The sequence below is a fragment of the Pseudomonas sp. UBA6323 genome (assembly GCF_002439135.1).
Lineage (GTDB): Bacteria > Pseudomonadota > Gammaproteobacteria > Pseudomonadales > Pseudomonadaceae > Aquipseudomonas.
This window is the reverse complement of the sequence record NZ_DJSX01000002.1, coordinates 76764-132197: the sequence shown is the minus strand read 5'-3', so window position 1 is coordinate 132197 and position 55434 is coordinate 76764. Positions and strand designations below refer to the sequence as shown.

The following is a 55434-nucleotide window of genomic DNA, read 5'->3' as shown; positions in this document are numbered from 1 at the left end:
CGCCAGACCGATCAGCAGGTTGCTGCCCACCACCCTGCGAATCCGTCCCAGAACCTCGCCGCCGGCTGGCCAGTTTTCAGCCTCCACGGCGCGCCGCAGCTCCGGCAGTTGCAGCGCCTGAATGCGCAGGAACAGGGCGAGCATCACCAGGTACAGCCCCATCATGATGTGCACATAGCGCGGTGCGGCGTCGAAGCCGCTATAGCTCATGTGCAGCATGCCGACGCCGGTCAGGGGCAGGACCAGCACCGCCAGCCACACCCAGACGAAAAAGCGCTTGAACACGCTCAGCCACAGGCGCAGGCGCGCGGGCGGTTCCAGCGTTTCGACCGTAGCTGGGCGCAAGATCATCCAGGCGAAGAACATGCCGCCGACCCAGGCGACAGCGGCCAGCAGGTGCAGTGCGTAAAGCGGTGCGTAGGGTGTCATGTAGCGTCTCCAGTGGGCCGTTTGGCAGTTCGCGGCATTCGATTGGCATGCGAGTCTGCGCCGGATCGATTGGCGCGTTATGATAGCGGCCGCTCCGCGAATACTGAAAATTTATCCAGCCTTTTTCGTTTCAGAATCCATGCTCAGTACCGAACTCAAGACCCAGATCCAGGGCGCCTACTCGCGCTTTCTCGAGGCCAAGTCGCTCAAGCCGCGTTACGGCCAGCGCCTGATGATCGCCGAGATTGCCAAGGTGCTCGGCACCATCAGCAGCGACGACGAGGGCAAGCGCCTGGGCGACCCCGCCGTGGTGGCGGTGGAGGCGGGCACCGGTACCGGCAAGACGGTGGCCTACAGCCTGGCCACCATCCCCACCGCCAAGGCGGCGGGCAAGCGTCTGGTGATCGCCACTGCCACCGTGGCGCTGCAGGAGCAGATCGTGCACAAGGATCTGCCGGATCTGCTGCGTAACAGCGGGCTGAATTTCAGCTTCGCCCTGGCCAAGGGCCGTGGCCGTTACCTGTGCCTGTCCAAGCTCGACCATCTGCTGCAGGACGGCGCCGCGCAGAGCGCCACCGCCCAGCTGTTCGAGGAAGAAGGCTTTCGCATCGATGTCGACGAGCAGGGGCAGAAACTGTTCACCGCGATGATCGAGAAGCTCGCTGGCAACAAGTGGGACGGTGATCGCGACAGCTGGCCACAGGAGCTGGAAGACAGCCGCTGGGCGCAACTGACCACCGACCACAGCCAGTGCACCAATCGCCACTGCCCGAATTTCCAGCAATGCGCCTTCTATAAGGCACGCGAAGGCATGGGCAAGGTCGACGTGATCGTCACCAACCACGACATGGTGCTGGCCGACCTGGCGCTCGGCGGTGGGGCGGTGCTGCCCGACCCGCGCGAGACCATCTATGTGTTCGACGAAGGCCACCATCTGCCGGACAAGGCCATCGGCCATTTCGCCCATTTCACCCGCCTGCGCTCGACCGCCGACTGGCTCACGCAGATCGACAAGAACCTGACCAAGCTGCTGGCGCAGAATCCCTTGCCTGGCGATCTAGGCCGCCTGATCGAACAGGTGCCGGAGCTGGCACGCGAGCTGAAGACCCAGCAGCAGTTCATGTTCAGTGCCTGTGAAGAGGTCGCCGACTTCAAGGCCGGTGAGGATATGGAAGGACGCGAGCGCCCGCGCCATCGTTTCGTCGGTGGGGTGGTGCCGGAACATCTGACCGAACTCGGGCTGGAGCTGAAGAAAGGCTTCTCCAAACTCAACGACCTGTTCACCAGCGTTACCGAGTTGCTCAAGAAGGCCATGGATGGCGAGGGTGCCGTGGGCATCGCCAGTCACCAGGCCGAGGAGTGGTATCCGCTGTTCGGCAGCCTGATGGCACGCGCCAAGGGCAACTGGGAGCTGTGGCTGGCCTTCACCGCCGAAGACCCGGAAGAGAGCCCGCCCATGGCGCGCTGGCTGACCCTGGCCGAGAGCGGGGCGCTGTTCGATATCGAGGTCAACGCCAGCCCTATCCTCGCCGCCGAGACTCTGCGCCGCAATTTGTGGAACGTCGCCCATGGCTGCCTAGTGACGTCCGCCACGCTGACCGCGCTGGGCACCTTCGACCGCTATCGCATGCGCGCCGGGTTGCCCAGGGTGGCGGTTACCGCCATCGTGCCGAGCCCCTTCCATCATGCCGACGCCGGCCTGCTGCACGTGCCGGATCTGAAGGCCGATCCGCGCGAGGCCGCGGCGCACACCGCGGCGATCATCCGTGACCTGCCGGGCCTGGTCGCCGGCAGCCGCGGCTCGCTGGTGCTGTTCTCCTCGCGTAAGCAGATGCAGGACGTGTTCGATGGCCTCGACCGCGACTGGCGCAAGCGCGTGTTCATCCAGGGCAACCTGTCCAAGCAGGAGACCCTGAACAAGCACAAGGCGCGCGTCGATTCCGGCGAGGAGAGCGTGCTGTTCGGCCTGGCCAGCTTCGCCGAGGGCGTCGATTTGCCCGGCGCCTACTGCGAGCACGTGGTGATCGCCAAGATTCCCTTCGCCGTGCCGGACGACCCGGTGGAGGCGGCGCTGGCCGAATGGATCGAGGCGCGCGGCGGCAATCCATTCATGGAGATCGCCGTGCCGGACGCCTCCTTGCGCCTGGTGCAGGCCTGCGGTCGTCTGCTGCGCACCGAGGCCGACCGCGGCACCATCACTCTGCTGGACCGGCGCGTGGTTACCCAGCGTTACGGCAAGGCCATCCTCAATGCTCTGCCGCCGTTTCGCCGGCAGATCGATTAACAGGCTGTTGAAAAACTATCTGCGTTGGCAATACTGCGTCAAAAACGGCCTCAAAATGCTCATTTACAACGCGTAAACTGCGCTTTTTCGGCCGTTTTTTCCTTGTCTTGCCTGCCTCGCCTACGTTTTTCAACGGCCTGTCAGGCGGCCTATTCGCCGCCCTTGTTACGCTGCTCCAGCTCATCACCCAAACGCCCCAGCGTCGGCCGGATGCCGGCGCGGTGAGCAGCGCGGGCGATGGCGTGCGCAGCCAGCGGGGCGCTGGCCAGCAGAATCAGCAGGCCGAGAAAGGCCTCCAGGGCCAGTTCGCCGCTGCTGGCCAGGGCTACTGCGCCGAGTAATAGAACCGCACCGAGAACCCCGGCCTTGCTCGCCGCGTGCATGCGGCTGTAACTATCGGGCAGGCGAAGCACGCCAATCGCGCCGAGCAGGGAAATCAGCGCGCCGCTGAGCACCAGCAGCGAGGCCAGCCATGCTTGGATCTCGTTCATGGGCGTTCCTCGCGTTTTTCGGGCATCCGGCTGTGAGCGTCATCGAACAGGAAGGCGAAAGCCGCCGTGCCGAGAAACGACACCAGCGCCAGCAAAACCGCGACGTCGACGAACAATGCCTCGCCGCGCATCAGGCACAGCAGTGCCATGGCCGCGACAGCCAGCAGGGTCAGGGCATCGATCGCCACCGCACGATCCGGTCGGCTCGGCCCGCGCAGTAGGCGATACAGGCTGATCAAACCGCTCAGCGCGAGCAAGACTGCAGCCAGGGGCAGTACCCAGGCGGCGCCGGCAAGGTGCAGGGTCATGGCGTTACTCCTTCTGCTTGGCCTGCGTCGAACCAGGCCAGCAGGCGACGTTCCAGCTCGATGAGAATGTCGGTCACGTCCTCGCGGCGGCGCGCATCGAGGGCGTGGATATAGAGCAAGCCCTGCTCCGGGTCGTAATCCAGGGCCAGAGTGCCGGGGGTCAGGGTCAGCAGGGTACCGAGCAGCGTCACTTTGCCCACCTCGCGTCGCGTGACCGGGTAGGCCAGTATCGCCGGCTCTACGTCGACCCGACGCGCCAGCACCAGGGTGGCGACGTGATAGGTGGCGAGAAACACCTGGGCGATGAACCACAGGCAGAAGCTGATGCCATGCTCCAGGCTGCGTGCGTAACGGCGCAGGCGCGCCACTGCCACGCCCAGCAGGCGCACCAGCAGGTAGAGCAGGGCGAAGGCCAGCAGGCCGCCGCCCAGATGGCCGGCGCCGAGGCTCCAGGCCAGTACGGCGCTGGCCAGCAGATGGATGAGAAACAACATCAGGCACCTCCTGCGCTGGCGAAAGGTTGCAGATAGGCCTGCGGATCGGCGAGCTGCGCGGCGGCCGCCACGGCGTAGTCGATTAGCGGGCCGGCGCCCAGGCCGATCAGCACGGTCATCACCGCCAGGGCGCTCATGCCCAGCCAGGCCGGACGCATGCCGGTGACCACTTGCAGCGCCTCCTCACCCTGTGGATGAGGCTTGAGGAAAGCCTCGTTCCAGATCTTGTTCATCGACAGCAGTGTGAACACGCCGGTCAGCAGGGCGATGCCGGCCGCCCACCAGGCCGCGGCATCCAGGCTGGCCTTGACCAGCAGGAACTTCGCCCAGAAACCGGACAACGGCGGGATGCCCGCCAGCGAAAGGGCCGGAATGGCGAACAGCAGCGCCAGCCAAGGCATGCGCTTGTACAGCCCACCCATGTCGGCCAGCCGTTCGGAGCCGCAAATGCGCGCCGCCAGACCGCCGATGAAGAACAGGTTGGCCTTCACCACGATATGGTGGATCAGGTAGAACACTGCACCAGCCAGCGCCAACGGCGTGGCCAGCGCCAGGCCGAGGATCATGTAGCCGACCTGGCTGACGATATGGAACGACAGGATGCGGCGCACCTCGGTCTGCGCCGCCGCGCCGAGCACGCCCACCAGCATGGTGGCGCAGGCGACCCACAGTAGCAGTTGATGGGGTAGGCCGTATTCCGGCCAGAGCAGGGTCACCAGGCGGATCAGCGCATATACGCCGACCTTGGTCAGCAGCCCGGCGAACATTGCTGACACGGCGGTGAGGGCCACGTGGTAGGTGGCCGGCAGCCAGCCGAACACCGGGAACAGCGCCGCCTTGATGGAGAACGACAGCAACATCAGCAGCAGCGCCGGGGTGACGCCGGGCGGCGCTTCGCCGCTGCGCATGATCACCGCCAGTTCACCCATGTTCAGCGTGCCGCTGGCGCCGTAGACCAGGCCGGCGGCGAGCAGGAAGATCAGCGTGGCGAACAGGTTAAGCGCCACGTAGGTCATGCTGCCGGCCAGCCGGCGGCTGCCACCGCCGAGGGCCATCAGGGCGAAGCAGGCAATCAGCAGCACCTCGAACCAGACGTAGAGGTTGAAGATATCGGCGGTGATAAAGGCGCCGCAGATGCCGGTCAGCAGGCCCTGGATGAACAGGTGGAAGTCACGGCCGACCTTGCTGTCGTTGTCCTTGGCAACGCCATAGAGCAAGGTCACCAAGGCGACCACGGCGCTGATGGCGATCATCACAGCCGACAGCCGGTCGATCACCAGGCTGATGCCGAACGGTGCCTGCCAACCGCCGACCTGACCAGTCAGCACCACGCCCTGCGCGGCCTGCCAGACCAGCGCCAGGCCCACTACCAGCAGCAGGGCGGCACCGCTCAGGCTGAGCACACGTACAGCCAGCAGGTGGCGACGCAGGATGATCGCCAGCAGCAGGCTGCACAGCGGAACGAGGATCGGTGCAACGAGTAACGCGTGGTTCATCGGCGAGCCTCCACACCGTCGCTTTCATGCTCGCTGTCGTGCCAGTCCGGCGCCGGTTGCTCGGTGATCGAGCTGACCGAGTCGGTGGTCTTGTCGCCATGCAATTCGCGGGTGCGCTTGAGCAGCGCCAGGGCGAAGATGAACAGACTGAAACCGATGACGATCGCTGTCAGCACCAGCGCCTGCGGTAGTGGGTTGGCGGCGTCGACCGTATTGCCGGCCTCGACGAAGGCTGGACGCTCGCCGAAGAAGCGCCCGGCGGTGAGAACACCCAGGTTGATTGCGTTACCCAATACCACCACACCCAGCACGACACGCTTGAGGTTGCGGTCCAGAAGCATCCACAGGCCCAGACCTGCCAGGCCTCCGGTCGTGATTGCAGCGAGCCATTCCATCAGTGGCGAACTCCCGTGAGCTTGTCGATCATGTGCAGGGCGGAGCCGAACACGGTGAGGAAAACGCCGATATCGAAGAGCAAAGGCGTGCCCAGCGGCAGCCCGCCGGGGAAGGTCCAGAGACCGGTGAGAAAGGCACTGCCGGCGATCAGCCCGAGGATGCCGGCGCCTGCCGCGCAGCCCAGGCCGATGCCGATCAGTTGCGCGGGCGCCACCGGCAGCACACGGCGAATCTGCCCGTGGCCATAGGTCAGCACCAGCAGGATCAGGCCGCAGGCCGCCACCAGTCCGCCGATGAAACCGCCGCCCGGCAGGTTGTGCCCGCGCCACAGCAGCAGCAGCGAGGCCGCCAGCATCAGCCAGGCCAGCGGGCGCAGGCCCTGGCGCAGCAGCGGCGAGGTGAAGGCATCTTCACCGCCGTGCTCGTTGCCGAAGCGTCGGCCACTGCCAAGCAGGCTGGCTGCGGCAAGGGCGGAGAGCGCGACCACGAGAATTTCGCCGAGGGTATCGAAGGCGCGGAAGTCCACCAGAATCACGTTGACCACATTGTGGCCATGCCCTCCCGGCAGGCTGTTGGCCTGATACCACTGGGCGATTTCCCCCGGCAGCGGCAGGCTCACCGCGAGCAGCAGGGCGCCGGTCACGCTGAGACCGAAGAGGATCGCCACGCCGGCATGCAGACGGCGCTTCCAGGGCGCGCGGGCTCCGCTGGCCGGCACCGTGGGCATCTTGCGAAATACCAGGGCAAGGAAAATCAGGGTGAGGGTTTCCACCATCAGCTGAGTCATCGCCACGTCCGGCGCATTGACCGAGACGAACACCAGCGCCAGACCCAATCCGCAGGCGCCGAGCGCCGCCAGCAAGGTCAGGCGACCAGGCAGGAACGCCGCCGCTACGCCACCGGCCAGCGCCAGCAGGCAGCCGGCCAACCCCAGCGGCGATATCGGGCTGTAGCTGCCTTGCAGCAACTGGGGCAGCGCTGGCAACAGGCCGACCGCGAGCAGGCCGCCGACCGCCAGCGCCAACAGCACCAGATGCTGGCGCAGCGAGCCGTGCTGGAAGCGCGCGGCGAGCAGCCCGGCGAGGTGGAAGACGTGCTTGAGCAGGCGATCCCAGATCAGGTCACCGCTGACGTTCCAGGCCGCGTTGGCGCTGTCCAGTAGATGCCGCACGCGGTCGCGCATCACATAGAACAGTACCCCCAGCGATACGGTCAGCAAGCTGGCCAGCAGTGCCGGGGTGATCCCGCCCCACAGATAAAGGTTCACATCCACCGGGCCGCGGGCCACGGCTTGCACCGCGTTGTTCACCAGCCAGGTTTCCGGCCAGGCATTCCAGGCGCCGAGCAGGAAGCCTCCGACGGCCAGCAGCATCGGCCCCAGCCACATCGGCAGACCGACCTCATGAGGCGCGCGCGGATAGTCGCCACGCTTGCCAAGGAAGGTCTGCAGGAACACCAGGCCGGCAGCGGCGAACAGCAGCGCATTGGTGAGGATCATCACCAGGGTCACCGCCCAGCCGATATGACCCATCTCGATCAGGCCGCTGTACTTGAACTCCTTGGCAATGAAGCCGAAGAACGGCGGCAGGCCGGCGTTGGAGAACGCCGCCAGCGCCACGGCTGCGCCGGTCAGCGGCATGAAGCGGATCAAACCCCCGAGGCGCGCCAACTCGCGGGTCCCGGTTGCATGATCGATGGCGCCGACGGCCATGAACAGCGCACCTTTATAAAGAGAGTGCGCCACCAGATAGAGCACGAACGCCTGCAGACCGTAGCTGGTGTTGGTGCCGATCAGCATGGTCAACTGACCGAGTACGGTGACCGTGGTGTAGGCCAGCAGGCGCTTGAGATCGGTCTGGCGGAAGGCGAGGAAGGCGCCGAGCACCGCCGTTGCAGCGCCAAAGGTAATCAGCAGGGTGCCCCAGCCGATGGAGCCGCCAAGCACCGGGTTCAGGCGGGCCAGCAGGTAGATGCCGGCTTTGACCATGGTCGCCGAGTGCAGGTAGGCGGACACTGGCGTCGGAGCATTCATCGCGTTGGGCAGCCACAGGTGAAAGGGCACCTGTGCCGATTTGGTGAAGCAGCCGAGTAGCACCAGGGCAATGATCGCCGGCAGCAGTACATGGCCTTCGATCTGTTCGGCGCTGAGGCTGGAAAACTGCCAGTTACCCGTGGCGCCGCCGAGCAGGATCAGGCCTGCCAGCAGCGCCAGCCCACCGCCTCCAGTGATCAGCAGCGCCTGCAGCGCCGCCCGGCGCGAGACGGCCTTTTCATGTTGGAAGCTGATCAACAGGAAGGAGGCGATACTGGTCAGCTCCCAGAACACGAACATCGCCACCAGATCGTCGGCCAGCACCAGGCCGAGCATCGCCAGCATGAACACCAACAGATAGGCGTGGAAGCGGCCGAGGTGCGCGTGGCTGGACAGGTAGCTGCCAGCGTACAGAACGATCAGGCTGCCGATGCCGCTTATCAACAGGGCGAACAGCAATGAGAGGCCATCCAGGCGCAGGCTGAGGTTGATACCCAGTGCCGGAATCCAGCTCATGCTCTGCACGACGGCCTCGCCACCGGCAATCAGCGGAATCTGTTGAACGAACCAGATGAAGGTCACCAGCGGTGCCAGCATCAGCAGCCAGCCCGTACGAGCGCCCAGCAGGCGCGTCAGACCGGGCGCCGCAACTGCAGCCAAGGCGATCAGGGACAGTAGGTAGAGCACTCGTTTCTCCTGTTCCGAGCGTCGAAGCCAAGGCGGCCTGATAATCACGCACTTGCCTGTGGCCGGCCTTTACCGGCTGACAGGGCTGCAGGGCGTATCGGTCATATCAGGCCGCGCTTTTTTTCAGAATAGGAAAAACCAATCGAACATCGCTATTTTATGAAGTTTCAGAACATTGCATGATAGGCGGCTGCCATCATCGGCAGCTTTGGCCAGGCAGCGAAACGGGAGGACAGCGTGCAGATTCAGGGCTATTTCGACTTGCGCTTCGAGGCGGTGAGAGACGCATTCGCCGCACTGTTCGACGACGCGCAGGAGCGGGGCGCGGCCCTGTGCGTGAAGGTCGGCGGTGAAACCGTGATCGACCTGTGGGCCGGGGTGATGGACAAGGACGGCCAGCAGACCTGGCACGGCGATACCATTGCCAACCTGTTCTCTTGCACCAAACCCTTCGCCGCGGTCGTGGCCCTGCAGCTGGTAGGCGAGGGCAAGCTCGACCTGGATGCCCCGGTGGCGCGTTACTGGCCCGAATTCGCCGCCGCCGGCAAGGAGCGCATTAAGGTGCGCCACCTGCTCTGTCATCAGGCCGGCTTGCCGGCCCTGCGCCAGACCTTGCCCGCCGAGGCACTGTACGACTGGCAGACCATGACCGACGCGCTGGCGGCCGAACAGCCCTGGTGGCCGCTGGGCGAGGGCCATGGCTACGCGCCCATCACCTACGGCTGGCTGATCGGTGAGCTGATTCGCCGGATCGAAGGACGCGGCCCGGGCGAGAGCATCGCCGCGCGCATCGCCAGGCCGTTGGGCCTGGATTTCCATGTGGGCCTGGACGACAGCGAATTCGACCGCGTCGCCCATATCGCCCGCGGCAAGGGCAATCTCGGCGATGCCGCCGCGCAGCGCCTACTCAAGGTGATGATGAGCGACGCCAGCGCCATGAGCACGCGCTCGTTCACCAACCCACCGTCGATCATGACCAGCACCAACAAACCGGAGTGGCGACGCATGCAGCAACCAGCCGCCAACGGTCATGGCAACGCGCGCAGCCTGGCGGGCTTCTATGCCGGCCTGCTCGACGGCAGCCTGCTCGATGCCGAGCTGCTGGGCGAAATGACCCGTGAGCACAGCGTCGGTGACGACAAGACCCTGCTGACACGCACGCGTTTTGGTCTGGGCTGCATGCTCGATCAGACCGAGGTGGCCAACGCCACCTACGGCATGGGCGCGAAAGCCTTCGGCCACCCGGGTGCCGGAGGCTCCAGTGGCTTTGCCGATCCGCAAAGGGACGTGGCATTCGGCTTCGTAACCAACAATTTAGGACCGTTCGTCTTGATGGACCCCCGCGCACAGAAACTTGCACGTCAGGTTGCGGACTGTATCTGATTGAAACGGCTACACTTGCGCCAGCCGTTCAGTACCAACCATAACGAACTGACCATTAGATTTGCGTAATCACGGGGGCTACATGCGTGCCAACAAGATTTTTGCTTTTACCTGCTGCCTGCTGATCGCGGGCTGTGCCGGCTCGGAAAAGAAGGAAGTCGCCAAGCCGGCGGCGATGCCTGCGCCCCAGGTGACCCGCGCCTGGCTTGACGAATATGAGCCGAAGCTGCGCGAAGCGGTCAAGGACAGCAAGTTCGAGTTCGAGCGTCGGGAAAATCTGTTGGTGGTGACGGCGCCGGTGCAGGGTTCCTTCAACCCGGACCGTCCGCACATGCTCCTGCCTGCCAGCCTGGGTCCGATCACCCGCGTAGCCAAGCTGCTGGAAACCGACGAAGACATCGCCGTAGTTGTTCTTGGCCATGCCGATAGCAGTGGTGACGCTGCATTGAACCGCGACCTGAGCCAGCAGCGCGCACGTGCCGTGACCTCCATCTTCCGTCTCAGCGGCCTCAAGCAGACTCGCCTGCAGGTCATGGGCCTGGGGTCCGACATGCCGCGCGCCGCCAATGACAGCGCAGCTGGTCGAGCGCTCAATCGCCGCGTGGAAATCCTCCTGACCTCGCGTGACACCATGCAGGGCCTGATCGCCAAATACAGCCAGCCGGTCAAGGCAGAGCTGAAGGATGCGCCCAAGGTAGCTGCCGCAGATCAAGGAAAAGCGGGCAAGTAAGAGTAAGCTTGCAGGCATTTCCACACTGCGAGGGCTGGCGACCAGACGGATTGGTTTCTGGCCCTGTCCTTAGGAGCTGCCATGACCCAAACCCTGGCCGATATGCGCCGCGACTACACCCGCGACGGCCTGAGCGAAGCCCAGGCCCCGCTGGAACCTTTTGCCCTGTTTCGTCAGTGGTTCGATGACGCGGTCAAGACCGAGCAATTGCCGGTCGAACCCAACGCCATGACCCTGGCCACTGTCGACGAACAGGGGCGTCCTCATTGCCGCGTGCTGCTGCTCAAGGGCGTCGACGAGCGAGGCTTCACCTTCTTCAGCAACTACGACAGCGCCAAGGGCCGTCAGCTGGCGGCTCGTCCCTTTGCCGCCATGACTTTCTTCTGGCCTAGCCTGGAACGTCAGGTGCGTATCGAAGGCCGTGTTGAGCGCGTCACCGCCGCCGAATCCGATGGTTACTACCAGGTACGCCCGCTGGGCAGCCGCATCGGCGCCTGGGCTTCGCCACAGAGCAGGGTGATTCGTGATCGCGCGGAGCTGGAGAATCTGCTGGCCGAGACCGAAAAACGCTTCCAGGGCCAGGCGCCAAATTGCCCGCCGCACTGGGGCGGCTATCGCCTGCTGCCCGATCGCATCGAGTTCTGGCAGGGCAGGCCAAGCCGCCTGCATGACCGGCTCAACTATCGCTTCGAGGGCGAGGCGTGGATTCGCGAGCGGCTGGCGCCTTGATGCAAAGACCGGCGTGGTGAGCACGCCGGTCTAGTGCAGGGTCCAAAGAGCGAAGCGAACGGCTTCGACGCGTTTGTCAGGCCGCGAGGTGCAGGATATTCGGCGGCGCCTTGCCGTAACGGGTCCGTATCGTTCGATCAGTCAGGCTCACCGACGCCAACTCGGGCATCATCGGGACTTCTGAGCAAGAGGCTGCCTGCCAGGTCCAATAGGCAGATCGGTGGGATCTTCTTCTCGATCTTCCATGAGCGGCCTCTCGCAAACCTCGTCGTCGCCTATGGTCGGCATCAGCTTTCCATGCCGCGCATAGCCGGCGGCTATACAACACCGCTACGCACTGAGGGCTGCCTTTTCCCAAGCCGTCTATGTGGCCCGATTAGCAGGCGACCCTTTGCCTGATTTGCTTGTCTATAAGGTACAAGCCGCTCATGGACTAATCGATGACCGCGTTCGACTGGCAGCGCATGCTACTGGATGATTTCCCCCTGCTTTTTCTGGGAGAAGTCGCGTTTCGTGCCCTCTTCGCATTCATAGTCGTTTTCGTTTTTCTCAAAGTCAGCGGTCGCCGTGGCATTCGGCAGTTGTCGCTGTTTGAACTGGTGGTCATCCTGACGCTTGGCTCGGCCGCAGGCGATGTCTCCTTTTACGAAGACGTGCCCCTTCTGCCGGTCGCAATGGTTTTCGCCTCGCTGCTGCTGCTTTATCGCCTGACCGTGCTGGCAATGAGTCGCTGCAGGAGATTCTCGATTTGGATGGAGGGCGAGCCGGTCACGATCATCAGAGAAGGGCTCTACGATCTGGACAGCCTGAGGCGTTTGAAGATCTCGTCTGACGAGTTCTTCATGGAGCTTCGCCAGCAGGGTGTCGAGCACCTTGGTCAGGTGCGGCTGGCCATTCTTGAGACCGACGGTGAAGTCAGTCTTTATTTTTACCCAGCAGAGGCCGTCAAGTCCGGGCTGTCTGTGTTGCCTCAAGAATACCGCCCGGCCTACGTACGGGTGCCATCAAGCACCGTTTACGCCTGCACCCGCTGTGGCAATACTCAAATTATCGAGGCTGAGCAGCAGGCAATCTGCCCTCGCTGTGAAAATACTCAATGGACGCTCGCATCGAGTGAGCCACGCTTGCGCTGATTGCAAATAATCCGATGTAACTGGTTTGAGTTTCTCAGTTCTGCTGTCCCCATTCTGGAGTCAGCGGCAGCTGGCCTTGGCAGGCGTGTATTGAAGACGGATTACTGCTTTCCGTCCGTCGATAGTTTTCGCATACGGCCGGCGTTTCCGGCCATTAGCGGATGATGTTTCCAGCGCCGCGCCAATCCCGCCTCCGCGCTACGAGCAAAAAGATCACAACCTCCGGATCGCGCTCTCCTGGCAGCCGCTTTTTTTGCCGGCAGCGGCCCTCTACACCTCTTCGGCAGCCGGCCCGCCACCTACCGCCGAGCATGCCAATTGCCAATAGGGCTGTGCGAAGCGAGCACATAAGATACCCTTGCGCCACGAATCAACCGGGATGCTGTGAATCGAAGATGGGTTTTGAACAACTAGCCGAGCTACGTGACCGCCTGCGGGCCGAGAAAAAGCAGGTAGAGCAGGTACAGCAGGCAAAGAGCGAAGGCGCCAAGCCGCAAAAGCGCAAGCAACCGCAAAAAGCCAAGGTGCGTGAGCAGGATCCGGCCGTCGAGGCGATCTGGCGGCTGCAGAAGCATTTCCCTCTGGCCTTCCCGGTCAATCCTGCGCCGAAGGTGCCGCTGAAAGAGGGCATTCTCAAGGATGCCGAGCAGCATCTGTCGTTGCTCGGCATCAGCCTCGAGCAGCTCAAGCTGGGCATTGCCGCCTGGTGCCGCGGCGGACGCTATTGGTCTGCGATGACCGAGAACGCGCCGCGCCTGGACCTGCAAGGCCAGCCCGTGGGCGTGGTGACGGCAGGGCAGGCGTTGCATGCCCGGCAGCAGGCCAGGCGCCAGCGTATGGAGATGCGCCGCAACCAGGCCAAGGCGAAAGCGCCGGCGGCCGACCAAGCCGCTGACAGCAGCGCGCAGCCAGGCGCCGAGTAACCCACCTTCTGGTACAGCCCGAGGATTGCTCGGGCTCGCCAGCGCATCGTGCCGCCCAACGGCCTACAATGGCGGCCTCATTCGCGAGGCCGCTTCCGATGCTCGAACTCGACTCCACCCTGGCGCAGCATATCGTCGACCGCGCCATGGCCATCCTGCCGTACAACATCAATGTGATGGATGCGCAGGGCATGATCATCGGCAGCGGCGACCCCAGCCGCCTGCATACCCGCCACGAGGGCGCGCAGCTGGTGCTGGCCAACCGTCGCGTAGTGGAGATCGATGCGCAGGCAGCGGCCTGCCTGCGTGGCGTCAGGCCCGGGGTTAACCTGCCCCTGCTACATGCCGAGCGCCTGATCGGCGTGCTTGGTATCACCGGCGACCCCGAGACCGTGCGGCCCTATGCCGAACTGGTGCGCATGGCCGCGGAAATGCTGGTCGAGCATCGCATCCTGCAGGCCGAGCGGCACTGGCAGCGGCATCAGCAGGAGGCCTGGTTGCGCCAGTTGCTTGATCCGCAACTGCGCCTGTCCAGTCTCGAGGTCGATGTCGAACGCCTGGGGCTGCAGCTGACCTGGCCGCGGCAGATGTGCCTGCTGCAACTCGATGGTGAGGGCGATCCTCTACCACGCCAGGCGCGTCTGTTGGCGTCCCTGGGTGGCAAGAGCGAACACCTGGTGGCGCCGCTCGGCCGCCACGAGCTGCTTTGGTGCAGGCCCTACAGCGCCACGCGCGATGATCGCGCCTGGCTGCAGCAGGCCGACGAGCGTGAGTGGGGCATACTCTCGCTGGCGCTCAGCGATCCCCTGCATGATCTTGCCGAGCTGCGCCAGGCCAGTCTGGTGCTGCGTGACCTGCAGGCCTACGGCCAGGCGCGTTTCCCCGAGCGTCGTCTGCTGCAGCTGGACGAGTTGCGCCTGCCGACGCTGCTCTATGCCCAGCGCCACAGCTGGCTCCTGCAGGGCTGGCTGGCGCCCCTGCGCCAGGTTCTCGCGCAGGATCCGCAGGGCACGTTGCGGGCGACTTTGGAGGCATGGTGCGCGCATGACGGCCAGGTGCAGACCTGCGCCCAGGAACTGGGTATTCACCGCAATACCCTTCGCTATCGCCTGGAGCGCATCGCCGAGCTCAGTGGCCTGGATCTCAACCGGCTGGATCAGCGTCTGCAGCTATCCTTGGGGCTGGGATTGCTGGAGCCGGAAGTGGCCGCTCAACCGAGCACCCGGTAATTCCCCTCAGGTAGCCAGCGAAGCCAGGTAGCCTTGTGCGATTGCACAGCCTGCTGCGCCTTGCTTCGTTTGATTTGGTGCTGATGCACAAGGCGAGGGCAGGGTGGCCTGAGCCACAATGTTGCGCCTGTCGGCACTTACATCCGGGCCACGCGCCCGCCATAACAACAACGAGGAGACTGGTCATGGGCCTGGTCCTGATTCTGGTAGCACTGATCGCGTTCATCGTGCTGTCCACTACCCGTTTGAAACTGCACCCCTTCCTGGCGTTGCTGGCCGCTGCACTGATCGCCGGCTTCGCCTACCAACTGCCCAGCGGCGAAATCATCAAGACGATGACCGCCGGCTTCGGCGGTATTCTCGGTTACATCGGCATCGTCATCGTGCTCGGCACCATCATCGGAGTCATCCTCGAGCGTAGCGGCGCTGCAATCACCATGGCCGAGACGGTGATTCGCCTGCTGGGCCAGCGTTTTCCCACGCTGACCATGTCGATCATCGGCTACCTGGTATCGATTCCAGTGTTCTGCGACTCCGGCTACGTCATTCTCAATTCGCTGAAGAATGCCCTGGCCGCGCGCATGAAGGTTTCCGTGGTGGCCATGAGCGTGGCCCTGGCCACCGGCCTGTACGCCACCCACACCTTCGTACCGCCGACCCCCGGTCCGATCGCCGCGGCTGGTAACCTGGGCCTGGAAACTTCCCTGGGCCTGGTGATCCTGGTTGGCCTGCTGGTGGCAGCGGTCACCGCCGTGGCCGGTATGTTCTGGGCCAATCGTTTCCTCAAGCAGAACGACCAGGAACTGCTGGAAGAGGCACCGAGCGAGCTACTCGCCGATAACGTCGACTTCGATGCGCTGCGTGCCCGCTACGGCAAACTGCCCAGCGCCTGGCAGGCCTTCTCGCCGATTTTCGTGCCTATCGCGCTGATCTGCCTGGGCTCGATCGCGGCCTTCCCCAGTAAGCCGTTTGGCGAAGGCGCGCTGTTCGAGGTGCTGAGCTTCCTCGGTCAGCCGGTCGCTGCGCTGCTGGTAGGTCTGGTGCTGGCCTGCTCGCTGCTCAAGGGCGAGGGCAAACGTCAGCAGTTCCATGATCATGTCGCCCACGGCCTGAAAGAGGCTGCGCCGATCCTGCTGATCACCGGTGCCGGTGGCGCCTTCGGTGCCATCCTCAAGGCCACCGCCTTGACCGGTTACCTGGGCGACACCCTGTCGGCGCTGGGCATCGGCCTGTTCATGCCGTTCCTGGTAGCTGCCGCGCTGAAGAGTGCGCAGGGTTCTTCCACTGTTGCCCTGGTGACCACCTCGGCGATGGTCGCGCCGCTGCTGGGCAACCTGGGCCTCGACAGCGAGATGGGCCGCGTGCTGACCGTGATGGCCATCGGTGCCGGTGCCATGACCGTTTCCCACGCCAACGATAGCTTCTTCTGGGTGGTAACCCAGTTCAGCCGCATGAGGGTGGCCACCGCTTATCGTGCACAGACCATGGCGACGCTGGTTCAGGGTATCGCCGGTATGGCTGCCGTCTGGCTGCTGAGCCTGGTTCTGCTGTAATCCGCTATACCGACAGGCGACCAGAAGGTCGCCTGCCTCCTTTCGAGGTTCCTATCATGAAAATCGTCATCGCTCCCGACTCCTTCAAGGAGAGCCTCAGCGCGCCCGATGTGGCCGCTGCCATCGCACGCGGCTGGCAGCAGGTGTTTCCCGAAGCCGAATGTCTGCTGCGGCCAATGGCCGACGGCGGCGAGGGCACGGTCGATGCGCTGTTGGCGGCCGTCGGCGGCGAGCGTCGTGAGCACGAAGTGCGCGGCCCCATGGGCGCGCCGGTCAAGGCGCATTGGGGCTGGCTGGGGCAGGGTACCGCGGTGATCGAGATGGCGGCGGCCAGCGGCCTGCATTGGGTGCCGCGCGAGCAGCGCGACGCTCGCCTGGCCTGTAGCTTTGGCACAGGTGAGCTGATCCGCGAGGCGCTGGATGCCGGTGCCACGCGCATCATTCTTGGCCTGGGCGGCAGCGCCACTAATGATGCCGGCCTCGGTCTGCTGCAGGCGCTGGGGATGCGTTTTCTCGATACCAGCGGGAATGAGCTGGCGCCAGGCGGTGCGGCATTGGCGAATCTCGATCAGCTCGATCTGAGCCGCCTCGATGCGCGCCTGCTCAAGGTGCAGATCGAGGTCGCCGCCGATGTCGATAATCCCTTGTGCGGGCCACGCGGTGCTTCTGCCGTGTTCGGCCCGCAAAAGGGCGCAACGCCCGAGCATGTCGCCGAGCTTGACACCGCGCTCGGCCGTTTCGCCCGGGTCGCCGCCGCTACGCTGGGCGAGGATCACGCCGAGTTTCCAGGTGTCGGCGCTGCAGGTGGCCTCGGCTTCGCTGCGCGTGCTTTTCTCAAGGCGAGCTTCCGTCCCGGCATCGAGCTGGTAGCCGAACTGTCCGGCCTTGCTGCTGCGATGGAGAATGCGGATCTGGTGATCACCGGGGAAGGGCGCATGGATGCCCAGACCCTGCACGGCAAGACGCCCGTCGGTGTGGCGCGCGTGGCGCGTGCGGCCGGGGTGCCGGTCATCGCCTTGTCCGGTAGCCTGGGTGACGACTATCAGGCGTTGTACGAGGCCGGCATCGAGGCCGCGTTCAGCCTGGCGCCGGGGCCGCTGTCGCTGGAGCAGGCGATGGCCGGCGCGGCAGGCGAGCTGCAGGCACGCGCCACGGATATCGCAAGGCTGTGGCGCCTTGCCCGCTCCTGACTGGGCGAACCTAGCTGAACTCGGTCTGTCAGACATAACAATTGTTAATGCGCAGTCGTGACAGTTGCGCGCCCCCGGCGTCTAATGGATCAAGATACCTCTGGAGGAATTGCTATGCGTAAACCTACTCTGCTCATCACCTCGCTGGCCGCGCTGCTGGCCCTTGGCGGTTGCCAGTCCAGCCTGACCGGCGACACCTACAGCCGCGACGAGGCCCGGGCGGTGCAAACGGTACGCATGGGCACCATCGAGTCGTTGCGTCCGGTCAAGATCGAAGGCACCAAGACTCCGGTCGGCGCTGGCGCCGGTGCCGTGGTTGGCGGTATTGGCGGCAGCGGCCTGGGTGGTGGGCGCGGCAGCGCGGTGATGGCCGTGGTCGGTGCCGTCGCCGGTGGCCTGCTTGGGGCGGCAGCCGAGGAGGGCTTCACTCGCACCCAGGGTGTGGAGATCACCGTGCGTGAGGACGACGGTACCATGCGTGCCTACGTGCAGGAAGTCGAGCCGAACCAGGTGTTCCGTGTCGGCGAGCGCGTGCGCATCATGACCGTCAACGGTACCAGCCGCGTCACTCACTGATCGTTGTAGACAAGCCGGAGCAGTCAAGGCTGCTCCGGCTTTTTTGTGTCCGGCTATAGTGCTGAGCGGTCGTCGGCATCCTTGCATCGACACGCGTGTAACCAAGTGTGTTTAACGATAATTCAATACATGACGTTGCCTTGATAGTTATGGATAATCGGCCGTTATGCTTGTGCCGACAACGACTTAGCTGATCCGTTGTGGTGCATGGAATATCACCGTCAGTGGGTTACGACTCCAGTTTTTATTTGGGTCGCCCGACCTGACGTGCCTGCATAAAGGGGTTTTTTCGATGGCGCTTGCGCTGATTGTCGCCTTGCCATTTCTGGGCTTGTTTCTGCCGGTGCTTGCCGAGCGGCTTGGACGCTCGGCCTGCGCCGCGGCCGCGGCTCTTGCGCCCGTGGTGGCGCTGGTGCTGCTGTTCAATCATCAGTCAGCGGTGTTCGCCGGTGAGGTGCTGCGGGTCAAGCTGGAGTGGCTGCCGCATCTGGGCCTGAATCTCAGCCTGCGCCTCGATGGCCTCGGCTTCCTGTTCGCCTTGCTGATTCTTGGCATCGGTCTGCTGGTCATCCTCTACGCCCGCTATTACCTGGCCAAGACCGAGCCGATGGGGCGTTTCTTCGCCTTTCTGCTGCTGTTCATGGGCGCCATGCTCGGTGTGGTGCTGTCGGAAAACCTGCTGCTGATGCTGATGTTCTGGGAGCTGACCAGCCTGTCGTCGTTCCTGTTGATCGGCTTCTGGGGTTCGCGTTCCGAGGCGCGCAAAGGCGCGCGCATGGCGCTGGCGATCACCGGCGGCGGTGGCCTGGCACTGCTCGCTGGCATCCTCCTGATCGGCCATATCGCCGGTAGCTTCGAGCTGTCGCAGGTGCTGGCCGCCGGTTATGCCATCCGTGCGCATGAGCTGTATCCGGTGGCGCTGGTGCTGGTGCTGCTGGGCGTGTTCACCAAGTCGGCGCAGTTCCCGTTCCACTTCTGGCTGCCGCACGCCATGGCTGCGCCAACGCCGGTATCGGCCTATCTGCACTCGGCGACCATGGTCAAGGCCGGGGTATTCCTGCTGGCGCGTCTGTACCCGGCACTGGCCGGTTCCGAGTGGTGGTTCTACATGGTCAGCCTGACCGGTCTGGCCACGCTGCTGGTGGGCGCGTGCATGGCGCTGTTCCAGCATGACCTCAAGGGCCTGCTGGCTTATTCGACCATCAGCCACCTGGGCCTGATCACCCTGCTGTTCGGCCTGGATACCCGCCTGGCCGCGGTGGCGGCGGTGTTCCATATCATCAACCACGCCACCTTCAAGGCCTCGCTGTTCATGGCCGCCGGCATCATCGATCACGAAACCGGTAGCCGCGACATGCGGCTCATCAACGGGCTGTGGAAGTACATGCCGCATACGGCGGTGCTGGCGATGGTGGCCGCGTCGGCCATGGCAGGTGTGCCGTTGCTCAACGGCTTCCTGAGCAAGGAAATGTTCTTCACCGAAACCCTGCACCAGCACCTGCTGGGCGGTTTCAACTGGGTGATTCCCGCAGCCGCGACCCTGGCTGGCGTGTTTTCGGTGGCCTATTCGCTGCGTTTCATCCACGACGTGTTCTTCAACGGCAAGCCGGTCGATCTGCCCAAATACCCGCCGCACGAACCGCCGCGTTACATGAAGGTACCGGTGGAGGTGCTGGTATTCCTCTGCCTGCTGGTGGGCGTGGTGCCGGCCTACACGGTGGCGCCGCTGCTCGCCGCCGCTGCCGCTTCGACGCTGGGCGGCGAATTGCCCGAGTACAGCCTGGCCATCTGGCACGGCTTCAATCTGCCACTGATGATGAGCTTCATCGCCCTGTTCGGCGGGATTCTCGTTTATGCCTGTCGCAAGCCACTGTTCCGTTGGTATGAAGGTTTACCGAATCTGGACGCCAAGGACGCCTTCGATCAGGTGGTGCGTTACTCGACCCGCCTGGCTGTGCGCATCACCAAATTGCTGGAAAGTGGCTCGCTGCAGCGCTACCTGGCCTGGATGCTTGGCAGTGCCCTGACTCTAGTGGTGTTCGCTCTGTCGCCGCTGGAACAGCTGACCGGCAGCGTGGCCATGACGCCGATCGATCCGCTGACCGTCACCGGCATGCTGATTCTGATGGTGACCGCAGTGCTCACCGTGGTCTTTCATCGTCGCCGCCTGGTGGCCCTGATAATCCTCAGCGCCGCCGGCCTGATGGTGGCCCTGGCCTTCGCCCGCTTCTCCGCTCCGGATCTGGCGCTGACCCAGCTGTCGGTGGAGGTGGTGACCATCATCTTGCTGATACTCATTCTGTACTTCATGAACGACCGCACCCCGGCCGAGTCCAGCAGCCTGCGCGGTTTGCGCGACCTGGTCCTGGCGCTGGGCAGCGGTACCATGGTGGCGATGCTGACCTACGCCGTGCTCACCCGTCCTTATCAGAGCATCTCGTCGTTCTTCCTCGAGAACAGCGTCTCCGGCGGTGGCGGTACCAATGTGGTCAACGTCATCCTGGTGGATTTCCGCGGCTTCGATACCCTAGGCGAGATCACCGTGCTGGCCATCGCTGCCATCGGCATCTATGCACTGCTGCATGGTCTGCGCCTGCCGCATACGACCCACGACAAGAACGGTCGGCCGTGGTCGACCGATGCTCATCCGATGATCCTCGACAACCTGGCGCGCGCCATGCTGCCGATGGCGCTGCTGATTTCGGCGTTCATCTTCCTGCGTGGTCACAACCTGCCGGGCGGCGGCTTCATCGCCGGTCTGATCACCTCGGTGGCGTTGATCCTGCAGTACATCTCGCACGGCGTGATCTGGACCCAGCAGCGCCTGAGGTTCAGCTATCACGCCACTGCCGGCTGGGGCGTGCTGATCGCCGGGCTGACCGGTCTCGGCAGCTGGGCGTTCGGCTCGCCGTTCCTGACCTCGGCGTTCGGCCATTTCCATATTCCGCTGGTCGGCGAAATCGAACTGGCGACCGCGATCCTCTTCGATCTCGGGGTGTACCTGGCTGTCGTCGGCGCGACCCTGCTGATTCTTTCCAACATCGGCCATGTCAGTCAGGACGAGTCGTGCAAGGAGGTCATCTGATATGGAGGCAGTATTCGCAATCACCCTCGGGGTGCTGACTGCCAGCGGCGTCTATCTGTTGCTGCGGGCACGGATCTTCCCGGTGGTGATGGGGCTGACCCTGATCTCCTACGCGGTCAACCTGTTCATCTTCGCCATGGGCCGTCTCGGTACCGGCGTGCCAGCGGTGATCGGCAAGAGCGCCGAGTACGGTGATCCGCTGCCGCAGGCGCTGGTGCTGACCGCGATCGTCATCGGCTTTGCCATGACCGCATTCGTCGTGGTGCTGGCCCTGCGCGGGCTGGGTGAGCTGAAAACCGATCACGTCGATGGCGAGGAGCCGCGCGCATGAGTCACGCCATCATCCTCCCCATTCTTCTGCCGCTGTTCTTCGGCGCGCTGCTGCTGGTCGGTCACGGTTGGTCGCGCGAGATCAGACGAGGCATTTCCCTGGTGGGCTGCCTGGCGCTGCTGCCAGTGGGGATATATCTGGTGACGCTGGCCGGGGCAGGGCAGCTGCAGGTTTACGCCCTTGGCAACTGGACGGCGCCGTTCGGCATCATGCTGCTGCTCGACCGCTTCAACGCGGCACTGCTATTGGTTACTGCGCTGTTGGCCAGCCTGGCGCTGATCTACGCCTGCCGTGGCGACGACGAGCGCGGGCCAAACTTCCATGCGTTGTTCCAGTTCCAGCTGCTGGGCATCAACGGTGCCTTCCTGACTGCGGACCTGTTCAACCTGTTCGTGTTCTTCGAGGTTCTGCTGATTTCTTCCTATGCGCTGTTGCTGCACGGCAACCGCGCCAATCAGGTCAGAGCCGGCGTGCATTACGTGGTGCTCAACCTGCTGGGCTCATCGTTCTTCCTGATCGGCGTCAGCCTGCTATACGGTCTGACCGGGACTCTGAACATGCCGGACCTGGCCGCGCGCGTAGCCAGCGTTGATGTTGCCGATGCGCCGCTGATCAAGGCCGCCGCCTACCTGCTGCTGATCGTTTTCGGCCTCAAGGCCGCCGTGTTGCCGCTGTGCTTCTGGCTGCCGCGCGCCTACGCCGCGGCGCCCGCTTCGGTGGCCGCCTTGTTCGCCATCATGACCAAGGTCGGTTTCTACGCCATCGTCCGCGTTTTCACCCTGGTGTTTGGCGAACAGGCCGGGCCGCTGGCCCATCTCGGCCATGAGTTGCTCTGGTGGCTGGCGTTGCCGACCATCGCCTTTGGCGTCATTGGTGCCCTGGGTGCACGTCAGCTGCAGGCGCTGCTGGCTTATCTGGTGGTGGTTTCGGTGGGTACCCTGTTGGCCGGCTTCGCCATTGGCAATGCCGCGGCGCTGAGTGCTGCGCTCTACTACATGCTGCACAGCACGCTGATCAGCGGTGCGCTGTTCCTGCTCGCCGGCCTGGTGGTCGCCCAGCGTGACAGCGCAGACGGTGATCTGCAGCAGGAGCGTGTACTGCGTCAGCCGCTGTTGCTGGGCTGCATGTTCTTCTTCGCATCCATCTCCATCGCCGGGCTGCCGCCGTTCTCCGGCTTCCTCGGCAAGATGTCGCTGCTGCGCGCGGCCGAGCCGGGTTGGCAGGCCTGGAGTCTGTGGCCGGTGGTGCTGATCGGCGGCTTGCTGACCCTGGTTGCGCTGAGCCGTGCCGGTACCAGTCTGTTCTGGCTGGGCCACGGCGCGGACGCAGCACCGTCCAAAGCCGAGCCGGCTGATCGCATCAGCTTGCTGGCTACGCTGGGCCTTTTGCTGGCCAGCCCGCTGCTGCTGATCGCCGCCAAGCCGATCCTGGCGTACCTGGAGGCGGCAGCGGCGCAACTGCTGGATCTGCAACCCTATCTGTCGATCATTGCCGGAGGTGCGGCATGAGACGTTTCTTCCCTCACCCGCGGATGATGCTGGTTCTGATGGTGCTCTGGCTGCTGCTGGTCAACACCCTCAATCTGGGGCATATCCTGCTCGGGGCGTTTCTTGCCTGGTCCATCGTACATCTGTGCGGCGACTTCCTGCTGCACGTGCCCAGGGTGCGCAAGCCGCTGCTGCTGCTGCTGTTCATTGGCAAGGTGTTCTACGACATCGTGGTGGCCAACCTGCAGGTGGTAAAGCTGGTATTGGGCCCGAAATCGCGCCTGGAGCCGGCATTCGTCGAGGTACCGGTAGAGATCCAGGATGAGTTCGTCCTGTCGACCCTGGCCTGCATCATCTCGCTGACCCCTGGTACGGTCTCTGCCAGTCTCAGCTCCGATCACAAGACGCTGCTGGTGCACGGGCTCGACGTGCCGGACCGCGACGAGCTGGTCGCGGCCGTCAAGAGCCGTTATGAAACGCCGCTGCTGGAGATTTTCGAATGCTCGAGAACGTAGTCTTCCTGTGCATGGGCATCCTCACGCTGGCGATGCTACTCAACGTCGCGCGCCTGGTCGAAGGGCCGAGCGTGGTCGACCGGGTCCTGGCCCTGGATACCCTATACATCAACGCGCTGGCGCTAATCATGCTGTTCGGCATCTGGCTGGCATCGGATCTGTTCTTCGAAGCCGCACTGCTGATCGCGGTGATGGGCTTCGTCGGCACGGTCGCGGTGGGTAAACACCTGCTGCACGGCGACATCATCGATTAAGGGGAAATGACCATGCCGTTCTGGCTGGAACTGTTGATTTGCGCCTGCCTGATCCTGGGTAGCCTGTTCGCCCTGGTCGGCGCCATCGGCCTGTATCGCCTGCCGGACTTCTTCACCCGTCTGCATGGTCCGACCAAGGCCACCACGCTGGGGGTGGGCGGTACGCTGATCGCCTCGATGCTGTTTTTCGCCCACCACACCGGCAGCCTCAGCCTGCACGAGCTACTGATCACGCTGTTTTTGTTCCTCACTGCACCGGTTAGCGCACATATCCTGTCCAAGGCGGCAATGCAGAAGAAGCTCGAACTGTTCGAGCGGACCCGTGGCCAGCCGTGGGACGATGATCACTGATCCACTGTCAGGCATTTCTCGCGCCTGGCTGTAACTGTCGCCAGGCGATCGCCCACCCTAGACTGCATCCTTTAAGCAAAGGACGCGCTGCGTCAGGGGAGTCAGGAGCATGAGCGAGCTGGTCATCCGTCAGGCCGGTGCCGAGGATATCGAGGCGCTCTGCGCGCTGATTCTCGAACACGGGCCCAATCCCTGGAATCATCTGCCCGAAGTCGAGGTTCGCCAGCACCTGCAGGGTATTGCGACGAGCGCGACGCTGGCCGTTTTGGCCGAGGAGCGGGGGCAGCTGCTGGGGGTGGTCAGCTATCGCCTTACCCGGGATTTTGCCGCTCAGCAACCTGCCGCCCGTGCCGAGCAGCTGCATGGCTATATCTGCGAGGCGGTGGTGCATCGCGATTGCACCGGTCGCGGACTGGGCGCTCATCTGCTCACGGCGGCAGTGCAGGATCTCTGGCGACTGGGTGTGCGCGATGTCTATATCGATCGCCACGAAGAGAACGCCGCCTCGGCAGGCATGATGCGCAAGGCCGGTTTCGCAGAGTTGCTGACCTATGCCGACCCGGACCGGCGCCCCAATGGTTCGGGGCGCACGACGCTGTGCTGCATCCGCCGTGATGACGATTGACGGGGCGGTGGCTGCTTCAGGATCGCGAATGAACTCGCGCCTACAGAAGGCGCCCGGTGTTGCGGCACGCGCGTGACCGGTGGGAGCGGATTTATCCGCGAAGAAGGCTGGCGCGTTCGCCCGAATCGCGAATAAATTCGCTTCTACAGAAAAGCCGCGTGTGGGTGCTGCGGACTGGTAGGAGCGGATTTATCCGCGAAAAAGGCGGGCACATTTACCCGAATCGCGAATAAATTCGCTCCTACAGAAAAAGCCGCGTGTTGGTGCGGCGGACTGGTAGGAACGATTTATCCGCGATAAGTCCAGGCACGCTCGCCAGCTTGGCGAATCAGGGACCTGGAAGCCGGCCCCTTCGCGCGCAGGCTTAGCGATTCAACCCAAGCATGTCCCTGGCTACCGCTTCGGCCACACGGATGCCGTCGACCCCGGCTGAAAGAATGCCGCCGGCGTAGCCCGCGCCTTCGCCGGCGGGGTACAGACCCTTGAGGTTCAGGCTTTGCAGGTCGTCGCCACGGGTGATGCGCACCGGCGAGGAGGTGCGCGTTTCGATGCCAGTGAGCACCGCATCGGCCAGGTCGAAACCCTTGATCTGCTTGCCGAAGGCCGGCAGCGCCTCGCGGATGGCTTCGATGGCGAAGTCCGGCAGCGAGGGCGCCAGATCGCCCAGTTTCACCCCCGGCTTGTAGGAAGGCTGCACCTCACCCAGGGCAGTGGACGGCGTGCCCTTGATGAAGTCGCCGACCAGTTGCCCGGGCGCCTCGTAGTTGCGTCCGCCGAGCACGTAGGCGTGGGACTCCAGGCGCTCCTGCAGCTCCACGCCGGCCAGCGGGCCGCCCGGGTAGTCCTGCTCGGGGGTGATGCCGACGACGATACCGGCGTTGGCGTTGCGCTCGTTGCGCGAGTACTGGCTCATGCCGTTGGTGACCACGCGCTCCGGTTCGGAGGTCGCGGCGACCACGGTGCCGCCCGGGCACATGCAGAAACTGTAGACCGAGCGGCCGTTGCTGGCGTGGTGCACAAGCTTGTAGTCGGCGGCGCCGAGCTTCGGATGGCCGGCGTACTTGCCCAGGCGCGCGCGGTCTATCAGCGATTGCGGATGCTCGATGCGGAAACCCACCGAGAAGGGCTTGGCTTCCAGGTACACGCCACGGGCATGGAGCATGCGGAAGGTGTCGCGCGAGCTGTGGCCGAGGGCCAGCACCACATGGCGGCTGTTGAGCTGCTCGCCGTTTCCCAGCACCACGCCGGTAAGCTGGCCGTCTTCCATCAGCAGGTCGCTGACGCGCTGCTGGAAGCGTACTTCACCGCCGAGGGCCTTGATCTCCTCGCGCATGGTGGCGACCACGCCGGTGAGGCGGAAGGTGCCGATGTGTGGCTTGCTGACGTAGAGGATCTCGTCCGGCGCACCGGCCTTGACGAACTCTTCCAGCACCTTGCGCCCGTGGTGGTTCGGGTCCTTGATCTGGCTGTACAGCTTGCCATCGGAGAAGGTGCCGGCGCCGCCCTCGCCGAACTGCACGTTGGAGGTCGGGTCGAGCACGTTCTTGCGCCACAGGCCCCAGGTGTCCTTGGTGCGCTGGCGTACTTCCTTGCCACGCTCCAGCACGATGGGACGCAGGCCGGCCTGCGCCAGGATCAGCGCAGCGAAGATGCCGCAGGGGCCGAAACCGACCACGATAGGGCGCTCATCCAGTGGCGCCTCGGCCTTACCGACCGGTTTGTAGGCGATGTCCGGCGCCGGGCCGACATGCTTGTCACCGCTCAGGCGCGTCAGCAGCGCCGCTTCGTTTTTCACTTCGCAATCGATGGTGTAGATGAAAGGCATATCGCCGTACTTCTTGCGCGCATCGTAGCTGCGCTTGAACACGCTGAAGGCCAGCAGGTCGGCATCGGCGATACCCAGGCGCTGGACGATGGCCGGGCGCAGGGCTTCGTCGGCATGGTCTAGGGGAAGTTTCAGTTCGGTCAGACGAAGCATGGCGGTGTCCTGGTTGGCCGGTGGTGATCCGGCAAGGTGAAGAAGGTCGGCGATTGTACGGGATTCGCAGGGCGAAAGGGCGCTGCGTCAGTGGCTGTCCCGGCTCAGATTAGGCCAACCAGGCGCGGGCTGAACCGACGCGCGGTGCTCAGCGTCTTTCCAGTGCGCGACCGCGCGCGAACATCAGGGCGGCGCCGGCCAGGGTTGCCACAGCGGCATAGAGAATCACCGCCTGCGGGCCAAGGCCTTCGATGATCAGTCCGCCGAGTACCGCCCCTGCGGCAATGGCTACCTGGAAGGTCGAGGACAGCAGTGCGCCCGCGCTTTCGGCGTGGTCGGCAGCCGCCCGCGCGTTCCAGACCGAGATCGACACCGGGAAGGCGCCGAAGGCGAAGCCCCACAGAGCGGTCGCCACGAACGCGACGTTCACTTCGGCACCGAATAGCACCAATGCAAGCGCCACGAGGGTGATCAGGAACGAGCAGCTGGCCACCGCCCACGCCGGGCTGCGCGCGGCAACGATGCCTCCGATCAGGTTGCCGAAAAAACCGCAGACACCGAATGCCAGCAGGGTCAGCGACACGGTGGCGACATCCAGGCGCGGTACCTCCTCGAGAAAGGGGCGGATGAAGGTCAGCGCAGCGAAGTGCCCGGAAATGACCAGCAACCCCGTGACGAGGCCGATGACCACCGCGCGACGCGACAATGCGGCCTTGAACGAAGCCAGCCCCGGTGCAGCGGCCGCCGGCAGTCTGGGCAAAGTCAGCATCTGGATCGCCAGCGCCACCACGCCAATACCGGATGCAGCGAGGAAGCTCATGCGCCAGCCCCACAGGTCACCCAGGAAGGCACCTAGCGGAGCGGCGAACACCGTGGCGAAGGAAATGCCCATGAGGATGATCGAGATGGCTTTCGGCACCTTGTCGGGCGGCACCAGGCGCAGGGCCAATGCGGTCATCATGGCCCAGAAGCTGCCAAGGGCGAAGCCCAGCAAGCCGCGTGCGATCAGCAGGACGGTGACGGTCTCGGCGTAGGCCGAAAGGACGCTGGAAAGCACTAGCACCACCATCAAGCCCCAGACGATCTTCTGGCGATCCAGTCGGCCGGAACCCAGCACCACGAGTGGGCCGGCAAATGCCGCGACCACCGCCGTAGCGGTAATGGCCTGGCCCACGACACCGTTGGAGGCGCCCAACTCGGTCGCCATGGGCGTGAGCAGGCTGATCGGCAGGAACTCCGCGGTCACAAGCCCGAAGGCACCGAGGGCGAGCGACACGACGGCCCACCATGCGGCGGGCGAGGCGCCGGATTGGTCGGCGGCCGTTGAGGCGGAATGAGACATGTAGAAATCCTTGGTGTACGTCTCGCGCCGGGGCTCAGATGAGCGGCCCTGCCGCGAGCGACCCCGCGGTCGTCAGACGTGCAAGGTGTCGCACCCCTAGTTCGGCGGGGCCATTTGTCCGGCTTGCCGATGCTGTGCACCGGTATCGCGAGGTTCAGTTGCGCAGGGCACCGAAGTGCGCGCAGCCGCGCAGCACCTGGCCATCGAGACGCAGTTCGGCACTGAGGTGATTGACCGCGCCGCTCATGCCGTCGACGCAACGCTGCGGGGCGACCCAAAGATCGAGGCGCTGGCCGTTGGCCTCGCTGCTGAAGTTGAGGCGGCCGTCCGGCATCTGTTCTTCCAGGTAGGGCAGGGCCAGCGGCTCGTGATCGGGGCGGTTGAGTACCAGCCCCTTGCTGCCGACCTCCAGCTGCCAGAACGGTTCGTTGCCACTGGCGCGCAGGGCCAGGCGCTTGAAGTTGAGGTCGTCGCAGCCGTGTCCTTCACCTTGCAGGCGATAGATCTGGCTGACCTCGAAGCGACCGTCGTTGCCTTTGCCCTGGCTGCCGCCCAGGTGGCCGGCGAGGTCGGCGAACAGGCTGGCCTGGCCATCGCTGCCGAGTTGCGTGACTTCCCGCTCGATACCGGTGCTATCACCATCGACCAGCACGAAGCGGCGCTGCTCCTGGCAGGGCATGAAAACCAGCTGGCCATTCTCGACCTGTACCTGACCCTGCAGGCGGGTGGCCGCAGGCGGCCCTTCCGGTTTGCCGGTGTAGACCTGGCAGGCGGCCAGAAGCGGGAGTAGGGCGACGCTGGTGAGCAGGGAGCGGGTGATGGACATGGGTCTCTCCAGATACGAGCGGCCACCATAGCCACAGCGCGCCCCTGGCTCAAGCCGTTTGCTTTGACTGAGCCTGGCGAGTGCGGCCTAATTCGCCCGTCCGGTCCGATCGAGCAGCCTCTGCAATGCCCAGCCCCCTCATGCGTCCCAGCACCCTTCATTTGCCACAGGGCGATTGGGCCACGGTACTCGATTGCCTGTGCGATCACTTTCCCGCCATCGATCGCGCCACCTGGTTGCAGCGTATGGCGCGCGGTCGGGTACTGGATGCCGGTGGTGCACCCATCGATGCCACGCACCCCTATCAGGTTGGGCTCAAGGTGCGCTATTTCCGTGAGGTGGCGAACGAGACGCCGATACCCTTCGTCGAACAGGTGCTATGGCAGGACGAGCACCTGCTGGTCGCCGACAAGCCGCATTTTCTGCCGGTGATGCCGGCGGGTGAGTATGTCGAGCAGACCCTGCTGGCGCGCCTGATCAAGCGCACCGGTAATCCCGACCTGGTGCCGATCCACCGCATCGACCGGCTGACGGCCGGTCTGGTGTTGTTCTCGGTCAACCCATCCAGCCGCGGCCAGTATCAGGCACTGTTTCGCCAGCGCGCGGTGGAAAAACGCTACGAGGCCATCGCTCCTGCGCTGCCGCAGTTGCAGTTTCCCTACCTGCACCGTTCGCGCATGGTCGATGGCGAGCCCTTCTTTCGCATGCAGGAAGTCGCGGGCGAGGCCAACAGCGAAACCCGAATCGAGGTGCTGGAGCGACGCGGCGAACTGTGGCGTTACGGCTTGTCGCCGGTAACCGGGCGCAAGCATCAGCTGCGCGTGCATCTGGCCGGGCTCGGCGCGCCGATCGTCGGTGATGATTTCTACCCCGAGCTGCACGACAGTCGCGGCCAGCCGGATGACTATGACAAGCCGCTCAAGCTGCTGGCGCGTGGTCTGCGTTTCGTTGATCCAGTCAGCGGCCACCTGCGCGAGTTCGAGAGCGAACTGCAGTTGCAGTGGTAGCCCTGGTGCGCACGGCGCACCCCACGGCTGTGGGAGGGGCTTCAGCCGCGAGCTTTTTCCTTGTCACATAGCCAGGCGTGCAAAAAAAGCCCGCACATGGCGGGCTAAGCGTGGCTCTTGCACCAGAGCTTGAATAAGGGTTCGGCGAGGAACATCACCAGAAACAGCCGCAGCACCTGCAGGGCGGTGACCAGTGCCACTGACAGTTGCAACGCTTCGGCGGTCAGGCAGAGCTCGGTGATACCGCCGGGCATCATGCCCAGCATCAGCGACAGGTGATCTTCGCCGGCCAGCCAGCCGAGCATCTCGCCGAGACCCGCAGCGGCGAGCATGGCCAGCAGGGTGAACAGCAGCACGCGGGCGAGAAAACCCGGCGCGCTGCGGAAGAACGCGCGGTCGAAGTGGCAGCCCAGGGCGCTGCCGATCAGCCACTGGCCGAGTTGGCCCATGCCATGCGGCATGCCCAGGTGCAGGTCGAAGCTGGCGCTGGCCACGGCGCAGGCGATCAGCGGGCCGAGCATCCAGGGGTTGGGTTGTTTCAGGCGCCCCCACAGCGCTGCCAGCACCGCGCCGGCGGCGAGCAGGCCGATCAGCCAGGTCCAATCCACCGGTGCACGCGGCGGTGCGCTGGCATCGGGCAGGCCCCAGGTGAACAGCGCCGGAATCAGCAGCACCACCAGCAGCAGGCGTAGGCTGTGTGCCGCCGCGACGCGCGCGGGCTGCGCATCGTGGCGCAGGGCCAAGTTGACCATCTCGCTGGCGCCGCCAGGCATGCTGGCGAAGAAGGCGGTCGCGCGGTCGACGCCGGCGCGGCGCAGGATGGCGATACCGATCAGGCTGAGCAGGAGCGTGCCGAAGGCACCCATGATGATGACTGGCAGATGGCTCAGCACCTGTTCCAGCACCTCGCTGGTGAAGTGCAGGCCGATACCGCTGGCCACCAGCCACTGGCCGGCCTTGCGCCCGCCCGGCAGTTCACTGAAGGGGCGGTCGGTCAGGCAGCGCACGGCGATCACCGCCAGCAGGGATCCGACCATCCACGGCAAAGGCCAGCCGGCGAGGCTGGCCAGGTAGCCGCCGACCACTCCGGCCAGCGGCGTCACCCAGAGATCACGCGGCAGCGGCATCGGCCCCGGCCTTGATCTGCTTGCGGCGGCGTATCCAGCGGATGCCCGGCAGGGCCAGCATCAGCACCACCAATGCCCACAGCACCAGAGTGATCGGGCTGCCCCAGAGGATGCCCAGGTCACCGGCGGAAATCGACAGCGCGCGGCGCAGGTTGTCTTCCATAAGCTCGCCGAGCACGAAACCGAGGATCAGCGCCGACAGCGGGAAATCGAGCTTGCGCAGAATGTAGCCGAACACGCCGAGTACGATCATCAGCACCAGGTCGAAGGTGGTGCTGTGCACCGCATAGACACCGACCATGCTGACCACGGTGATCGCCGGTACCAGCACCCAGTTCGGCACGCTGAGCATGCGCGAGAACAGGCCGACCATCGGGATGTTCATAACCAGCAGGATGACGTTGCCGATGAACAGCGAGGCGATCAGGCCCCAGACCACGTCCGGTTGCTGTTCGAACAGCAGCGGGCCGGGGGTGATGTTGTACAGCGTCAGCGCGCCGATCATCACCGCTGTGGTGCCCGAACCCGGTACGCCGAGGGTCAGCATGGGGATCAGCGAGCCGCAGGCCGAGGCGTTGTTGGCCGCTTCCGGAGCGGCCAGGCCGCGCAGGTCGCCGTCACCGAAGCGGCCCTTGTTGCCGGCCAGACGCTTCTCGGTCATATAGGTCATGGCGCTGGCGATGGTTGCGCCGGCACCGGGCAGGGTGCCGATGACGAAGCCTGCCAGGGCGCTGCGGATCATGGTCCAGAAGCTCAGGCAGAACTCCTTGAAGTTGAACAGCAGGCGGCCGCTGGCCTTCACCGCTTTCTGGCCGCCGTGGGTCTTTTCCAGCATCAGGAGAATTTCGCTGACGCTGAAGAAGCCGATCACCACGATGACGAACTGGATGCCATCGGACAGGCTGACGCTGTCGAAGGTGAAGCGATACACCCCGGTGGTCGAGTCCACCCCCACCGTGGCCAGGGCCAGGCCGATCAGCGCGGCCATCAGGGTCTTGACCGGCTTGTCGCCGACCATGCCGCCGAGGCAGGCGATGGCGAACACCATCAGCACGAAATATTCGGCAGGGCCGAAGGCCACCGCCCATTTCGCCAGCAGCGGGGCGAACAGCACCACGCCGCAGGTGGCGATGATGCTGCCGATGAAGGAGCTGACGGCGGACAGCGAAAGGGCGATGCCGGCCTTGCCCTGACGGGCCAGCGGGTAGCCGTCGAGGGTGGTCATGATGGCCGCGGCGTCGCCCGGCACGTTGAGCAGGATGGCGGAGATACGGCCGCCGTACTCGCAGCCCAGGTACACGGCAGCGAGCAGAATCAGTGCGGTTTCCGGCGGCAGGCCGAGGGCGAACGCCAGCGGCAGCAGCAGCGCCACGCCGTTGATAGGGCCGAGGCCCGGCAGCAGGCCGACCACGGTGCCGACGAAGGCGCCGAACAGCGCCACCAGCAGGTTGGTCGGTCGGGTCGCGACGTCGAAGCCCTGCATGAGGAAGTTAAGGGTTTCCATTTCAGCTCTCCACGAAGGCTTCAAGCAGGCCGAGCGGCAGGGGCACGTCCAGCAGCAGATCGAACAATACGTACAGCAGCACACCCATCAGCACCGCGCTGATCGCGCAGGGCAAAAGGCGGCCGGTGAACAGCAGACCGAGGGCGAAGGTGGCCAGGGCGGTGCTGATGACGAAGCCGAGCGGCTCGAAGGTCAGGGCATAGGCCAGCAGTGCCACCACGCACAGCGCGCTGCGCAGCGCGGTCGGAATGTCCAGGCGTTGCTCGAGCATCCCGGGCTTGTAGATCAGCCACAGGCTGCCGGCGCCCATCAGGGCCAGCAGCAGCAGCGGATAGGCGCGCGGGCCGACCGGGTCGTAGGCGAAGGGCGCCTGGAAACCCCAGGCAATGACAGCGAGCCAGGCGCACAGCAGCAGCCAGATCGCGGAGAACAGGCGAACGTACATGGAGATTTACCTCAGGAGCGCCGGCCACCGGATGGTGGCCGAGCGCGGATTACGCAGGAGAGTTACTGGACCAGGCCGAACTCGCCGGCCAGCGCCTTGTATTCCTGCACTTGCTCGAGGACGAAGGCGTTGAGCTCGTCGCCGGTGAGCGACAGGGGGAACAGGTCACGTTGCTCGCGCAGCGCAGCGAAGTCGTCACGAGCCAGCATCTGCTCGAACTGCTGCTGCCACCAGGCGAACTGCTCGTCGCTGACCTGCGGCCCCATGTAGAAACCACGGATTACCGGCCAGCTGATGTCGAAACCCTGTTCCTTGGCGGTGGGGATACCGGCCAGCTTGCCCGGCAGACGCTCGTCGGACAGTACGGCGAGGATGCGCACCTTGCCGGCGGCCAGTTGCGGGGTGACTTCGCCGAGGCCGCTGGAGGTGACCTGCACGTGGCCGCCGAGCATGGCAGTAAGGGTTTCGCCGCCGCCTTCGAAGGCCACGTAGCGCAGCGACTGCGGGTCGATACCGGCTGCGCGGGCGATCAGCGCGGTTTGCATCCAGTCCTGGCCGCCAATGGTCGCGCCAGCGCCGAAGACCACGCTGGTCGGGTCCTTCTTCAGAGCTTCGACCAGCTCGTTGAGGTTCTTCCACGGGGCGTCTTCACGCACGGTGATGGCGCCGTAGTCGGTGCCGATGGCGGCCAGCCAGCGCACGGCGTTCTCGTCGTAGCGGCCGAATTTGCCCTGGGCCAGGTTGAGCAGCGAGCCGGAGGAGAAGGCGGTGATGGTGCCCGGGTCCTTGGCGCGCTGGGCGACCACGGCGTTGTAGGCCACGGCGCCAACGCCGCCGGGCATGTAGGTGACGCGCATCGGCGCCTTGAGCAGGCCGGTATCCTTCAGGCCGCTCTGGGCCAGCTTGCAGGTCAGGTCGAAGCCGCCACCGGGTTTGGCCGGGGCGATGCATTCGGGGCGCTTGGGTTCGGCAGCCAGCAGTTGGCCGGCAAAGGCAAGGCAGGCGGTTGCCAGCGCGGCGCGGGTCAGGACGGATTTCATGACGGTGATTCCTCGCGAGTCTTGTTGTTGTTTACCAGATTGGCAGCGTGTAGCCGACGATGACGCGGTTCTCGTCCGCATCGCGGGCGAAGTCGGAGCGGAAACTGGCGTTGCGTACCCGTACGTAAAGGTCCTTGAGCGGGCCGCTCTGGACAACGTACTTGAATTCGATATCGCGCTCCCATTCGCCGCCACGCTCGTCGGAGCCGGCGATGCGCGCGTCGTCACCGCGGATGTAGCGGGTCATGAAGGTCAGGCCGGGAACGCCGATGCCGGCGAAGTTGTAGTCGTAGCGAGCCTGCCAGGAACGCTCGTCGGCGTTGGCGAAATCGTTGATCTGCACGAAGTTGATCAGGAACGGATCGCTGCCGTCGATGTAGGCGAAGCCGGTGTCGCCGCTCATGTCCTGGAAGCCCAGGCCAACCTTGTGGTTGCCCAGGCCGTAGCTGACCATGGCATTAATGGCGCGGTTATCGACCTTGCCGGCCTCGGCGGCGCCGCTGTCGCTGCTGTAGATCAGGCGCAGGTCGCTGCTCAGGGTGCCGGTACCAACCTTGTGGCTGCTCAGCAGGCCGAGAAAATGCTGGCGATAGATGTCGTCCAGATCGGCGAAATAGTAACGGCCGGTGAAACCGGGCGCGAATTTGTAATCGACACCAGCCAGGTCCAGGTGGTCAGCGCTGACGCCACCGGCAAAGCGACGGTTCTTGCTGTTGAGCACCATGTCTTCTTCGTTGGTGGAGGCGCGGTCGATGACCTTGTCCAGGCGGCCGCCGGTGAAGGTCAGGCCTTCGAGTTCGGAAGAGGTCAGCAGGCCGCCCTCGAACACCTGCGGCAGCAGGCGGCTGTCGCTGGCCTTGACCACCGGCAGTTCCGGCACGTGGGAGCCGTAGCGCAGTTCGGTGGCGGAGACCTTGACCTTGGCGGTCAGGCCCAGGCGGCTGAACTCGTCGGCGGAGCGCCCGTCGTCGTGAACGGGCAACAGGTCGGTGCCGGTGCGGCCGCGACCCGAATCGAGCTTGATACCGAGCAGGCCCATGGCGTCGAGGCCGAAGCCCACGGTGCCTTCGGTGTAGCCCGATTGCAGGTCGAGGCGAAAACCCTGACCCCATTCTTCGCGCTTGTTCTGGCCGGAGCCTTCGCGGAAGTCACGGTTGAGGTAGATATTGGTGGCAGTGAGGCTGGCGGTGCTGTCTTCGATGAAGGCGGCGTTGGCGAGGGGGGCAGCGCCGGTGGCGGCGATTGCCAGGCAGAGCAGGCGGACAGTCGGCAGGGCCTGGCGTGAGGCTGCGAGCATCATGTGGTCTCCATTTTTGTTCTTGTCGCCACCTGGCACCACTGCCAGGTCGCTTGAGCAGGTGGATCGAGCCACCTTTGATCGATGCTATGAGGGCAAGCTTTCGCTAGGCTTTCATGGTGAAAAGTTTTTCAGCGTTACCAGCGCAGGGCTGCGCGGATACCGTTTCGTTTGCCGCTTTGGCATTTGAGCAATTCACAGCAGGCGTAGCGGCGCTAAACTGCGCGCCTTTAACGATGCTGCAGTTGGAGGTAGCGGTGCGGATTCTGCTGGTCGAAGACCATCCGCAATTGGCGGAAAGCGTGGCCCAGGCGTTGAAAGGCGCAGGCTGGACGGTGGACGTGCTGCACGATGGCGTCACGGCTGATCTGGCGCTTTCCAGCGAGGATTATGCGCTGGCGATTCTCGATATCGGCCTGCCACGGCTGGACGGTTTCGCCGTGCTGGCGCGTCTGCGCGACCGTGGCCAGACCCTGCCGGTGCTGATGCTGACCGCACGTGGCGAGGTCAAGGACCGCGTGCACGGGCTCAACCTCGGCGCCGATGACTACCTGGCGAAGCCCTTCGAATTGACCGAGCTGGAAGCGCGGGTCAAGGCCCTGCTGCGGCGCAGCGTGCTCGGCGGCGAGCAATTGCAGCGCTGTGGCGATCTGGTCTACGACCTCGGCGCTCGCCGTTTCAGCCTCGGTGGCGAGGCCCTTAGCCTCACCGCCCGTGAGCAGGCGGTGCTGGAGGCGATGATCGCCAGGCCTGGCCGGGTGATGAGCAAGGAGCAACTGGCGGCGCAGGTGTTCGGTCTGGACGAGGACGCCAGCCCGGATGCCATCGAGATCTACATTCATCGCCTGCGCAAAAAACTCGAAGGCAGCGCCGTGCGTATCGTCACCTTCCGCGGTCTCGGCTACCTGCTGGAGGCGGTCGAGGCATGAACCGTGGCGTCAGCCTGCGCGGGCGTCTGCTGCGGCGTCTGGCACTGCTGCTGTCGCTGATCCTGCTATTGAGCAGCTTCAGTGCCTACTGGAGTGCCCGCCGTGCAGCGGATACGGCCTATGACCGCACGCTGCTGGCGTCGGCGCGGGCCGTGGCCGATGGACTGTATACCGAGGATGGCCGGCTGCGCGCGAATATCCCTTACGTAGCGCTGGATACCTTCGCCTACGACAGCGCCGGGCGCATCTACTACCAGGTGCTCGATCTGCAGGGCAATCAGGTCTCCGGTTACGAGGACCTGCCGCCAGCGCCGCCGGGTACGCCGCGCACCGATGACTATCCGGCACTGGCGCATTTCTACGATGCCCAGTACCGCAATCAGGGTGTCCGCGTGGTCAGTCTGCTGCAGCCGGTCAGCGAGCCACAGCTCAATGGCATTGCCGAAATCCGCGTGGCGGAAACCCAGGGCGCGCGTGAGCGTATGGCCCGTGAGCTGCTGATCGGCACCCTGTGGCGCATGGGTCTGCTTTCGGTCAGCGCATTGTTGCTGGTGTGGTTGGCGGTGAACCTGGCCTTGCGCCCGCTGGAGGCGCTGCGCCGGGAAGTGGCCGAACGGGCCAGTGATGACCTGCAGCCGCTGCCGGACGGGGGGCTGCCACGTGAGGTGCTGCCGCTGGTGGAAACGCTCAACCAGTTCAACGAGCGCTTGCAGAGGTTGTTCGAGCGTCAGTCGCAGTTCATTGCCGACGCGGCCCATGAGTTGCGTACGCCGCTGGCGGCGCTCAAGGCGCGCATTGCTCTGGGTTTGCGTGCCGAGCAACCCGAGGAGTGGCGCAACACGCTGGAACAGGCGGCGCAGCAGGGGGACCGCCTCACCTTGCTGGCCAATCAGCTGCTGTCCCTGGCGCGTATCGAAAGTGGCGCACGGGCCATTACCGAAGGGGGCGCGCAGCGTATAGACCTCAGCCAGCTGGCCCGCGAACTGGGTCTGGCCATGGCGCCCCTGGCTCACGCCCGTGGCGTTGCGCTGGCGCTGGAGGCTGAGCAGCCGGTGTGGATCGATGGCGAGCCAACGCTGCTCAATGAGTTGTTGAGCAATTTGTTGGATAACGCGCTGGCGCATACACCGGCCGGTGGCAATCTGATCATCCGCGCCTTGGCGCCAGCCGTGCTGGAGGTCGAAGATGACGGCCCGGGCATTCCCGAAGCCGAGCACGAGAAGGTTTTCGAGCGCTTCTACAGGCGCAGCAATCTGGGCAATGGTGCGGGCCTTGGTTTGGCCATCGTCGGTGAGATCTGCCGCGCCCATCAGGCCAGAATCAGCCTGCATCAGGCGCAGCCGCACGGCCTGCGGGTGCGCGTTGAATTTCCGCTATCAGTGGCTGAGGCTTAGCGGTTGCTGAATCTCCATCAGGTACTGGGAAACCTTGCCGCTGTCGCGCAGTTGCTTAAGGCCGAGGTTGAAGCGCTGCATCAGCTCGACATTGCCAGGCACGTTGCGCGACAGCAGCAGATACATGCTGGCGCTGTGCAGCGGCTTGGGGTGAAAGCTCAGGCGCTGGCGCTCGGTGGCAGTGAACTTTCGGTGCAGCAGGTCGAAGCCTACCACCTTGTCGACCGGAAACAGGTCGATGCGCCCGGCGAGCAATTGACGTAGACCCTGTTCATCGCTGGTCAGGCGCACCACCTGGAGTTCACCGGCCGCTTCGGCGCGGCGAAAGGCGTCGCCGTGATCATAGCCACGTGTCACGGCGATGCGCAGGCCGCGCAGGTCCTTGATGTCGCGCCAGTCGAAGGCGAAATCCTTGCGATAAAACAGGTGATAGCCGCTTTCGATTACCGCGTCGCTGATGAGAAAGTGCTCTGCGCGCTCAGGGCTGTAGAACCAGACGGCGCTGCCTGGGCGCAGGCCCTGCTCAGCAATTTTCAGAGAGCGCGCCCAGGGATGAAACTCCCATTGCACGTCGATGCCCTGCAGCGCGAATGCCTCGGCGATGATGCGTGACGCGACACCCTGGTGGGGCAGGCTTTCGCCCTGATAGGGTGGCCATTCGCCGTTGGTAAGACGCACTTGCTCGGCAGCCTGGACGCTGCCGAACAACAGGACGAGCAGGACAAATGCATAACGCATGGCTCTACTTCCTCAGGCGATCGACTTGAGTGTAGAGGCATTTTGTCACCTACATCCCTGTAGATCACCCTTCGGGCCGTCGCGCAGCGACGTCAAAAATTGTTCCCGACAATTTTCTTGCCATCCCTGGCGAGATGTATTTATTGCAGCATGCTCATTGCTGCTTCCATCGCAGCCGACATGTCTTCGTCGGCCTGCATATCAACCTGCGGGTCCAGGCCGAGCTTGGCGAACGCTGGTACCTTGCTCCAGTCGAGCTGGGTGTAGGGGTGCTCGCTGCCCAGGTAGCTCTGCAGAGTGGCGACCTGGACGATGTCGACGTAGTCGACCTTGGCCGAGTTGCGGCTGAAGTCCAGATATTGGCTGGGCACGACGGCGATGGGCTCTGGGAACTCCCAGGTACGCAGGATCTTGTCGCCGATGATCGGATGGATCTGCTCGATCACGTGGTTGAGGCTGATGGAGTCGGCCAGCAGCTCGTTGTGTTCTTCGGCATAGGTGAGAATCGGCAGCACGCCGATCTGGTGCACCAGGCCGGCGAGAGTGGCCTGGTCCGGCATCAGGCGCGTGTAGTGGCGGCACAGCACATGGCAGATACCGGCAATTTCAGTGCTCTTGTTCCACACTTCGCGCATTTTGCGATCAACCACGTCGCTGGTGGCCTGGAACATCTGCTCCATGGCCAGCCCGGTGGCCAGGTTGCAGGTGTAGTTGATGCCCAGGCGGCTGACTGCCATCTGCAGGTCGGTGATCTCCTTGCTGCTGCGCAGCAGTGGGCTGTTGACCACCTTGATGATGCGCGCGGTGAGGGCAGCATCGTTGCCGATCACCTTGCTGATCTGTGGGATGCCCACGTTGGGGTCTTCCGCGGCTTCGCGAACCTTCAGCGCCACTTCGGGCAGGGTGGGTAGCACCAGCTCATCGTTTTCGATGGCATGGATCAGTTCCTGTTGGACTTTTTCAGCAAGCTTGCTCATTAAAGGCTCTCTATAGGCGGCCCGATGCGGCGGCGCCAGGACGTTAATCAGCGCTGGATTTCCTTGTCGGCATCCAGCTGGTAAGGCAGATCGAGCAGGGTCAGCGCCGGGCCATCACTGCTGCCGAGATGAATGCGGCCGTCGTTCACGGCGTCTTCCTGAAGCACGGCGAGCAGTTCGATGGCATCGCCGGCCTGGGCCGCGAGCACCACTTCGCCGACGCTGGAGCCATGCACCGGGGAGAACAATTCATCGCCGACGGCCGGTAGTGCTTCGGCGACCAGGCGCAGGCGCTGCAGGCGGCGCTTGAGTTTGCCCAGGTACTGCATGCGCGCGACGATCTCCTGCCCGGTGTAGCAGCCCTTCTTGAAACTCACGCCGCCCAGGGCCTGCAGGTTGATCATCTGTGGGATGAACAGCTCACGCGTGGCGCCGAACACCTGGCCTACACCCGCGCGTACCTGAGCCAGCAGCCAGTCGTTCAGAGGTGCTCGCGGCAGCAGGGCGGCGAGGCGGTCTCGCAATTGCTCCGCCTCGGTGGCCGGAGCCCACAACTCGGCACGACCATCGCTCAGGCGTATGGCAATCAACTGCCCCGCGCTGGTGATGGCGTCGCTGGCAGCTCCCAGTTGCAGGCCGAGTTCGCTGAGCACGGCGTCGCCGCCGGCCAGGCCAAAGCGGACCCAGGCGGCGCTTTCATCGCTGAGCTTGGATTTGGAGAACACCGCGTATTTCTGCAGGTCGGCCTGCTGCGACTCGATCAGCTCGCGGGCCATGGCCAGCAGGTAGCCGTCGTCCACCGGGACGATGCGAAAGCTCGACAGCATGCGGCCCTTGGGCGTGCAGCGAGCGCCGAGGCTCGATTGGCTGGCACTCAGGTAATTGAGGTTGCAGGTCACTTGGCCCTGCAGGAACTTGGCCGCGTCCGCGCCGCGCACGGCGAGCAGGCCTTCGTGATCGAGGAGGGTGAAGTAAGCGCTATCGGCCATGATCGGAATCGGTTTGGCTGGGAAAGACGACATGATAAGAGCGGCTACAGGCAGCAGGCTACAGGCGGCAGGCAAAAAGCGGAAAAGCGCCGGGTGTATCTGGTCATTGAGCCGGATACTGCCTGCAGCTGCTGTTATACTGCCGCCTCGTTCGAGGAGTCCGTTGCATGGTTGAGCAAAATGAACTGAATCGCCTGTTCTGGCATAGCCGTCGTGGCATGCTGGAGCTGGACGTACTGCTGGTGCCTTTCGCCCAGGAGGTATACCCGAACCTGGATGCCGAGAACCAGGCGCGCTACCGCAAGTTGCTGGAGTGCGAGGATCAGGACATGTTCGGCTGGTTCATGCAGCGCGGCGAGCCTGAAGATGCCGACCTGCGCCACATCGTGCGCATGATCCTGGATCGTGTCCAACCCAAGTGACGCCTTCGAGTGCCGCTGGCAGCCATCGCGCTGGCTGCTGAGGCTCTACCTGGCGGTACTGGCGCTGGCCCTGTTGGCGCCCTGGCTGGCCGACATTCCCTTCTGGTCGAAATTACTTTCACCTCTGCCGTGCCTGGCGCACGCAGCCTGGGTGCTGCCGCGACACGTTCTGCTGACGGCACCGCAGGCCATTACCGGTTTGCGTCGTGATGCGCTCGGCTGGCATTTATACAGCGCTGCCAGCGGCTGGCAGGCGGTGCAGCTGCGTCCTGACAGTCTGGCGTTGCCGCTGGCGGTCGTGCTGCGCTATCGCGTGCCGGGCCAGCGCTTCAGTCGTGGGCTGTGTATCGCGCATGACGCGCTGGCGCCCGAGTTGCATCGGCGCCTGCGCTTGCGCTTGAAGTTCAGCCGGCGACGCTGGGCTGAGCCTGGGGCGTCGGCACCAGAATAGTGTCGCGGGCCTCGGTTTGTTGCTCGGGGTAATCGAGTGTGTAGTGCAGGCCGCGGCTTTCATGGCGCTGCATAGCCGAGCGGATCATCAGTTCCGCGACCAGCGCGAGGTTGCGCAGCTCGATCAGGTCACGACTGACCTTGTAGTTCGAGTAGAACTCATCGATCTCGTCCAGCAGCAGGCGCACGCGATGCTGCGCGCGTTGCAGGCGCTTGTTGGTCCGTACGATGCCAACGTAGTCCCACATGAAACGGCGCAACTCGTCCCAGTTGTGGGCGATGATCACGTCCTCGTCCGAGTCGGTCACCTGGCTGGCGTCCCAGCAGGGCAGGTTGGCGGGCATGCCGATGGCGCCGAGTTGCCGGACGATATCCGCGCAGGCCGAGCGGGCGTAGACGAAGCATTCGAGGAGCGAGTTGCTGGCCATGCGGTTGGCACCATGCAGGCCGGTGAAGCTGGTCTCGCCGATCGCGTACAGCCCCGGTACGTCGGTGTGGCCATGCCGGTCGACCACCACGCCGCCACAGGTGTAATGCGCGGCCGGCACCACTGGGATGGCCTGTTTGGTGATGTCGATGCCAAAGCCCAGGCAGCGTTCGTAGACGGTGGGGAAGTGACTCTTGATGAACTCCGCCGGCTTGTGACTGATATCCAGGTAAACGCAGTCGATCCCCAGACGCTTCATTTCATGGTCGATGGCACGGGCGACGATGTCGCGCGGCGCCAGCTCGGCGCGTTCGTCGAAGCGCTGCATGAAGCGTTCGCCATTGGGCAGCTTGAGCAGGCCGCCTTCGCCGCGCACGGCTTCGGTGACCAGGAAGCTCTTGGCCTGCGGGTGATACAGGCACGTCGGGTGGAACTGGTTGAACTCCAGGTTGCCGACTCGGCAGCCGGCCCGCCAGGCCATGGCGATGCCGTCGCCACAGGCGCCGTCCGGGTTGCTGGTATAGAGGTAGACTTTGGCAGCGCCGCCAGTGGCGAGAACCACGAAGCGCGCGCTGAAGGTGTCCACTTCGCCGCAGGCGCGATCGAGCACGTATGCGCCCAGGCAGCGGTCGCCATCCAGGCCGAGCTTGCGCTCGGTGATCAGGTCGACGGCAACGCGCTGTTCCAGCAGCTCGATGTTCGGGCGCTGGCGGGCCTGTTTCAGCAACGTATTGAAGATCGCCGCGCCAGTGGCGTCGGCCGCGTGAATGATGCGCCGATGGCTGTGGCCACCCTCGCGGGTCAGGTGAAACTCGAAGCCGCCATCCTCGCGCGCCGTTTCATCGTCACGGGTAAAAGGGACACCTTGATCGATCAGCCACTGGATGGCTTCGCGACTGTGTTCTACCGTGAAGCGCACGGCGTCTTCGCGGCACAGGCCAGCGCCGGCGTCGAGGGTGTCGGCGACGTGGGATTCGACCGTGTCGGTGTCGTCCAGTACGGCTGCCACGCCACCTTGCGCCCAGTAGGTCGAGCCATTGGCCAGGCTGCCTTTGCTCAAGACCGCGATGCGTAAGTGAGTTGGCAGGGTGAGGGCGAGGGTCAAGCCGGCAGCGCCGCTGCCGATGACCAGAACGTCGTGCTGGAAGTGGTGGCTCATGTCCGAGTTCCGCGTGAAAGCGAGCCCTAGTATATAGAGAGGGGCATCGGCACAATAGCCAGCCAGAGCCACATCATTATCCGCTGCGTGTCGGGCCTGCTTAGTTGAAGCAATCTCGGACGGTGATTTACGTCCGAATGAAGGCTAGAAGGGCGAACGAAACGAGTACTGCTCGTTTCCACTCGAAACTCGCTCCTTCTGTCTTCACCTTGCAGTGCTCTAGCTCGCGAATATTGAGGCAGCTCTTATGTCCGACCTCAGTGCTTTGGGAACTTTTTTAGTCTTTAAGGTTCCATACAGGGTCGCCCATATAAGGGAGAGCGCTTGCGCGTGCCTGCATCTGAAGTCAGCGGAGGGTGTGGAAATGAGCGGCGATAAGATTATTTGCGCCAGCGGAGACGTTTCGCTGTCGCCATTCCAGCCAGAGAAAAGAAAACTCTGCGGGAAGCTTGCTTGGAGGGGAGAACTTTTGCGTAAGGCCCGAGTCTATCTTGGCAAGTTGATTTGCTTACGGGTGCAAGCCTCCTTCAAGCGTAACGAGGAGAGTGCATGCTAACCCAGGAAGATGATCAGCAGCTGGTCGAGCGAGTGCAGCGTGGTGACAAGCGTGCCTTCGATCTGTTAGTGCTGAAGTATCAGCACAAGATCCTCGGTTTGATCGTGCGATTCGTGCACGACACCCACGAGGCTCAGGATGTCGCTCAAGAGGCTTTCGTAAAAGCCTATCGAGCGCTTGGAAACTTTCGCGGTGACAGCGCGTTCTATACATGGCTGTACCGCATCGCCATCAACACGGCGAAGAATTATCTGGTGTCCCGCGGTCGGCGGCCGCCAGATAGTGATGTCAGTAGCGATGACGCGGAGTTCTACGACGGCGACCACGCCCTCAAGGACATCGAGTCACCGGAACGGGCATTGCTGCGCGACGAGATCGAGGCCACCGTGCATCGAACCATCGCACAGCTGCCGGATGACCTGCGTACGGCATTGACCCTGCGTGAGTTCGAAGGCTTGAGTTACGAGGACATTGCCAGCGTCATGCAGTGTCCGGTGGGTACGGTACGTTCACGGATTTTCCGTGCACGTGAGGCAATTGATAAGTCCCTGCAACCTTTGTTGCAGGAAGCCTAAGGCAGCGGCGACAGCCAAGAGAGGTACGCCATGAGTCGTGAAACCCTGCAGGAATCGCTGTCCGCGGTGATGGATAACGAAGCGGACGAACTGGAACTGCGGCGAGTGCTGGCAGCCAGCGAGGATGGTGAGCTACGTGGTACCTGGTCGCGTTACCAGGTCGCCCGTGCAGCCATGCACCGTGAGTTGCTGGTACCGCAGCTGGACATCGCATCGGCGGTTTCCGCGGCATTGGCCGACGAAGCCGCTCCGGCGCGTAAGGCGCCGATCTGGCGCAGCATCGGGCGAGTAGCCGTGGCAGCATCGGTGACCGTTGCTGTGCTGGCTGGGGTGCGCTTCTACAATCAGGATGATCTGACGGGCGCTCAGCTGGCCCAGCAGGATGCTTCTCCGGTACTCTCGGTACCGCAGGTGCAAGGTCCTGCGCTGCTCGCTGGCTACAACAGCAGCGAAGAGGCCGGCGAACCTGCCCAGGCCGGTACTGCCAGCTGGCACGAGCAGCGCCTGCCGAACTATCTGCGTCAACACGCACAGGAAGCGGTGATGGGTACCGGTGAAACCGCTCTGCCTTATGCTCGTGCTGCGAGTCTGGAAAACCGCTAAGCGCCTAAGTAAGGAGTCACATGCGCGCTATTCCCCTCTGCCTGCTCGGTGGTCTGCTGGCATTGCCGGTGCAGGCCGCCGAGGTACAGGACTTGCTCGGACGCCTTGCCGCGGCAGAGCGTGAGCAAAGCTTTCAGGGTACGTTCATCTACGAACGTAATGGTAGTTTCTCCACTCACGCCGTATGGCATCGAGTGGAGGAGGGGGGGCAAGTTCGCGAGCGCCTTCTGCAACTCGACGGCCCTGCGCAGGAAGTGCTCAAGGTCGATGGTCAGGCTCAGTGCGTCACCGGCGCACTGGCTGACCAGGTTAGCGAAGGGCAGGCCTGGCCTGCCCGTCAGCTGGATGCCGAGCAATTGAGCAACTGGTATGACATTCGTGTCGCCGGCCAGTCGCGCATTGCCAACCGTGCAGCGGATGTTCTGGTCCTGGAGCCCAAGGATCAGCACCGTTACGGCTTCGAGCTGTACCTTGACCGTGAAACCGGTCTGCCACTCAAGTCCCTGTTGCTTAACGAGCGCGGCCAGCTTCTGGAGCGCTTCCAGTTCGCCCAGTTGGACACTTCCGTGCCGGTGGAAAATGCCCTGCAGCCGAGTTCGGGTTGTCGGCCGGTGAGTTTCCGTGCGTCCGACAGCATGGCCGAGGGAAGCTGGCGTTCGGACTGGTTGCCACCGGGCTTTACCCTGACTACTGCGCAGTTGCGTCGTGATCCGGCCTCCGCTGATGCTGTCGCCTACCTGTTGTATGGCGATGGCTTGGCGCGTTTCTCGGTTTTCCTCGAGCGCCTCAATGGTGATGTAGTGGAAGACGCGCGCAGCCAGCTGGGCCCGACCGTCGCGGTCTCGCGACGGATGAGCACCGATGCCGGTGACGTGATGGTTACCGTGGTCGGTGAGATTCCTTTGGGAACCGCCGAACGTATCGCTCTGTCCATGCGCGCCGGAGTGCCTGAACAGGCGAGCCAATGATTGAAGAGCAGGGGCGTGTAGTGGCGCTCGAGCCCGGCGCTGTCTGGGTCGAGACGCTGCGCAAGAGTACCTGCTCGAGTTGTTCGGCCAATGCGGCCTGTGGCCAGGGGTTGATGGATCGCCTGGGTCTAGGCCGACAACGTGGTTATGTGCGTGCTCTCAGTCAAATGCCGCTGGCGATTGGCGACACCGTGATCATTGGTGTGCGCGAAGATCTGTTGGTGCGCAGTTCGCTTCTGGTTTATCTGCTTCCACTTCTGGGCTTGTTCGCCGCTGCGCTGCTGGCGGAAGGCCTGGGCCTGTCCGAGCCTCTGGTGATCCTTGTCGGTTTGATCGGCCTGTCCGCCAGTTGGCTGATGGTTCGCTGGCGCGCTGCTCGCGTTGCCGGGGACCCCTTATTGCAGCCTGTTGTCCTGCGTACGCTGCTGGTGCCTGTGCCAGCGGCGGGTTGAGTGTGTTCGAGTTTTACATGGGGAGTCGTAGTTCGATGAGAAAACTCAAGTCCTTTGCGCCGCTGCTGGCGGTTGCCTTGCTCTGGGGGCAGAGCTTGTTGGCTCAGGCCAGCCTGCCTGACTTTACCGATCTGGTCGAGGAAGCCTCGCCTGCGGTGGTCAACATCAGTACTCGGCAGAAGATGCCGGAACGTGGCGTTGCCGGTCAGCCTGGGCTGCCTGATCTCGAAGGTTTGCCGCCGATGTTCCGCGAGTTCTTCGAGCGCAGCATCCCGCAGGTGCCGCGCAACCCTGGCGGTCGCCAGCGTGAAGCGCAATCGCTGGGCTCCGGTTTCATCATTTCGCCGGACGGCTACATCATGACCAACAATCATGTGGTCGCCGATGCCGACGAGATCATCGTGCGTTTGTCCGATCGCAGCGAGCTCGAAGCCAAGCTGATTGGCGCCGATCCGCGCAGCGACGTCGCGTTGCTCAAGGTCGAAGGCAAGGACCTGCCTGTGGTGCGCCTGGGCAAGGCCGACGACCTTAAGGTCGGTGAGTGGGTGCTGGCCATCGGTTCGCCGTTCGGTTTCGACCACTCGGTAACCGCCGGTATCGTCAGCGCCAAGGGCCGCAACCTGCCGAGCGACAGTTACGTGCCGTTCATCCAGACCGACGTGGCGATCAACCCGGGCAACTCCGGAGGTCCGCTATTCAACCTGCAGGGCGAAGTGGTGGGTATCAACTCGCAGATATTCACCCGCTCCGGCGGCTTCATGGGCCTGTCTTTCGCCATACCGATGGAGGTGGCCATGCAGGTCGCCGATCAGCTCAAGGCTGACGGCAAGGTCACGCGCGGCTGGCTCGGTGTGGTGATTCAGGAAGTGAACAAGGACCTGGCCGAATCCTTCGGTCTGGAAAAGCCGGCCGGCGCGCTGGTCGCTCAGGTGCTCGAAGACGGCCCGGCGGACAAGGGTGGCCTGCAGGTGGGCGATGTGATTCTCAGCCTCAATGGCAAGGCGATCATCATGTCGGCCGATCTGCCGCATCTGGTCGGCGGGCTGAAGCCGGGCGAGAAGGCCGAGCTGGACGTGGTACGTGATGGTTCGCGTAAAAAGCTCAACGTCACGGTTGGCACGCTGCCGGAAGAAGGGCAGGAGCTGGCCTCGTCGGGTTCGGCGCAGGGTGGCGAGCGCAGCAACAATCGTCTGGGCGTGACCGTCGTCGAGCTGACTGCCGAACAGAAGAAAGGCCTCGACCTCAAGGGCGGCGTAGTGGTCAGGGAGGTGCTCAACGGCCCGGCGGCCATGATCGGCCTGCGCCCGGGTGACGTGATCACGCACCTGAACAACCAGGCCATCGACTCCACCAGCACCTTCACCCAGGTGGCCCAGGAGCTGCCGAAGAATCGTTCGGTGTCCATGCGCGTGCTGCGCCAGGGGCGTGCCAGCTTCATTACCTTCAAGCTGGCCGAGTAATCCGGGCAATGCTTAAGAAGGGCGCTTTCGAGCGCCCTTCTTCGTGTCTGCACCTGTGTTGTGCAGACGTGACGCGGTCGCGCGGGATCGGGTACAATCCGCGGCTATTTTCGGCAAGCGTCTTGCCTGTGCCTTCTTCGAGTGTTGATCCGTGAGTGACCTGAGTCATATCCGCAATTTTTCCATCATCGCCCACATCGACCACGGCAAGTCGACCCTGGCTGACCGTTTCATCCAGCTGTGCGGCGGTCTCACCGCGCGTGAAATGGAGGCTCAGGTTCTGGACTCCATGGATCTGGAGCGTGAGCGCGGCATCACCATCAAGGCCCATAGCGTCACGCTTCACTACAAGGCGCAGGACGGCAAGATCTACCAGTTGAACTTCATCGATACGCCCGGCCATGTCGACTTCACTTATGAAGTCAGCCGCTCGCTGGCTGCGTGCGAGGGCGCGCTGCTGGTAGTCGATGCCGGCCAGGGCGTCGAGGCGCAGTCGGTCGCCAACTGCTACACCGCCATCGAGCAGGGCCTGGAAGTGATGCCCGTGCTGAACAAGATGGACCTGCCGCAGGCCGATCCGGACCGCGTCAAGGACGAGATCGAGAAGATCATCGGCATCGACGCCAGCGAGGCCGTGGCCTGCAGTGCCAAGAGCGGCATGGGCGTGGACGAGGTGCTCGAACGCCTGGTGCAGACCATCCCTGCGCCCGAGGGCGAGATCGATGCGCCGCTGCAGGCGCTGATCATCGACTCCTGGTTCGACAACTACCTGGGCGTGGTCTCGCTGGTGCGCGTGCGCCAGGGGCGCGTGAAGAAGGGCGACAAGATTCTGGTCAAGTCCACCGGCAAGGTGCACCTGGTCGACAGCGTCGGCGTATTCACCCCGAAACACACCGCCACCGCCGATCTCAAGGCCGGTGAGGTGGGCTTCATCATCGCCAGCATCAAGGACATTCACGGCGCGCCGGTCGGCGACACCCTGACCCTGTCCTCGACCCCCGAGGTCGCGGTGCTGCCGGGCTTCAAGAAGATCCAGCCGCAGGTATACGCCGGTCTGTTCCCGGTCAGCTCCGACGATTTCGAGGACTTCCGCGATGCCCTGCAGAAGCTCACCCTCAACGACTCGTCGCTGCAGTACGCGCCGGAAAGCTCCGACGCCCTGGGCTTCGGCTTCCGTTGCGGCTTCCTCGGCATGCTGCACATGGAAATCGTGCAGGAGCGCCTGGAGCGCGAGTACGACCTGGACCTGATCACCACGGCGCCGAGCGTGATCTATGAGCTTGAACTCAAGACCGGTGAAACCATCACCGTCGACAACCCGTCCAAGCTGCCGGACGTCTCGACGGTCGCCGACTTCCGCGAGCCGATCGTCACCGCGACCATCCTGGTGCCGCAGGAGCACCTGGGTAATGTCATTACCCTGTGCGTCGAAAAGCGTGGCGTGCAGCGCGACATGCAATTCCTCGGTTCGCAGGTTCAGGTTCGCTACGACCTGCCGATGAATGAGGTGGTGCTGGACTTCTTCGACCGTCTGAAGTCGACCAGCCGGGGTTATGCGTCGCTGGACTATCATTTCGACCGCTACCAGTCTGCCAACCTGGTCAAGCTGGACGTGCTGATCAACGGCGACAAGGTCGATGCCCTGGCGTTGATCGTTCACCGCGACAACGCGGCCTACAAGGGCCGTGCGTTGACCGAGAAGATGAAGGAACTGATTCCTCGGCAGATGTTCGATGTGGCGATCCAGGCAGCCATTGGCGGCCAGATCATCGCGCGGACCACCGTCAAGGCGCTCAGAAAGAACGTATTGGCCAAATGTTACGGTGGCGACGTGAGCCGTAAGAAGAAACTGCTGGAAAAGCAGAAGGCCGGTAAGAAACGCATGAAGCAGGTCGGTAACGTGGAGATCCCACAGGAAGCCTTCCTCGCTGTGCTCAGGTTGGATAGCTAAGGCTCTATGTCGATCAATTTCCCGCTCCTGTTGGTTATCGCGGTCGCCGTTTGCGGCTTCCTGGCCCTGGTCGATCTGATTCTGCTGGCTCCGCGCCGCCGTGCGGCGATTGCGGCGTACCAGGGGCGGGTCGACGATCCTGACGACAGGGTGCTGGAACGCCTGAGCAAGGAGCCCTTGCTGGTCGAGTACGGCAAATCCTTCTTCCCGGTGCTGGCCATCGTGCTGGTGCTGCGCTCGTTTCTGGTCGAACCGTTCCAGATTCCTTCGGGGTCGATGAAGCCGACTCTGGAAGTGGGCGATTTCATCCTGGTCAACAAGTTCGCCTACGGCATTCGCCTGCCGGTGATCGACGAGAAGATCATCGAGGTGGACAACCCGCAGCGCGGCGATGTGATGGTGTTCCGCTATCCCAGCGACCCGACCATCAACTACATCAAGCGCGTCGTAGGGTTGCCGGGCGACCAGATCGAGTACACCCAGGGCAAGCGACTGCTGGTCAATGGTGAGCCGGTGGCCGAGAAGCTGATCGGTGAAGAGCCGGGCAGCCTGGGCGGTGCAATGCTCTATGAAGAGCGTCTGGGCCAGATCGAGCACACCATCCGCAAGGAAATGACCCGCATGCGCCGTGAGCCCGGCGGCCAATGGGTAGTGCCGCAAGGGCACTACTTCATGATGGGCGACAACCGTGACAACTCCAACGACAGCCGCTACTGGCGTGATCGTCATATCCCGCAGGAGCTGTGGGGCATGGTCCCGGACGACCATATCGTCGGCAAGGCCTTCGCCATCTGGATGAGCTGGCCTGAGCCGAAGACCGGAAATCTGCCCAACTTCTCCCGAGTCGGCCTGATTCATTGAGCACTGGCGCGCTGTTCAATACAGCGCCACAGGCTATAAAGAGTTTAGCCGTCAGGCTTTCCAACAAGACCGTCCATTGGGGATACACATGACTTTCGCGCGCTCGCAGCAGGGGCTTTCCATTCTGGGTTGGCTGGTGGTTCTGGCCGTGGTGGCATTCTTCGCCAGCACGGCATTCAAGGTGCTGCCGCATTATCTGGACTATATGTCCATGGAGAAGATCATCACCTCGGTGGAAACCGACAAGGCGGCGGACGTGCGCACCGTCGGTGAGTTTTACAATCATGTGAGCAAGGGCATGCAGGTCAACAACATTCGTGACCTGAACATGCGCGACGCTTTGCAGGTCAAGGTGGAGAACAACGAGTTCCAGGTCCACCTCAAGTATGAAAAACGCGAGCCGCTGATCGAGAACCTCGATCTGGTGGTGAATTTCGACAAAGAATTTCGTGTACGGATGCCGTGAGTCCCAATCTGTCCCGCCTCGAGCGCAAGCTCGGCTATAGCTTCAAGGATCAGGACCTGATGGTCCTGGCCCTGACCCATCGCAGTTTCGCCGGCCGCAACAATGAGCGGCTGGAATTTCTCGGTGATGCCATTCTCAATTTCGTAGCCGGTGAGGCGCTGTTCGAGCGCTTCCCTCAGGCCCGCGAAGGTCAGTTGTCGCGCCTGCGCGCGCGCCTGGTCAAGGGGGAAACCCTGGCCGTGCTGGCGCGCGGTTTCGAGCTGGGCGAATACCTGCGCCTGGGCTCCGGTGAGCTGAAGAGCGGCGGTTTCCGCCGTGAGTCGATCCTGGCCGATGCTCTGGAGGCGCTGATCGGCGCCATCTATCTGGATGCCGGGATGGAAGCGGCACGCGAGCGCGTGCTGGACTGGCTGACCGGTGAGCTGGACGGCCTGACGTTGGTCGACACCAACAAGGATCCGAAAACGCGCCTGCAGGAATTCCTGCAATCGCGCGCCTGCGAACTGCCTCGTTACGAGGTGGTGGACGTTCAGGGCGAGCCGCACTGCCGTACCTTCATGGTCGAGTGTCAGGTGGCCCTGCTCAATGAAAAGACCCTGGGCCAGGGCGGCAGCCGGCGTATCGCCGAGCAGGTCGCTGCGGCTGCGGCGCTGATCGCCCTCGGGGTGGAGAATGGCAATGACTGATGCACCTATGACCCGCTGCGGCTACGTCGCCATCGTCGGCCGGCCCAACGTGGGCAAGTCGACGCTGCTCAACCACATCCTCGGGCAGAAGCTGGCGATCACCTCGCGCAAGCCGCAGACCACCCGCCACAACATGCTCGGGATCAAGACCGAGGGTGAGGTACAGGCCGTCTACGTCGATACGCCCGGTCTGCACAAGCACAACGACAAGGCGCTCAACCGCTACATGAACCGCAGTGCGTCCACCGCGCTGAAGGACGTCGATGTGGTGGTGTTCGTGGTCGACCGCATGCGCTGGACCGACGAGGATCAGCTGGTGCTGGAGAAGGTCCAGCACGTCAAATGCCCGATCCTGCTGGCGGTGAACAAGGCCGACCGCCTGGAAGACAAGAGCGAGTTGCTGCCGCATCTGAACTGGCTGGCCGAGCAACTGCCGCAGGCCGAGATCGTGCCGATTTCCGCGCTGCAGGGACAGAACCTCGACACTCTGGAGAAGCTGGTGGGCGAGCGACTGCCGGAGTCCGAACACTTCTACCCGGAAGACCAGATCACCGACCGCTCCAGCCGCTTCCTGGCTGCCGAACTGATTCGCGAGAAAATCATGCGTCAGCTCGGCGCCGAGCTGCCTTACCAGATCACCGTGGAGATCGAGGAGTTCAAGCAGGAGGGTCGCATTCTGCATATCCACGGCCTGATCCTGGTGGAGCGCGACGGGCAGAAGAAGATCATCATCGGCGACAAGGGTGAGCGCATCAAACGCATCGGCGCGGATGCGCGCAAGGACATGGAGACCATGTTCGATTCCAAGGTGATGCTCAACCTCTGGGTCAAGGTCAAAGGCGGCTGGTCCGACGACGAGCGTGCCCTGCGCTCGCTGGGCTACCTGGATTGAGCAACAGGCTGCGAGCCATAAGCTGCAAGCCACAAGCCGCTCTTGCTTGAGGCTTGAAACGTGCAGCTTGCCGCTTATGTCCTGCATAGCCGTCCTTACAAGGAAAGCAGCGCCCTGGTAGATTTCTTCACCGCGCAGGGCCGTATTCGCGCAGTGCTGCGCGCAGCGCGCGGCAAGGTTGGCAGCATTGCCCGGCCTTTCGCGCCACTGGAGCTGGAGCTGCGCGGGCGCGGCGAGCTGAAGAGCGTCGGCCGTCTGGAAAGCGCTGGCATCCCACTGCTGCTGACCGGCGAGGCGCTGTTCTCCGGTCTCTATCTCAACGAACTGCTGATCCGCCTGCTGCCGGCGGAAGATCCGCACCCCGTGATGCTCGAACACTACGGCCTGACCCTGCAGGCGCTGGCTGCCGGCCGGCCGCTGGAGCCGCTGTTGCGTGCATTCGAATGGCGCCTGCTGGACGAGCTGGGCTATGGTTTCGCCCTGGATCGCGACCAGCACGACCAGGCTATCGACCCCACCGCGCTGTATCGCTGGCAGCAGGACATTGGCCTGGTGCCGGTGGTACAACTGCAGCCTGGCGTGTTCCAGGGCCGTGAGTTGCTGGCCATGGCCGAAGCCGACTGGCAGATACCGGGTGCGCTGGCTGCGGCCAAGCGCCTGATGCGCCAGGCGCTGGCACCTCATCTTGGTGGCAGGCCACTGGTCAGCCGCGAACTTTTCATGACGCTCAAGGAGTCCAAGCGTGACTGAGGCCAATCGTATTCTGCTCGGCGTGAACATCGACCACGTCGCCACCCTGCGCCAGGCTCGCGGTACGCGCTACCCGGACCCGGTCAAGGCCGCGCTGGACGCCGAGGAGGCCGGTGCCGACGGCATCACCGTGCACCTGCGCGAAGATCGTCGGCACATCCAGGATCGCGACGTTCGCGTGCTGGCCGACGTGCTGCAGACGCGAATGAACTTCGAGATGGGCGTCACCGACTTCATGCTCGGCTTCGCCGAGCAGATTCGCCCGGCGCATGTCTGCCTGGTACCGGAAACCCGCCAGGAACTGACCACCGAAGGTGGCCTGGACGTAGCGGGCCAGGAAGCGCGCATTGCCGCGGCTGTGGAGCGACTGACGCTGGCCGGTTGCGAGGTGTCGCTGTTCATCGACGCCGAGGAGCGGCAGATCGAGGCGGCCATGCGCGTCGGCGCGCCGGCCATCGAACTGCACACCGGGCGTTACGCCGATGCTCATACCGCAGAGGAGGCGGCTCAGGAACTGTCGCGTATTCGCGATGGCGTGATCTGCGGACTAAACCATGGGCTGATCGTCAATGCCGGTCACGGCCTGCATTACCACAACGCCGAGGCCGTCGCCGCGATTCCCGGCATCAACGAGCTGAACATCGGGCACGCCATCGTCGCCCATGCCTTGTTCGTTGGCTTCAAGCAGGCGGTCGCCGAGATGAAGGCGCTGATCGTGGCGGCGGCCGATCGCGGCTGACTGCCTTTCCAGAGCATTCGCGGACAAGTCCGCTCCCACGGCAGCGCAGTGCAAGCAGGCTTTGTGGGAGCGGACTTGTCCGCGAACAGCGCACACCTAAACGCATTGCGCAGGAGCGCCCTTGTGCCGCGAAGCCGGCCCTCAAGCCTGGCCGGCAAAGGCTCGGATCATCTGCATGGCAAGCGCCTCGATGGCGTCATTACTCTGATGACCACGAATCAACTTGATGTGGTATTCGCCCAGTGGTGGCAGGCCTTGTTCCGCGCCGAGCCGACGTAGCGGTGGCTTGACCAGACTGCGGGGGAAGGGCGCGATGGCCAGGTCGGCGGTCATGGCCGCCTCCTGCCCCGCACACTGTTCGCAGGAGTAGGCGATGCGGTAGGCCACCCCCTGGCGATCCAGTGCATCGATCGCAGTTCTGCGCCAGGCGCAGCCGGGGTTGGCCAGCGCCAGTGGTAGCGGCGAGCGCTGTATGGCCAGGCCGCCATCGCGCCCTGCCCAGACCAGTTCTTCGGAATAGATCACCTCGCCGCGCGCGTCGTCCAGGCCGTCATTGCCGGCGTTGATCAGAGTCAGATCCAGTTCGCCGGCATCCAGCTTGGCCACCAGATCCACACTGCGGCCCACATTCACTTCGACCTCCACGGCTGGATGGCTGCGGGCGAACAGGGTCAGCACGCCGGGCAGTACCCGGTCGCCGATATCGTTCGGCGTGCCAAAGCGCACGCGGCCGGTCAGCGTCGGGGTGAGAAAGCGCGCCACCGCTTCCTCGTTGAGCTTGAGCAGGCGCCTGGCGTAGCCCAGCAGTACCTCGCCCTCGGCGGTGAGTTGCACGCGCCTGGCTTCGCGGATGAACAGGTGCTGGCCGAGTGTCTCCTCGAGGCGCTTGATCTGCAGGCTGACGGCCGCCGTGCTGCGAAACACCTGGGCGGCGGTGCGGGTAAAGCTGCCGCTATCGGCGATGGCGACGAAGGTGCGCAGTACGTCGCTTTCCAGAAGCGGCAGAGAAACAGAGGCTGGCGCGTTCATAATCGTTAAATATTTCTTAATTGCCTATTTGATATTTGTCGTTTGTTTGAACGATAGGCGCGTTTCATCCTGATCGCAAGCCGGGAACAGCCGGCGGCGAAACGGAGGAAAAGACATGAACGGTTCGAGCAAGCACGATAAGCCACGTCCGCCGATGCCCGAGTTCTACATGCCGGCCATGTGGCCGCTGGATCTGCAGAACGCCATCGTCGACTGGGTGGGCGCCTGGCTCTGGCGCTGGCGGATGCGCCGCCTGCTGGCACAGGACATAGAAGGACGGATTCGCCTGGGCAGTGCCCGTGGTGTAGTGGAGCAGGGGGCGCGTGAGCCGCTGCGCTCGATCGCACAGCGGCGGGCGTGCTGGTTGCGGGGGTAGGGCGGGTGCAACCCGCCGATAGAGATCTGGCGGGTTGTACCCGCCCCACTAAAGCCGCTATTTCTAAGGCTTGCGCGCGACCAGCACTGCGCGGGTCGGTGCCGGCAGGCCTTCGACGGTGCGGCTGTGGTCGGCCGGGTCGAGAAACTCGGGCAGCGACTGGAAGCGCATCCACTCGGTGGCGCGTTGTTCTTCCACCGAGGTGATGCTGACGTCGACACAGCGCACGTCCTCGAAACCGGCGCGGCGCAGCCAGCGTTCCAGCGCCGACACCGAGGGCAGGAACCAGACGTTGCGCATCTGCGCGT

At 63.9% G+C, this 55434-nt stretch carries 56 protein-coding genes (2 of these 56 running past the window's edge); 35 read left to right on the top strand and 21 right to left on the bottom strand.

The genetic code is table 11. The features are described 5' to 3' along the window. Positions 1-429 carry the 5' portion of a CopD family protein gene (locus B3P22_RS00800; RefSeq protein ID WP_275544462.1) on the bottom strand. Its footprint begins 36 nt before the window's first position, so only the first 429 of its 465 coding nucleotides appear in the window; it begins with the start codon at positions 427-429; the stop codon falls past the left edge of the window. A 139-nt stretch (positions 430-568) separates the two neighbouring features. Between B3P22_RS00800 and dinG the strand changes: the two genes are divergently transcribed. Next, on the top strand, positions 569-2713 hold the full coding sequence (gene dinG, locus B3P22_RS00795) for an ATP-dependent DNA helicase DinG (RefSeq protein WP_296269497.1): 2145 nt from the start codon (positions 569-571) through the stop codon (positions 2711-2713). Positions 2714-2862: 149 nt separating this feature from the next. Here the strand turns inward: dinG and mnhG are convergent, their stop codons facing one another. The 6 genes from mnhG to mbhE are packed head-to-tail and all read right to left on the bottom strand — an operon-like array spanning position 2863 to position 8617. Then, positions 2863-3204 carry a monovalent cation/H(+) antiporter subunit G gene (gene mnhG, locus B3P22_RS00790; protein ID WP_296269496.1) on the bottom strand — a complete coding sequence of 114 codons (342 nt, stop codon included), beginning with the start codon at positions 3202-3204 and terminating at the stop codon, positions 2863-2865. After that, positions 3201-3512, bottom strand: a complete 312-nt coding sequence (locus B3P22_RS00785; RefSeq protein WP_296269495.1) for a monovalent cation/H+ antiporter complex subunit F — start codon at positions 3510-3512, stop codon at positions 3201-3203. The genes mnhG and B3P22_RS00785 overlap by 4 nt, the downstream gene beginning before the upstream one ends. Then, positions 3509-4006 carry a Na+/H+ antiporter subunit E gene (locus tag B3P22_RS00780; protein ID WP_296269494.1) on the bottom strand — a complete coding sequence of 166 codons (498 nt, stop codon included), beginning with the start codon at positions 4004-4006 and terminating at the stop codon, positions 3509-3511. Before B3P22_RS00780 ends, B3P22_RS00785 begins: the two co-directional genes overlap by 4 nt. Next, positions 4006-5502, bottom strand: coding sequence for a proton-conducting transporter membrane subunit (locus B3P22_RS00775; protein WP_296269493.1), 1497 nt, complete (start codon positions 5500-5502; stop codon positions 4006-4008). The genes B3P22_RS00780 and B3P22_RS00775 overlap by 1 nt, the downstream gene beginning before the upstream one ends. Next, positions 5499-5897 (bottom strand): sodium:proton antiporter, encoded by a 399-nt coding sequence (locus B3P22_RS00770; RefSeq protein WP_197855281.1) that lies wholly within the window; start codon positions 5895-5897, stop codon positions 5499-5501. The genes B3P22_RS00775 and B3P22_RS00770 overlap by 4 nt, the downstream gene beginning before the upstream one ends. Continuing rightward, positions 5897-8617 carry a hydrogen gas-evolving membrane-bound hydrogenase subunit E gene (gene mbhE, locus B3P22_RS00765; protein WP_296269492.1) on the bottom strand — a complete coding sequence of 907 codons (2721 nt, stop codon included), beginning with the start codon at positions 8615-8617 and terminating at the stop codon, positions 5897-5899. Before mbhE ends, B3P22_RS00770 begins: the two co-directional genes overlap by 1 nt. Before the next feature lie 237 nt (positions 8618-8854). Between mbhE and B3P22_RS00760 the strand changes: the two genes are divergently transcribed. The 16 genes from B3P22_RS00760 to B3P22_RS00685 all read left to right on the top strand — a co-directional run bounded on the left by B3P22_RS00760 (position 8855) and on the right by B3P22_RS00685 (position 24711). Then, positions 8855-10000 carry a serine hydrolase domain-containing protein gene (locus tag B3P22_RS00760; protein ID WP_296269491.1) on the top strand — a complete coding sequence of 382 codons (1146 nt, stop codon included), beginning with the start codon at positions 8855-8857 and terminating at the stop codon, positions 9998-10000. Positions 10001-10082: 82 nt separating this feature from the next. Then, positions 10083-10730 carry an OmpA family protein gene (locus B3P22_RS00755; protein ID WP_197855284.1) on the top strand — a complete coding sequence of 216 codons (648 nt, stop codon included), beginning with the start codon at positions 10083-10085 and terminating at the stop codon, positions 10728-10730. 81 nt (positions 10731-10811) lie between these two features. Further along, positions 10812-11459 (top strand): pyridoxamine 5'-phosphate oxidase, encoded by a 648-nt coding sequence (gene pdxH, locus B3P22_RS00750; RefSeq protein ID WP_296269490.1) that lies wholly within the window; start codon positions 10812-10814, stop codon positions 11457-11459. Positions 11460-11899: 440 nt separating this feature from the next. Continuing rightward, positions 11900-12592, top strand: a complete 693-nt coding sequence (locus tag B3P22_RS00745) for a DUF421 domain-containing protein (protein WP_296269489.1) — start codon at positions 11900-11902, stop codon at positions 12590-12592. A 395-nt stretch (positions 12593-12987) separates the two neighbouring features. Continuing rightward, a complete protein-coding gene (locus B3P22_RS00740; protein WP_296269488.1) occupies positions 12988-13515 on the top strand; it encodes a ProQ/FinO family protein in 528 nt (175 codons plus the stop codon). 98 nt (positions 13516-13613) lie between these two features. Next, on the top strand, positions 13614-14744 hold the full coding sequence (locus B3P22_RS00735) for a sugar diacid recognition domain-containing protein (RefSeq protein WP_296269487.1): 1131 nt from the start codon (positions 13614-13616) through the stop codon (positions 14742-14744). A gap of 185 nt (positions 14745-14929) precedes the next feature. Beyond that, positions 14930-16297 (top strand): GntP family permease, encoded by a 1368-nt coding sequence (locus tag B3P22_RS00730; protein ID WP_296269486.1) that lies wholly within the window; start codon positions 14930-14932, stop codon positions 16295-16297. A 56-nt stretch (positions 16298-16353) separates the two neighbouring features. Next, positions 16354-17487, top strand: a complete 1134-nt coding sequence (locus B3P22_RS00725; protein ID WP_296269485.1) for a glycerate kinase — start codon at positions 16354-16356, stop codon at positions 17485-17487. A gap of 114 nt (positions 17488-17601) precedes the next feature. Further along, positions 17602-18063, top strand: a complete 462-nt coding sequence (locus B3P22_RS00720) for a hypothetical protein (protein ID WP_197855291.1) — start codon at positions 17602-17604, stop codon at positions 18061-18063. A gap of 292 nt (positions 18064-18355) precedes the next feature. After that, the gene (locus tag B3P22_RS00715; protein ID WP_296269484.1) at positions 18356-21148 is read left to right on the top strand and encodes a monovalent cation/H+ antiporter subunit A; all 2793 of its coding nucleotides are present in this window, start codon (positions 18356-18358) and stop codon (positions 21146-21148) included. Between the two features lies 1 nt (position 21149). Further along, entirely contained in the window at positions 21150-21479 is a 330-nt protein-coding gene (locus tag B3P22_RS00710; RefSeq protein ID WP_024307413.1) for a Na+/H+ antiporter subunit C, read from the top strand. Beyond that, positions 21476-22987 (top strand): monovalent cation/H+ antiporter subunit D, encoded by a 1512-nt coding sequence (locus B3P22_RS00705; protein WP_296269483.1) that lies wholly within the window; start codon positions 21476-21478, stop codon positions 22985-22987. Before B3P22_RS00710 ends, B3P22_RS00705 begins: the two co-directional genes overlap by 4 nt. Further along, positions 22984-23481 (top strand): Na+/H+ antiporter subunit E, encoded by a 498-nt coding sequence (locus tag B3P22_RS00700; protein ID WP_296269482.1) that lies wholly within the window; start codon positions 22984-22986, stop codon positions 23479-23481. Before B3P22_RS00705 ends, B3P22_RS00700 begins: the two co-directional genes overlap by 4 nt. Continuing rightward, entirely contained in the window at positions 23466-23735 is a 270-nt protein-coding gene (locus B3P22_RS00695; RefSeq protein ID WP_161864383.1) for a K+/H+ antiporter subunit F, read from the top strand. Before B3P22_RS00700 ends, B3P22_RS00695 begins: the two co-directional genes overlap by 16 nt. A 12-nt stretch (positions 23736-23747) precedes the next feature. Next, on the top strand, positions 23748-24086 hold the full coding sequence (locus B3P22_RS00690; protein WP_197855296.1) for a Na+/H+ antiporter subunit G: 339 nt from the start codon (positions 23748-23750) through the stop codon (positions 24084-24086). A 109-nt stretch (positions 24087-24195) separates the two neighbouring features. Next, positions 24196-24711 (top strand): GNAT family N-acetyltransferase, encoded by a 516-nt coding sequence (locus B3P22_RS00685; RefSeq protein WP_296269481.1) that lies wholly within the window; start codon positions 24196-24198, stop codon positions 24709-24711. Between the two features lie 364 nt (positions 24712-25075). On the opposite strand, the gene B3P22_RS00680 is transcribed toward B3P22_RS00685, so the two are convergent. The 3 genes from B3P22_RS00680 to B3P22_RS00670 form a co-directional block, all read right to left on the bottom strand. After that, the gene (locus tag B3P22_RS00680; protein ID WP_296269480.1) at positions 25076-26689 is read right to left on the bottom strand and encodes an NAD(P)/FAD-dependent oxidoreductase; all 1614 of its coding nucleotides are present in this window, start codon (positions 26687-26689) and stop codon (positions 25076-25078) included. Positions 26690-26837: 148 nt separating this feature from the next. Continuing rightward, the gene (locus tag B3P22_RS00675; RefSeq protein WP_296269479.1) at positions 26838-28031 is read right to left on the bottom strand and encodes an MFS transporter; all 1194 of its coding nucleotides are present in this window, start codon (positions 28029-28031) and stop codon (positions 26838-26840) included. Between the two features lie 154 nt (positions 28032-28185). Then, complete coding sequence (locus B3P22_RS00670; RefSeq protein ID WP_296269478.1) at positions 28186-28857, bottom strand: COG3650 family protein; 672 nt, start codon at positions 28855-28857, stop codon at positions 28186-28188. Positions 28858-28982: 125 nt separating this feature from the next. On the opposite strand from B3P22_RS00670, the gene B3P22_RS00665 reads away from it, so the two are divergent. Further along, the gene (locus B3P22_RS00665) at positions 28983-29864 is read left to right on the top strand and encodes an RluA family pseudouridine synthase (protein WP_296269477.1); all 882 of its coding nucleotides are present in this window, start codon (positions 28983-28985) and stop codon (positions 29862-29864) included. Positions 29865-29968: 104 nt separating this feature from the next. On the opposite strand, the gene B3P22_RS00660 is transcribed toward B3P22_RS00665, so the two are convergent. From B3P22_RS00660 to B3P22_RS00640, 5 genes are all read right to left on the bottom strand, one after another. Continuing rightward, on the bottom strand, positions 29969-30991 hold the full coding sequence (locus B3P22_RS00660) for an AbrB family transcriptional regulator (RefSeq protein WP_296269476.1): 1023 nt from the start codon (positions 30989-30991) through the stop codon (positions 29969-29971). Next, positions 30975-32495, bottom strand: coding sequence for a tripartite tricarboxylate transporter permease (locus B3P22_RS00655; protein ID WP_197856053.1), 1521 nt, complete (start codon positions 32493-32495; stop codon positions 30975-30977). Before B3P22_RS00655 ends, B3P22_RS00660 begins: the two co-directional genes overlap by 17 nt. 1 nt (position 32496) lies before the next feature. Then, positions 32497-32940: a tripartite tricarboxylate transporter TctB family protein gene (locus B3P22_RS00650; RefSeq protein WP_296269475.1), complete on the bottom strand. Its 444-nt coding sequence runs from the start codon at positions 32938-32940 to the stop codon at positions 32497-32499. A gap of 62 nt (positions 32941-33002) precedes the next feature. Next, positions 33003-33980, bottom strand: coding sequence for a Bug family tripartite tricarboxylate transporter substrate binding protein (locus B3P22_RS00645; protein ID WP_296269474.1), 978 nt, complete (start codon positions 33978-33980; stop codon positions 33003-33005). 31 nt (positions 33981-34011) lie between these two features. Next, positions 34012-35277, bottom strand: a complete 1266-nt coding sequence (locus B3P22_RS00640) for an OprD family porin (RefSeq protein ID WP_296269519.1) — start codon at positions 35275-35277, stop codon at positions 34012-34014. 257 nt (positions 35278-35534) lie between these two features. On the opposite strand from B3P22_RS00640, the gene B3P22_RS00635 reads away from it, so the two are divergent. Both B3P22_RS00635 and B3P22_RS00630 read left to right on the top strand, forming a co-directional pair. Further along, positions 35535-36206, top strand: coding sequence for a response regulator (locus tag B3P22_RS00635; protein ID WP_197856049.1), 672 nt, complete (start codon positions 35535-35537; stop codon positions 36204-36206). Continuing rightward, a complete protein-coding gene (locus tag B3P22_RS00630) occupies positions 36203-37600 on the top strand; it encodes a sensor histidine kinase (protein ID WP_296269473.1) in 1398 nt (465 codons plus the stop codon). Before B3P22_RS00635 ends, B3P22_RS00630 begins: the two co-directional genes overlap by 4 nt. Here B3P22_RS00630 and B3P22_RS00625 read toward each other — a convergent pair. The 3 genes from B3P22_RS00625 to B3P22_RS00615 form a co-directional block, all read right to left on the bottom strand. Beyond that, entirely contained in the window at positions 37583-38338 is a 756-nt protein-coding gene (locus B3P22_RS00625) for a substrate-binding periplasmic protein (RefSeq protein WP_296269472.1), read from the bottom strand. The two genes, B3P22_RS00630 and B3P22_RS00625, sit on opposite strands and share 18 nt — an antisense overlap. A 140-nt stretch (positions 38339-38478) precedes the next feature. Next, entirely contained in the window at positions 38479-39315 is an 837-nt protein-coding gene (locus tag B3P22_RS00620; RefSeq protein WP_197856046.1) for an HDOD domain-containing protein, read from the bottom strand. A gap of 47 nt (positions 39316-39362) precedes the next feature. Then, the gene (locus tag B3P22_RS00615) at positions 39363-40304 is read right to left on the bottom strand and encodes a YgfZ/GcvT domain-containing protein (protein WP_296269471.1); all 942 of its coding nucleotides are present in this window, start codon (positions 40302-40304) and stop codon (positions 39363-39365) included. A gap of 167 nt (positions 40305-40471) precedes the next feature. On the opposite strand from B3P22_RS00615, the gene B3P22_RS00610 reads away from it, so the two are divergent. Together B3P22_RS00610 and B3P22_RS00605 are read left to right on the top strand one after the other, a co-directional pair. Next, positions 40472-40726, top strand: a complete 255-nt coding sequence (locus B3P22_RS00610; protein WP_296269470.1) for a succinate dehydrogenase assembly factor 2 — start codon at positions 40472-40474, stop codon at positions 40724-40726. Continuing rightward, positions 40710-41177, top strand: coding sequence for a protein YgfX (locus tag B3P22_RS00605; protein ID WP_296269469.1), 468 nt, complete (start codon positions 40710-40712; stop codon positions 41175-41177). The genes B3P22_RS00610 and B3P22_RS00605 overlap by 17 nt, the downstream gene beginning before the upstream one ends. On the opposite strand, the gene nadB is transcribed toward B3P22_RS00605, so the two are convergent. Beyond that, positions 41131-42762 carry an L-aspartate oxidase gene (nadB, locus tag B3P22_RS00600; RefSeq protein WP_296269468.1) on the bottom strand — a complete coding sequence of 544 codons (1632 nt, stop codon included), beginning with the start codon at positions 42760-42762 and terminating at the stop codon, positions 41131-41133. The two genes, B3P22_RS00605 and nadB, sit on opposite strands and share 47 nt — an antisense overlap. A gap of 549 nt (positions 42763-43311) precedes the next feature. On the opposite strand from nadB, the gene rpoE reads away from it, so the two are divergent. The 12 genes from rpoE (at position 43312) to pdxJ (ending at position 53721) form a co-directional block, all read left to right on the top strand. After that, on the top strand, positions 43312-43893 hold the full coding sequence (gene rpoE, locus B3P22_RS00595) for an RNA polymerase sigma factor RpoE (RefSeq protein WP_003245473.1): 582 nt from the start codon (positions 43312-43314) through the stop codon (positions 43891-43893). A 30-nt stretch (positions 43894-43923) separates the two neighbouring features. Beyond that, positions 43924-44496 carry a sigma-E factor negative regulatory protein gene (locus tag B3P22_RS00590; RefSeq protein ID WP_296269467.1) on the top strand — a complete coding sequence of 191 codons (573 nt, stop codon included), beginning with the start codon at positions 43924-43926 and terminating at the stop codon, positions 44494-44496. A gap of 20 nt (positions 44497-44516) precedes the next feature. Further along, the gene (locus tag B3P22_RS00585) at positions 44517-45464 is read left to right on the top strand and encodes a MucB/RseB C-terminal domain-containing protein (RefSeq protein ID WP_197856041.1); all 948 of its coding nucleotides are present in this window, start codon (positions 44517-44519) and stop codon (positions 45462-45464) included. After that, positions 45461-45916 (top strand): SoxR reducing system RseC family protein, encoded by a 456-nt coding sequence (locus B3P22_RS00580; protein ID WP_296269466.1) that lies wholly within the window; start codon positions 45461-45463, stop codon positions 45914-45916. Before B3P22_RS00585 ends, B3P22_RS00580 begins: the two co-directional genes overlap by 4 nt. Positions 45917-45951: 35 nt before the next feature. Beyond that, positions 45952-47376, top strand: a complete 1425-nt coding sequence (locus B3P22_RS00575) for a DegQ family serine endoprotease (protein ID WP_197856039.1) — start codon at positions 45952-45954, stop codon at positions 47374-47376. Between the two features lie 151 nt (positions 47377-47527). Continuing rightward, positions 47528-49327, top strand: coding sequence for a translation elongation factor 4 (gene lepA, locus B3P22_RS00570; protein ID WP_296269465.1), 1800 nt, complete (start codon positions 47528-47530; stop codon positions 49325-49327). 6 nt (positions 49328-49333) lie between these two features. Continuing rightward, the gene (lepB, locus tag B3P22_RS00565; RefSeq protein ID WP_275544493.1) at positions 49334-50188 is read left to right on the top strand and encodes a signal peptidase I; all 855 of its coding nucleotides are present in this window, start codon (positions 49334-49336) and stop codon (positions 50186-50188) included. Positions 50189-50276: 88 nt separating this feature from the next. Further along, positions 50277-50654 carry a DUF4845 domain-containing protein gene (locus tag B3P22_RS00560; RefSeq protein WP_296269464.1) on the top strand — a complete coding sequence of 126 codons (378 nt, stop codon included), beginning with the start codon at positions 50277-50279 and terminating at the stop codon, positions 50652-50654. Continuing rightward, on the top strand, positions 50651-51340 hold the full coding sequence (rnc, locus tag B3P22_RS00555) for a ribonuclease III (protein ID WP_013714666.1): 690 nt from the start codon (positions 50651-50653) through the stop codon (positions 51338-51340). The genes B3P22_RS00560 and rnc overlap by 4 nt, the downstream gene beginning before the upstream one ends. Continuing rightward, on the top strand, positions 51327-52232 hold the full coding sequence (gene era, locus B3P22_RS00550) for a GTPase Era (protein WP_197856035.1): 906 nt from the start codon (positions 51327-51329) through the stop codon (positions 52230-52232). Before rnc ends, era begins: the two co-directional genes overlap by 14 nt. 60 nt (positions 52233-52292) lie before the next feature. Then, positions 52293-52982, top strand: coding sequence for a DNA repair protein RecO (gene recO, locus B3P22_RS00545; protein WP_296269463.1), 690 nt, complete (start codon positions 52293-52295; stop codon positions 52980-52982). Beyond that, a complete protein-coding gene (gene pdxJ / locus B3P22_RS00540) occupies positions 52975-53721 on the top strand; it encodes a pyridoxine 5'-phosphate synthase (RefSeq protein ID WP_197856033.1) in 747 nt (248 codons plus the stop codon). The genes recO and pdxJ overlap by 8 nt, the downstream gene beginning before the upstream one ends. A gap of 141 nt (positions 53722-53862) precedes the next feature. Here pdxJ and B3P22_RS00535 read toward each other — a convergent pair whose 3' ends face one another. Then, a complete protein-coding gene (locus B3P22_RS00535) occupies positions 53863-54750 on the bottom strand; it encodes a LysR substrate-binding domain-containing protein (RefSeq protein ID WP_296269462.1) in 888 nt (295 codons plus the stop codon). A 115-nt stretch (positions 54751-54865) separates the two neighbouring features. Here B3P22_RS00535 and B3P22_RS00530 point away from each other — a divergent pair, with 115 nt between their 5' ends. Continuing rightward, positions 54866-55126, top strand: coding sequence for a hypothetical protein (locus B3P22_RS00530; protein WP_197856031.1), 261 nt, complete (start codon positions 54866-54868; stop codon positions 55124-55126). Between the two features lie 63 nt (positions 55127-55189). Here B3P22_RS00530 and cmoB read toward each other — a convergent pair whose 3' ends face one another. Then, positions 55190-55434, bottom strand: the final stretch of a protein-coding gene (gene cmoB, locus B3P22_RS00525) for a tRNA 5-methoxyuridine(34)/uridine 5-oxyacetic acid(34) synthase CmoB (RefSeq protein WP_296269461.1). The gene runs 610 nt beyond the window's last position; 245 of the gene's 855 nt are visible here — the last part of the coding sequence; its start codon lies off the right edge, out of view; it ends in the stop codon at positions 55190-55192.

Coding starts and splice junctions, on each gene's coding strand:
- B3P22_RS00625 (WP_296269472.1), bottom strand. CDS start 38,338: ATGCGTTATGCATTTGTCCTGCTCGTCCTGTTGTTCGGCAGCGTCCAG.
- dinG (WP_296269497.1), top strand. CDS start 569: ATGCTCAGTACCGAACTCAAGACCCAGATCCAGGGCGCCTACTCGCGC.
- B3P22_RS00755 (WP_197855284.1), top strand. CDS start 10,083: ATGCGTGCCAACAAGATTTTTGCTTTTACCTGCTGCCTGCTGATCGCG.
- B3P22_RS00725 (WP_296269485.1), top strand. CDS start 16,354: ATGAAAATCGTCATCGCTCCCGACTCCTTCAAGGAGAGCCTCAGCGCG.
- B3P22_RS00785 (WP_296269495.1), bottom strand. CDS start 3,512: ATGACCCTGCACCTTGCCGGCGCCGCCTGGGTACTGCCCCTGGCTGCA.
- lepB (WP_275544493.1), top strand. CDS start 49,334: ATGTCGATCAATTTCCCGCTCCTGTTGGTTATCGCGGTCGCCGTTTGC.
- B3P22_RS00630 (WP_296269473.1), top strand. CDS start 36,203: ATGAACCGTGGCGTCAGCCTGCGCGGGCGTCTGCTGCGGCGTCTGGCA.
- nadB (WP_296269468.1), bottom strand. CDS start 42,762: ATGAGCCACCACTTCCAGCACGACGTTCTGGTCATCGGCAGCGGCGCT.
- B3P22_RS00675 (WP_296269479.1), bottom strand. CDS start 28,031: ATGTCTCATTCCGCCTCAACGGCCGCCGACCAATCCGGCGCCTCGCCC.
- B3P22_RS00710 (WP_024307413.1), top strand. CDS start 21,150: ATGGAGGCAGTATTCGCAATCACCCTCGGGGTGCTGACTGCCAGCGGC.
- B3P22_RS00535 (WP_296269462.1), bottom strand. CDS start 54,750: ATGAACGCGCCAGCCTCTGTTTCTCTGCCGCTTCTGGAAAGCGACGTA.
- B3P22_RS00590 (WP_296269467.1), top strand. CDS start 43,924: ATGAGTCGTGAAACCCTGCAGGAATCGCTGTCCGCGGTGATGGATAAC.
- B3P22_RS00645 (WP_296269474.1), bottom strand. CDS start 33,980: ATGAAATCCGTCCTGACCCGCGCCGCGCTGGCAACCGCCTGCCTTGCC.
- B3P22_RS00780 (WP_296269494.1), bottom strand. CDS start 4,006: ATGTTGTTTCTCATCCATCTGCTGGCCAGCGCCGTACTGGCCTGGAGC.
- B3P22_RS00530 (WP_197856031.1), top strand. CDS start 54,866: ATGAACGGTTCGAGCAAGCACGATAAGCCACGTCCGCCGATGCCCGAG.
- B3P22_RS00700 (WP_296269482.1), top strand. CDS start 22,984: ATGAGACGTTTCTTCCCTCACCCGCGGATGATGCTGGTTCTGATGGTG.
- B3P22_RS00585 (WP_197856041.1), top strand. CDS start 44,517: ATGCGCGCTATTCCCCTCTGCCTGCTCGGTGGTCTGCTGGCATTGCCG.
- B3P22_RS00715 (WP_296269484.1), top strand. CDS start 18,356: ATGGCGCTTGCGCTGATTGTCGCCTTGCCATTTCTGGGCTTGTTTCTG.
- B3P22_RS00730 (WP_296269486.1), top strand. CDS start 14,930: ATGGGCCTGGTCCTGATTCTGGTAGCACTGATCGCGTTCATCGTGCTG.
- B3P22_RS00610 (WP_296269470.1), top strand. CDS start 40,472: ATGGTTGAGCAAAATGAACTGAATCGCCTGTTCTGGCATAGCCGTCGT.
- B3P22_RS00620 (WP_197856046.1), bottom strand. CDS start 39,315: ATGAGCAAGCTTGCTGAAAAAGTCCAACAGGAACTGATCCATGCCATC.
- B3P22_RS00770 (WP_197855281.1), bottom strand. CDS start 5,897: ATGGAATGGCTCGCTGCAATCACGACCGGAGGCCTGGCAGGTCTGGGC.
- B3P22_RS00685 (WP_296269481.1), top strand. CDS start 24,196: ATGAGCGAGCTGGTCATCCGTCAGGCCGGTGCCGAGGATATCGAGGCG.
- B3P22_RS00775 (WP_296269493.1), bottom strand. CDS start 5,502: ATGAACCACGCGTTACTCGTTGCACCGATCCTCGTTCCGCTGTGCAGC.
- B3P22_RS00680 (WP_296269480.1), bottom strand. CDS start 26,689: ATGCTTCGTCTGACCGAACTGAAACTTCCCCTAGACCATGCCGACGAA.
- rpoE (WP_003245473.1), top strand. CDS start 43,312: ATGCTAACCCAGGAAGATGATCAGCAGCTGGTCGAGCGAGTGCAGCGT.
- B3P22_RS00740 (WP_296269488.1), top strand. CDS start 12,988: ATGGGTTTTGAACAACTAGCCGAGCTACGTGACCGCCTGCGGGCCGAG.
- B3P22_RS00705 (WP_296269483.1), top strand. CDS start 21,476: ATGAGTCACGCCATCATCCTCCCCATTCTTCTGCCGCTGTTCTTCGGC.
- B3P22_RS00720 (WP_197855291.1), top strand. CDS start 17,602: ATGCGTAAACCTACTCTGCTCATCACCTCGCTGGCCGCGCTGCTGGCC.
- pdxH (WP_296269490.1), top strand. CDS start 10,812: ATGACCCAAACCCTGGCCGATATGCGCCGCGACTACACCCGCGACGGC.
- B3P22_RS00615 (WP_296269471.1), bottom strand. CDS start 40,304: ATGGCCGATAGCGCTTACTTCACCCTCCTCGATCACGAAGGCCTGCTC.
- B3P22_RS00580 (WP_296269466.1), top strand. CDS start 45,461: ATGATTGAAGAGCAGGGGCGTGTAGTGGCGCTCGAGCCCGGCGCTGTC.
- B3P22_RS00690 (WP_197855296.1), top strand. CDS start 23,748: ATGCCGTTCTGGCTGGAACTGTTGATTTGCGCCTGCCTGATCCTGGGT.
- B3P22_RS00695 (WP_161864383.1), top strand. CDS start 23,466: ATGCTCGAGAACGTAGTCTTCCTGTGCATGGGCATCCTCACGCTGGCG.
- B3P22_RS00655 (WP_197856053.1), bottom strand. CDS start 32,495: ATGGAAACCCTTAACTTCCTCATGCAGGGCTTCGACGTCGCGACCCGA.
- B3P22_RS00660 (WP_296269476.1), bottom strand. CDS start 30,991: ATGCCGCTGCCGCGTGATCTCTGGGTGACGCCGCTGGCCGGAGTGGTC.
- mnhG (WP_296269496.1), bottom strand. CDS start 3,204: ATGAACGAGATCCAAGCATGGCTGGCCTCGCTGCTGGTGCTCAGCGGC.
- era (WP_197856035.1), top strand. CDS start 51,327: ATGGCAATGACTGATGCACCTATGACCCGCTGCGGCTACGTCGCCATC.
- B3P22_RS00560 (WP_296269464.1), top strand. CDS start 50,277: ATGACTTTCGCGCGCTCGCAGCAGGGGCTTTCCATTCTGGGTTGGCTG.
- B3P22_RS00735 (WP_296269487.1), top strand. CDS start 13,614: ATGCTCGAACTCGACTCCACCCTGGCGCAGCATATCGTCGACCGCGCC.
- B3P22_RS00670 (WP_296269478.1), bottom strand. CDS start 28,857: ATGTCCATCACCCGCTCCCTGCTCACCAGCGTCGCCCTACTCCCGCTT.
- B3P22_RS00650 (WP_296269475.1), bottom strand. CDS start 32,940: ATGTACGTTCGCCTGTTCTCCGCGATCTGGCTGCTGCTGTGCGCCTGG.
- B3P22_RS00575 (WP_197856039.1), top strand. CDS start 45,952: ATGAGAAAACTCAAGTCCTTTGCGCCGCTGCTGGCGGTTGCCTTGCTC.
- B3P22_RS00745 (WP_296269489.1), top strand. CDS start 11,900: ATGACCGCGTTCGACTGGCAGCGCATGCTACTGGATGATTTCCCCCTG.
- B3P22_RS00665 (WP_296269477.1), top strand. CDS start 28,983: ATGCCCAGCCCCCTCATGCGTCCCAGCACCCTTCATTTGCCACAGGGC.
- B3P22_RS00640 (WP_296269519.1), bottom strand. CDS start 35,277: ATGCTCGCAGCCTCACGCCAGGCCCTGCCGACTGTCCGCCTGCTCTGC.